We start from the raw sequence: 56,639 nt of genomic DNA on the forward strand, positions 1-56,639 counted from the left end.
GCCGCCGACGGCTCGCACGCCGCCTGCCTGGCGGCGGAGGCCGACGGCCGGTGGTTCGTGGAGAGCTGGCGGCTGGGCGCGGAACCGGGCGAGGTCTGCGCCCCCCAGCCGCTGCGGCCCGGCGCGGGCGGGCGCCGCTCGGAGGACGTGCACTCGCAGCTGGTCTCGCTCACCGACGGGCGGGTGCTGATCTGCCGTCACGAGGGCGCGGTGCAGCAGCTGATCGTGCGCGGCACCGACGGGCACGCCGACCTGTCGGCGGGCCGGCTGCAGCGGGCCGGGCTGCGCCTGCTTCCGCTGCCCGCGCCGGCGCCGGGGGCGCCCGTCGCCATCGCCCTAGGCACGGACGGCGAGGCGTCCACCTCGGTCTGGCTGATCAGCGCGAACGGCGTCTCCGCCCCGCAGCAGGTCGCCGAGCTGCCCGGTCTGTACGGCGGCGGTGTCTGGCTGGACCAGGGCGGGCGGCTGCTGGGCCTGGACCAGTTGCAGCGCCTCGCCGACGGCACGGGCCGGGTCAAGACCGTCGCGCTCGACCTCGCCACAGGCGGCCTGTCGCCGTTGCTGGAGCTCACCGCCCGCAGCAACGACCGGCTCGCGGCCTGCGACCCGGTCAGCGGCCTGGTGCTGGTCCGCAGCGACGCGCCCGGCGAGGACCGGCTCGGCTGGGGTCGGCTCGGCTCGCAGGAGCCGCCGCACTTCCCCGAGTGCCTGCGCGGCGGGCAGCACTTCCTGCGCCCCGTCGCGATCGAGCCCGGCCGTAACCGGGTCGCCGTCCAGGCCGACTGGGGCGCGGGATCGACGCTGGCGCTCTGGGAGCCCGGCGCGACGCGGCTGGAGCCGCTCCCCGTCCCGCCCGGGCGCCTCGGCGGTGTCGCGCACTGGTCGGCGGCGGGCCTGCGGATGCCGTACTCGGCGCCCGACCAGCCCGCCGCGATGGCCTCGATCGACGTCGACCTGCTGCTCAGCGGCGAGACCAGGCCGCTGCCGCAGCCCGAGTCGTCCCCCCGCCTCGCACCCGTCCAGGGCGGCGCGGCCGGGCTGGCGAGCGTGGTGCAGGTGATACCGCAGCCCGTGGAGACCGGCTGGCGGCTGGACGGCGGCACGCGGCGCGGGGACGGCCGCCCCTGGGAGAGCGCGCAGACCGTCACGCTGCCCGGCGCGGCCGGCCCGCTGGAGGGCGTCGTCTACGGCGGCAACGAGTGGCTCACCGCCGAGCACCTGGTGATGGCCCTGCACGGCGGCCCCGCCGACGCCTGGCGCCTGGAGTTCGAGCCGACCCTGCAGCGGCTCGCTGCCGAGGGCCTCGCCGTCGTCGCCCCCAACCAGCGCGGCAGCACGGGCTACGGCGTGGAGCACGCCCAGGCCGTCCAGCACGCCTGGGGCGGGCCCGACCTGGAGGACGTGCTGACGCTGCTGCAGAGCATCGGCGGCCAGCGCGCGTCACTCGGCCTGGAGCGGGTGGCCCTTCTCGGCGTCAGCTACGGCGCGTTCCTCGCTCTGCTGGCCGCCGGCACGGCACCGGACCTGGTCGCCAAGGTCGCGGCGGTCTCCCCGTTCCTCTCCGGCGCCCGCCTGGCCGCCGAGGCGGGCCCCGCGGTGCGGGGCCTGACCGAGCGCATGGGCGCCACGACGGACCTGCCGGACGGCCCGCGGGACGTGCTGCTGCTGTGCCACCGCCTGATGGCGGAGCTGCTGGTCGTGCACGGCACGCAGGACGAGGTCGTGCCGGTCACCCAGTCGCGGGCGCTGCGGCAGGAGTTGCTGCGCATCGGCCGGGTCGAGGGGGTCGACTTCCAGTACGTGGAGGCCGCGGGCGCGGGCCACGAGGTCCTCGCGGAGGAGGGGGCGCCGCTGCTGCAGGAGCTGCTGGCGAGCTTCCTGCGGGCCACTAGGGTGGGCAACTGCCAGTAAGTGACAGAACACGTAGCAAACACGGAGAAGACGACTCTCATGTCTGATGCCCTCACCGACATCACCCCTGAGACCGCCCCTGAGGATGACCCGCACGGGCGCCACCGCGGTCACCTGATGGACGAGGAGACCCCGGAGCCCGCCCACGGCCGTCACCGTAAGGCCGAGTAGCCCCGCCAGGGGCGCGGGGAACTGCGCGAGCAACCACTGATGAGCGGATGGCCCTGTTGGTTCGGGGACACACCGCACAGGGCGGCTCCGCCGCGCCCACGCGGCGGAGCCGCACATCAGCAGAGCCCCGCGCCCCTGAGGTGGTGCAACTACCTCATTCGTGCCGAAGGCCCAGCACCGCCGTGTTGGCGAACCCGTCGCCCGGCTTCCGTTCGGCGTAGAACGGGGTCATCAGTTCGTCCAGCTCGCCCGGCGTGAAGACCTCCTTCGCCGTGTCGAACTTCGCCAGCACCGGCGGAGCCCCCAGCACCGCGACCATGCCGCCGTGGACGACGAAGCACTGTCCGTTGACCGCCCCCGCCGCCGGGGACGACAGGTAGGCGACGAGCGGAGCGACGTGCTCCGGGGCCAGCGGGTCGACACCGCTCTCCGGCGCGCCCATGGAGCCCACGAAGACGTCCTCCGTCATGCGCGTGCGCGCCCGCGGGCAGATGACGTTGGAGGTGACGCCGTAGCGCGCCAGCGCGCTCGCGCAGCTGGTGGTGAGGCCGACGATGCCGCCCTTCGCCGCCGCGTAGTTCGGCTGGCCGGCCGAGCCCGCGACGAACGCCTCGGAGGAGGTGTTGACGATCCGCCCGTAGACCGGCGCGCCCGCGCCCTTGCTGCGGGAGCGCCAGTGCGCGGCCGCCGCGCGGGTCGTGGCGAAGTGGCCGCGCAGGTGGACGCGGATGACGGAGTCCCACTCCTCCTCGGTCATCGAGAAGATCATGCGGTCGCGCAGGATGCCGGCGTTGTTGACCAGGATGTCCAACTGCCCGTAGCTGGAGACCGCCAGGTCGACCAGCTCCTGCGCCGTGCCGATCTCGGCGACGTCGCCGTAGTGGGCGACGGCCTGCCCGCCGAGGGCGAGGATCTCGGCGACGGTGTCGTCCGCGGGCGCGGCGGACGCGGCGCCGCTGCCGTCGCGGCCGGGCGCGCCGAAGTCGTTGACGACGACGTTCGCTCCGGCGCGGGCGAGTTCGAGGGCCTCGGCGCGGCCGAGGCCGCGGCCCGCGCCGGTGACGATCGCGGTGAGGCCGGCCAGGGAGGTGGTCACGCGTCCTGCCCGATGTTGATGTCGATGACCGTGCGCAGGGCCTCGCCGGTGCGCATCTGCTCGATCGCGTCGTTGATGTGCTCGAGCTCGACGTGGTGGGTGACCATGCCCTCGAGGTCGAGGCGGCCGGCCCGCCACAGGTCGATGACCTTGCGGTAGGTGGCCGGCACGTCGGCGCCACCGTAGAGCGACGGCAGGATGCGCTTCTCGTTGAAGAACATCTCGAACATGTTGAACTGCGCGTTGTCGTCCATGGCGCCCGCGCCGACGACGACGAGCGCGCCGCCGCGCCGGACGGCGTCGTATGCGGTGCGGACGGTGGCCGAGCGGCCGACGACCTCGAAGGCGTAGTCGAAGCCCTCGCCGCCGGTGAGGCGGAGCTTGGCGTCGTTCAGGTCGTCGGGGTGGACGGCCTCGGTCGCGCCGAAGCGCAGCGCCTGCTCGCGACGGGAGGCGACGGGGTCGACGGCGAGGATCTGGGCGGCGCCGCAGACCTTGGCGCCCTGGATCGCGGCGATGCCGACGCCGCCGCAGCCGATCACGACGACGGTCGAACCGGGCTTCACCTTGGCGGTGTTGATCGCGGCGCCGACGCCGGTGGTGACGCCGCAGCCGATGAGGGCGGCGACCTCGTAGGGGACGTCGTCGGGGATCTTCACCGCGCAGCCGGCGGCGACGACGCTCTCCTCGGCGAAGGTGCCGGTGGCGGAGAAGCCGAAGATGTCCTTGCCGTCGTGCTTGTAGTTGGGCGTGCCCATGTTGGCGAAGGCGGCCAGGCAGAGGTTGCCCTCACCGCGGCGGCAGGAGGGGCAGGCGCCGCAGGGCGGCATCCAGCAGACGATGACGCGGTCGCCGACGGCCAGGCCCGTCACGCCCTCGCCCACCTCAGTGATCTCGCCGGCGCCCTCGTGGCCCGGCACGAAGGGGGCGGGCTGCGGCAGCACGCCGCTCATCGCGGACAGGTCGGAGTGGCACAGGCTGGCGGCCTTCATCTTGACCCGGACCTGGCCGGGACCGGTGGCCGGGGTCTCGACGCCGTCGTGGACCTCCAGCTTCTCCTGGCCGGTCTCGTGCAGAACCGCTGCGCGCATCTTCTTCGCTCCTCGGTCGTGGCGGTGCGGATGGTGGGAGATACGGTGTTCAGGGCTGGTTCAGGGCTGGTGGGTGACGACGGTGTCGGCGAGGACGGGCGCGTCGTCGCGCTCCACACTGGTCGCGCTGACCAGCAGCTTGTCGGCGCCGTCGCGCCAGATGCGGACCCGCAGCGTCTCGCCGGGGAAGAAGATCCCGGCGAAGCGGGTGCGGTACTCGCGTACGCGGGTGGCGTCGCCGCCCAGCACGGCGTCGACGACGGCCTTGAGAGTGACCCCGTAGGAGCACAGCCCGTGCAGGATCGGGCGGTCGAAGCCGGCCAGCTTGGCGAAGTCGGGGTCGGCGTGGAGGGGGTTCCAGTCGCCGGAGAGGCGGTAGAGCAGCGCCTGATCGTGGCGGACCGGGACCTCGCGGACGGCGTCCGGCTCACGTGCGGGCAGGTCGATGCGGACGCTCTCGCCTCGTTCGCCGCCGAAGCCGCCCTCGCCGCGAACGAAGATCTCGGTGTCGCAGGTGTAGAGGGGGCCGTCGTCGTCGGCGGCCTCGCTGCGCATGACCAGGACCGCGGCCTTGCCCTTGTCGTAGAGGGCGGCGAGCGAGCTGGTCAGCTGCGCCCGGCCGGTGGCGGGGATCGGGCGGTGCAGTTCGATGCGCTGGCCGCCGTGCAGCACCTGGGCGAGGTTGATCTGCAGCCCGGGCAGGTTGAAGGCGCCCGCCTTGGCCAGTCCGCCGCCGGCGACGGTGACGAAGCTGGGCAGGACCTGGAGGTCCTTCTCGTAGGTCCAGCGCAGCTCGTCCGGGTCGGCGGCCGGTCGCTGCGCGCCTGCGCCGATGCCGAGGTGGTACAGGATCACGTCCTTGTGGTCCCAGGCGAGTTCGGTCACGCGGGCCGGGGCGGCGAGGGCTTCAGCGGGGTTGATGGGCATGGAGAGCCTCTTTCGGAACCTGAGGGCATTGGTGGACCCCGACGCGGCCGTCCGCACCGTCGGCCGCGCCGGGGTCGCTTCGACGCGGGCTCCGACTGCTGCTGTGGTCCGGTCGGTCCCGCGGGCTGAGAGGTGTACTGGAAGCATCTGAAGCACCTTGGCTAGAACAAGTTCTAGCGCAAAGCTCGCGAGTTGAGAACGCATTGACACGGGTCAGTCGCATCCGTGCCATCCCGTGGTGTCGCGGTCATCTCCGCAGCATCGTCACCACGGCGGCGCCGCCGAGGCCGATGTTGTGGGCGAGGCCGACGCGCGCGCCCGGCACCTGGCGGCCGTCGGCCTCGCCGCGCAGCTGCCAGACCAGTTCCGCGCACTGGGCCAGACCGGTGGCGCCGAGCGGGTGCCCCTTGGAGATCAGCCCGCCGGACGGGTTGACCACCCAGCGGCCTCCGTAGGTGGTGGCGCCCTCGGCGACCAGCTTGCCCGCGGCGCCGTCCGGGCACATGCCGAGCGCCTCGTAGGTGAGCAGCTCGTTGATGGAGAAGCAGTCGTGGAGTTCGATCACGTCGACGTCCTCGATGCCGAGGCCGGACTGCTCGAAGACCGCCCGTCCGGCCTCGCGCGACATCGGCTTGCCGACGACGTCGATGCAGGAGCCGGAGGCGAAGCTCTCCTCGGTGTCGGTCGTCATCGCCTGCGCGACGATCTCCACCGCGCGCTCCTCGAGCCGGTGCTCGCGCACGAACCGCTCGCTCGCGACGACCGCGGCGGCACCGCCGTCGGAGGTGGGCGAGCACTGGAGCTTGGTCAGCGGCGCATGGATGGTGCGGGCGCCGAGCACCTCCTCCAGGCTGTACTCGTCGCGGAACTGGGCGCGCGGATTGGCCGTGGAGTGGCGGTGGTTCTTCACGCCCACGAGGGCGAGCTGCTCGGCGGTGGTGCCGTGCCGCTCCATGTGCTCGCGGGCGGCGTTGCCGAAGATCTGCGCCGTGGGCGGGGTGGCCTCGAAGCCGTGGCGGGCGGCCATGACGCCGTAGTGGCGGGCGACCGGGCTGGCCGCGAAGCCGCCCGCGCCGGCGCCGCCGCCCAGCGCGCCCTTGCTCATCTGCTCGAAGCCGAGCGCCAGCACGCAGTCGTTCAACCCGCCCGCCACGAACTGACGCGCCATCATCAGCGCGGTCGAGCCGGTGGCGCAGTTGTTGTTGACGTTGTAGACGGGCACGCCGCTCAGCCCGATCGTGTAGACGGCGCGCTGTCCGGCCGTGGACTGCTGGTGGCAGTAGCCGACGGCGGCCTGCTCGACGAGGTCGTAGCCGATCCCGGCGTCGGCCAGCGCGGCCTCGCCCGCCTCCTTGGCCATGTCCCAGTAGTGCCAGTCCCGGGACTCCGGCTTCTCGAACTTCGTCATGCCGACGCCGACGAGGAACACCTTCTCGGTCATGCTGTCTTCTCCGATGCAGGCTGTGGGTCACGCGGGAGGCCGAGAATGCGCTCGGCGACGACGTTGAGCTGGACCTGGGTGGTGCCGCCGGCGATGGTCAGGCAGCGCGACATGAGCAGCGCGTGCCCCACCTCGCGGCCGAGCCCTTCGTGGACCGCGCCCGCCTCCCCGCACAGCTCCAGCGCGTAGGCGGCGACGCGCTGCGCGTGAGGCGCGGAGACGAGCTTGCGCACGCTGCCACCCGCGCCCGGGTCGAGTCCGTCCAGCGCGCTGAGGGTGGTGCGCAGGTCGATGCAGGTGAGCACGTGCTCGTCGGCGACGAGTCGGCCGAGCGTCACCGGGTCCGCGCCGGGGGCGCGCAGCAGGCGCTGGACGGCGGGGCCGGTGGGACTGGAGTCGGCCATGTGGACGCGCTCGTTGCCAAGGGTGTGCCGGGCGACCCGCCACCCCTCGTCGACGGAGCCGACCACCGCGTCGGCGGGGAGCCGCACGTCGTCGAGGAAGACCTCGTTGAAGACGGCGTCGCCGGTGAGCTCGCGCAGCGGGCGGATGGTGATGCCGGGCGTGGCGCGCATGTCGACGACGAAGTAGGTGAGGCCCTTGTGCTTGGGCTTGTCCGGGGCGGTGCGGGCGAGCAGGATGCCGTAGTCGGCGGTGCGGGCGCTGGAGGTCCACACCTTCTGCCCGTCGACACGCCAACTGCCGTCGTCCTGACGGACGGCGCGAGTACGCAGCGCGGCGAGGTCGGAGCCGGCCTCGGGTTCGGAGAAGAGCTGGCACCAGGTGAGTTCGCCGCGCAGGGTGGGCGCCAGCAGGCGTTCGCGCTGGGCGTCGGTGCCGTGGGCGGCGAGGGAGGGGACGACCCAGTTGCCGATCGTCAGGTCCGGCAGGTGGACGCCGGCGGCGCGCAGCTCCTGCTCGACGACGAGTTGGCGCAGCGGTCCGGCGCCCAGGCCGTAGGGCGGCGGCAGGTGCGGCGCGGCCCAGCCCTGGGGTGCGAGGCGGCGGCGCTGCTCGGCCGGCTCCAGCCCTGCCACCGAGGCGGCCGCGGCGCGCGCCTCGGCGCGGAACTCCTCGGCTTCGGAGGGCAGTTGCAGATGCGGGCGCCACTCCCCCGCCGGTGCGGCGGCCGTGGCCACCTCGCGCCACAGCGCTCCGTCGCCGCCCAGGAGTTGGCGTAGCGTCAGGGCGCGACGCAGGCGCAGATGGGCGTCGTGCTCCCAGGTGAAACCGATGCCGCCGAGGATCTGGATGCAGTCCTCGGCGTTGGCGCAGGCGGCGTCGACGGCGAGCGCGGCCGCGACGGACGCGGTGAGAGGCACCGTTTCGCGGGCGGCGGCCCAGGTCGCGGCGGCGGCCTTCTCGGCGCGGACGAGCAGGGTGGCGCAGAGGTGCTTGACGGCCTGGAACTGGCCGATGGGCCGCCCGAACTGCTCGCGCACCTTGGCGTGGGTGACGGCCGTCTCCAGCGCCCAGCGGGCGAGGCCGCTTGCCTCGGCGGCCAGGACGGTCCGCACGACGGCCATGGCCTCGACGTCGGCGAGGCCGTCCAACGGCTCGGCGGCGACGTCGGTGAACGCGACGCGGGCCAGGCCGCGGGCGAGGTCGAGTGCGGCCAGCGGGACGATCCGCGCGGCGTTCGCGGGCACGGCGTACCAGGCCGGTCCGCTCGCCGCGACGGCGCGGACGACCAGCAGGTCCGCCTCGGCCGCGCCGACGACGACGTCGGCGACGCCGTCCAGGCGTCCGGCCGGCGTCGCGGTCACCGTGGCGTGCCAGGCGACGGCGGCGGTCAGGCCACCGTCGGCGAGGTCGGCGAGGCGGGGGGCGGTCGCGTCGGCGCGGGCCAGCAGCGCGGCGGCAAGGACGGTCGGCAGGTAGCCGCCCGGCAGGAGCCCGCGTCCGGCCTCCTCGACCACCACGGCCAGGTCCAGCAGGGCGCCGCCGCCCCCGCCGTGCTCCTCGGGAAGGTGCGGGCCGAGCAGGCCCTGCTCGGCCAGCGCCTTCCACCACAGGGGCCGGGCGGTCCCCACCGCACCCGGCCCCTCCGCCAGTGCCGCCCTGACCACCGGCCCGGACACCTCCCGCTCCAGCAGGCGGCGCACCGAGCCCCGCAGCTCCCGGTGCTCCTCGCTGATGCCGACGGCCATCGACGCCCCCTCCGCAACTGACGTGGCGTCAGATTAGAACGCGTTTCAGAAATTGGGAAGCCCGGGAGGCCGCCTGCTCGGATTGCCCGCCGACGCACCTGCGGCCGGCCTTCGTGCGCGGGTTGCCGGCCGGCGAGGCGGCGGTCACCCTCGACCGGTCGGCCTCGGCCGCGATCGACGGCGAGCTGCGGCCGGTGGGCCGCCTCGTCGAGGCCGCGCTGATCGCCCGGTGACGGAGACGGCGCCGGCGAAGTGACCGGCCGGTAGGGTGACCCGCTATGGACGCGACGCGAGAGATCAGCCCCGCCCGCCCGCAGGCGCAGGTGCTGGCCGCCTTCGAGGCGGCAACGGGGTTCATGCCGGTGGACGAGGGCCTGGCCCTGTACGCGGCGGCCGCGGACGCCGCCGCCCGCACGGGCCTGCCGGTGCTGGAGATCGGCAGCTACTGCGGCCGCTCCACGATCCTGCTCGCCGAGGCAGCGCGCCTCGCCGGCACCGTCGCGATCACCGTCGACCACCACCGCGGCTCGGAGGAGCAGCAGCCCGGCTGGGAGTACCACGACACCAGCCTGGTCGACCCCGAGGTCGGCCTGATGGACACCCTCCCCCGGTTCCGCCGCACCCTGCACGCGGCCGGGCTGGAGCCGTACGTCGTCGCGCTCGTCGGCCGCTCCCCGCAGCTGGCGCGCCTGTGGGGCACGCAGGTCGGCCTGGTCTTCGTCGACGGCGGCCACACCGACGAGCACGCCACCGGCGACTACGAGGGCTGGGCCCCGCACCTCGCCCCCGACGGCCTGCTGGTCGTGCACGACGTCTTCCCCGACCCCGCGGACGGCGGCCAGGCGCCCTACCGGGTCTACCTGCGGGCGCTGGACGAGGGCTTCGAGGAGGTCTCGGTCACCGGCTCGCTGCGGGTGCTGCGCCGCGCGAGCTGAGGATCTTGCCTGCGCAAACCTGCCTGCGGACCACGGGCTTTCGATACGGTGGCGCCGATCGGTTTCGGGGAACCTGCGGTATTCGGCGAGGTGCGCACATGAGCGATCGGGACAGCACGCCCCCTGCGGTCTGGGATCCGACCGCCAACGGCGGCGCGGGCGGCTGGGTCCGCCGCGCCGAACCGCGGACCACCCCGCTGCAGCGCAGCGACGGCCGCCCACCCGAGGACGGGCAGGCAGCGGACGCCGGGCCCGCCGTCCCCGCGGCGACGGACGCCGAGGAGACGGCGGTCCTGCCGCCCGTCCCCTCGGGCCCCCCGACGGTCGGCGCGGTCCCGCCCCGGACGGAGCTGGACCAGCCCATCGCCCGCCCGTACTTCCCCGGCGCACCCGCCGCTCCGCAGCCGCCGAGCACAGGCCAGTCCGCGCCGCCGACGCCGACCGTGCGCGTGCCGGGCCCGAACCCCGGCCCGACCGGCGGACCGGCCGCCCCCGGCGCCCAGCCGCCCGGCCCCGGCTACAGCGCGACACAGTTTAAGAAGTCCAGGGACCACCCGGGACCGAGGCACCGACCACGAGTGCACCAGGAGCCGCCGCGCAGCCGCCCGGCGGTCAGGCTGCGCCCCCGCCGACGCCGACCGTGCGCGTGCCGGGCCCGAACCCCGGCCCGACCGGCGGACCGGCCGCCCCCGGCGCCCAGCCGCCCGGCCCCGGGTACAGCGCGACGCAGCCGCCCGGCGGGCAGGCCGCGCCGCCGACGCCGACCGTGCGCGTCGCCCCGCCCGGCGCGCAGCCGCACGGCCCCGGGTACGGGGTGCCCCAGGCAGCCGCCGGAGCACCTGGCGCTGAGGTGCCGACCGTGAGCGCGCCCGGGGTCGGTCACGCCGCGCCCCCCTACGGCGCGGCGGGCGGCGGGTACGTCCCGCCGGGCGTGCGTCAGGATGTGCCGACGGTCACCGCGGCGCCCGCGGCGCAGCCGCAGCCGCCCCATCAGCAACCCACCGCCTACGGCTACCCGATGCCCATGCAGGCGCAGCCGCAGGCGCAGCCGCTCGCCCCGCAGCCCTACCAGCGGCCGGACTTCGGCGCACCGCAGCGGCCAGGTGCCGGACCGGCGCCGGCCGGCGAGCGGAAGGGGCTGTCGACGGGTGCGCTCGTCGTGATCGTCGTCGTGGTCGCCGCGCTGCTCGGCGTCGGCGCGGTGTGGGGGCTGAAGCTGGGGCAGTCGTCCACGCCGAGCGCGGGCCCGAGCAACCCCCCGGTGGCGAGCGGTGGCCGGAGCAGCGGACCGTCCGGAACCGGCGGGGGCTCCGCCTCGCCGAGCGACAGCGCGTCGCCCTCGGCCTCCGACAGCGCGGGCGCCCAGACACAGGCGCAGGCCGTGGACTCGCTGCTGTCGCAGAGCAAGAACGTGCGGCAGTCGATCGCGACAGCGGCGACCGACATCACCAACTGCACCGACCTGGCCGCCGCACAGGGCGCCTTCCAGAGCGCGGCGAACAACCGGCAGAGCCTGGCGAACCAGGCCACCACCACCGACGTGTCCCAGCTGCCGGGCGGTACCGCGCTGATGCAGCAGCTGGCCCAGGCCGAGCAGGACTCCGCGAACGCCGACAACGCGTACGCCTCCTGGGCCGGGTCGCTGGCCTCCGGCTCCTGCACGCCGAACGCGTCGCTCCCGGCGTCCGTGATGAGCGCCAATACGACGGCCACCCAGGACAAGCAGACGTTCGTGGTGCAATGGAACCCGATCGCCGCACAGTACGGACTGCCTTCGTGGACGAAAAATGACTTCTGACGACTTCGGCCCCCAGCGGCCGCCGCGCACCAGGGCCACCACGCTCGTGCTGGTCCTGGCGGCCCTGGTGCCGCTCTGCTTCGCGGGCTGGCTGGGCTGGCGGGCGATAGCCGGCGAGCCCGGCAAGGACGCGAAGCCGGCCGCCGCCGGCGGGACGAGCCAGGACGCGGGCGGGTGGGGATCGCCGAGCGCGAACGCCACGGCGCACGGCCCCGGAACGACGGCCGGTGCTTCCGCGTCGCCGTCGCCGTCCCCGTCCGTCTCCCAGGGCAAGCCGCTCGCCGGCAAGGTGATCGTGCTGGACCCCGGCCACAACCCCGGCAACGTCGACCACCCGAGCGAGATCAACCAGCTGGTGTTCGTCGGCAACGGCAGCAAGGCGTGCGACACCACCGGCGCCTCCACCAACGCCGGCTACCCGGAGGCGCAGTTCACGCTCGACGTGGCCCGCCGGGTGCGGACGCTGCTGCAGGCCGAGGGGGCCACGGTCATCCTGACCCAGGACGGCAACACTCCCTGGGGCCCGTGCGTCACCGAGCGCGCCGCCATCGGCAACCACGCCCACGCGGACGCGGCGATCTCCATCCACGCGGACGGTGCGGGCGCCTCCGACCACGGATTCCACGTGATCATGCCGCAGACCGTCGACGCCGGCGGCGTGAACAACAGCGCGATCGTCGGCCCGTCGCACACGCTCGGCATGGACGTCCGCGCCGCGTTCAACGCCGCGACCGGCGAGCCGTTCGCCAACTACATCAACGGCGGTGTCGGCTACGACATCCGCAGCGACCTGGGCGGGCTCAACATGTCCACGGTGCCGAAGGTCTTCATCGAGTGCGCGAACATGCGCAACTCCGGCGACGCGGACCGGCTGACCTCGGCCTCCTGGCGCCAGGAGGCGGCCCAGGGGATCGCGAACGGACTCAGCCAGTTCGTCCTCCAGGAGGGGCACTGATCGGACTGATACGGTCGCAAGCGGTCCCCGTCCCAGCGGTCACACCCGGCCCCCAGCGGTCCACGACTCACGAGAGGCTCACGCGGTGAATCTGCGATCCGTCACCCGAGGGGACGCCGCGCTGGCGGCGTCGGCGCTGCTGCTGCTCGTCTCCTCCTTCTTCACCTTCTTCCAGGCGAGCTCGGATTCCTGCAACGGCGTCAGGTCGAGCTGCTCGACCAGCGCCTGGAGCTCCGCCCTGTTCCCGCTGCTGCCCGCCGTGGTGCTGCTGGGCGTGATCGGCCCGGTCCTGGTGCTGCTCGCCCGGTTGCTGCCGCAGGAGCCCGTCGCGCTGGGCATCGGACTGCGGCCGTGGGGCGTCGTGCTGACGGTGGCTTCGGCCTGGTCGGCGCTGTGGACGCTGTTCGGTGGCCCGTCCGGTGAGATCTTCGGGGTCCCGGCCGCCAACTCCAGCCCGCAGCTCGGCGCATTCCTCGCCTTCCTGTTCTGCGCGGCCAGCGTGGTGCTGGCGGTCGCCGGTCCGGTGCTGCCGGTGCTGGCCGCGCCGCTGCTGCCGGAGGCCACGGCTCCGGCCGCGCCGTCCCCGTACGGGGTCCCGGGCGCCGAGGGGCAGCAGGGTTTCCAGGGCTTCGGCGCTCCGGCCGCGCCCGGCGCGCCGGGTGCCGCCGGTGCGCCCGTCGCCCCCGGTACGCCGGGTGCCCCGCAGCCGCACGTCGGCCACTTCAGCCCGCAGCCCGTCCAGCAGGCCCACCCCGGCCAGCCGTTCCACGGCCCGGATCAGCCGGGGGCGACGCTGCCGACCCCGGCCGCCGAGCAGCCGGGCGGCACGAGGGGCGCCGACACGGCGACGGCGCGGCTGTCGCGCAGCGAGCCGCAGGACACGCCGCCCGCCGGGGGCTCGACGGTGCGGCTGGTCCCCGGCGCACAGTCGGCCACGCCGACGCCGCCGCCCGTCGCCGAGCCGGCCTCGGCCGCCTTCGCCCCGTTCTGGTTCGCAGTGCCGGCCGCACGTCCGCTGGCCCCGGAGCACGACCCGGCCGGCGCCCCGGTCGGCGAACTGGTCCCCGGCACCTGGTACCTGGCCATCGCCCAGCGCGGCGACGCACTGCTGGCCCGCACCCAGGAGGGCAAGAGCGGCCTGCTGGTCGACACCTCGGGCATCCAGCGCGGCTGAGTCCTCCCGTTCCTTCTTGTTCCTTGCGGACCCCCTCGCTAATCTGACACACCGTCAGATGTGCGAGGGGGTTCTGCCATGCGGCTCGGTCTGGTCCTCGGCTACTGGGGCGCCGCCCCGACCACCGGTTTCGTCGAACTAGCCCAGGAGGTCGAACGGCTCGGCTTCGACTCGGTGTGGACCGCCGAGTCCTGGGGCTCGGACGTGTTCACCCCGCTGACCTGGATCGCCGCGCACACCAGCCGGATCCGCCTGGGTACCGGCATCGCGCAGATGGCGGCGCGCACACCGACCGCCACCGCCATGCACGCCCTGACGCTCGATCACCTCAGCGGTGGCCGGATGCTGCTGGGCCTCGGCCTCTCCGGCCCGCAGGTCGTCGAGGGCTGGTACGGGCGTCCGTTCCCGCGCTCGCCGCTGACCGCCGTGCGCGAATACGTGGACGTCATCCGGCAGACCCTGCGACGCGAGAAGCCGGTCACCCTGGCGGGCCGCTACCACCCACTCCCCTACCCCGGCCCCGACGGCACGGGCCTCGGCAAACCGCTCAAGCCGATCACCCACCCGCTGCGGCCCGACATCCCGATCCTGCTCGGCGCGGAGGGCCCGAAGAACATCGCCCAGACCGTCTCCATCGCCGACGGCTGGCTGCCGCTCTACTTCTCCCCCGAACGCTGGCACGAGGTCTACGCCGCGCCGCTGGCGGGCGCCCGTCCCGGCTTCATGGTCGCTCCACTCGTCCACGCCCGCGTCTGCGCGAACGTGGACGAGGGACTGGCGCCGATCCGCGCCATGCTCGGCTTCTACATCGGCGGCATGGGCGCGCAGACCCGCAACTTCCACGCCGACCTGATGGCCAGGATGGGTTACGGGACCGAGGCACGCCGGATCCAGGAGCTGTTCCTGACGGGGCGCCGCGAGGAGGCCGTCGCGGCGGTCCCCGCCGCGTTCGCGGACGAGATCAGCCTGGTCGGCCCGCGCGAGCGGATCGCCGAACGCCTGGCGGCGTGGCGGGCGACCCCCGTCACCGACCTGCTGGTGACCTCCCGCGATCCGCTGACGCTGCGGACGCTGGCCGAGCTGGTGCTGTGAGCATCAGCCGAGGCTGAGGCCGCCGCGCCACAACTCCAGCACGCGCTCCTCGCCGAACCGCTCCGGGCCCGCCTCGCCCTCCGGCAGACGGCCGTTGAGCCACAGCATCACGTCGCGCGCGGTGCCGCGCACGGCCGCATCCGCCTTCACGTGGCCGTAGTCGAGGCTGAACCCCTCCTCGGCGGGCAGCAGTTGCCACTCCCCCGGGGTGTCGGTGGTGTGCAGGTGCAGGCTGTCGCCCGCACCGGACAGTGCCGCGCGCTTGTCGAAGGCCGTGGCGCCGAGGTCCAGCGCGTTGACCAGCAGCTCGTCGACGTTGTCGGCGGCCAGCCCGGGGTCCGCCTCCGGCCTCGCGCCGACGGTCAGTTCGGCGTCGACGCGGTGCACCAGTGTCTCGTGCGCGATCCGGCGCCCCCACCAGCGAGTGCCACCGCCGCGGGCCCAACCCCACAGGGCCACGTCCGGCCCGGCCTCCCGCAGCGTCGCGACCGTGCGCTCGGCCCCCGCGAGCAGCCAGTCGGCTTCGCCGCCGGCCGGCATCTCCCGGTCCGGCACCTCCCGGAAGGGCACCCGCTCGGTCGCCCTCCGGGCGACGATCTCCCCGATCCAACGGAACACCATGCCGTGGTGGAAGAGGAGATCGCGCAGCGCCCAGTCCGGACAACTCGGCACCCGCGCGTCCATGTCCGCCCCCTCCGCGAGCTGCACGACGCGCAGGGCGTCCGCGGCGGCGGAGTCGAGGTACCGATCGTGTGTGAGCCACTCCATAGCCATGACCTGGACGCTAGCAGCCGCCCCCGGGGCGCGAGGAACTGCGCGAGAAACCACCGGCATGCGGACGGTCCTCAACGCGCAGGGCCATCCGCATGCCGGTGGTCGGTCGCGCAGCTCCTCGCGCCCCCGGCCAGTGCAACCGATCGACTCAACGAAGGGCGGCGCAGCACTCCTCCGTGAGCCCCGCCGGAAGCGACTCCCCACCGAAGACCGACACCGTCGCCTCGTCGCCGCCCAGTGCCGCGACGGCCAGCAGCAACGCGCCCGCCGTCCACGTCGTGCGCTCCTCCGGCCAGATCGCGTCGTCCTCGAAGACGTAGCCGGTCCAGTAACCGCCGTCCTCGTGGCGCAGGTGCTGGATGGACTTCAGGATCTCCACCGCGCGGTCGGACTCGCCGATCGCCCACAGCGCCAAGGCCAGCTCAGCGCTCTCGCCGCCCGTGACCCACGGCCGGTCGGAGACGCAGCGCACGCCCAGGCCGGGGACGACGAAGCGGTCCCACTCCCGGTCGATGCGCTCCTTCGCGGCCACGCCGCGCAGGGCCGTGCCGAGGACCGGGTAGTACCAGTCCATGGAGTAGCGGTCCTTGTCGAGGAAGCGCTCCGGGTGGTGGGCCACCGCGTGGCCGAGGCGGCCGGCGGCCAACTCCCAGTCGGGCTGGGGCTCTTCCAGGTAGTCGGCGACGGCCAGGGCGCAGCGCAGCGCGTGGTGGACGCTGGAGCAGCCGGTGAGCAGGGCCTCGTCGGGCGTGCTGCCGTCCTCCTCGCGCCGCCAGGAGACGGTACCGTCGGCGCGGCCGAGCTCCAGCACGAAGGCCATGGCCCGGCTGACGGTGGGCCAGATCTCCTCCAGGAAGGCGTCGTCGCCCGTGGAGAGGTGGTGGTGCCAGGCGCCGACGGCCACGTACGCGCAGAAGTTGGACTCCCGGTTGAGGTCGCTCGCGACGCCCTCGCGATAGGCGGCATACCAGGAGCCGTCCGGGTTCTGACTGTCCATCAGCCAGCGGTACGCGGCCTCGGCCGCCGCATGCTCGCCGGCCACGTCCAGCGCCATGGCGGCCTCGACGTGGTCCCAGGGGTCGAGGTGCCCGCCGGTGAACCACGGGATCGCGCCGTCGGCGCGCTGCTCGGCGAGGATGCTGCGGACCGTGGCCGCGGCCTGCTCCGAGGTCAGCACGCCGTCCAGGGTCAGCGTCCTCACACTTCGTCCTGACCGGTGCGGGGCTTGGTCGCGTAGGCGACGAAGCTCTTGCCGATGACGGGGTTGAGCGCCTTCTCCGTCAGGCGGGTGAGCTTGCCGATGACAGGGGCGCCGACGATGTCCCAGACCAGCAGCTGGTGGTAGGCGCGGACGGGCAGCGCCTTGTCGTTGTCGACGCCGACGGCGCACTTGATCCACCAGTACGGCGAGTGCAGCGCGTGCGCGTGGTGGGTGCCGTGCGGGATCAGGCCGGCGCCACTCATCTTCTCCAGCAGCTCGTCACCGCGGTAGATGCGGATGTGGCCGCCCTCGACCTCGTGGTACGCGTCGGAGAGGGCCCAGCAGATCTGCTCCGGCAGCCAGCGCGGGACGGTGATGGCGATCGAGCCGCCCGGCTTGAGCACCCGGACCATCTCCGCGAGCACGCCCTTGTCGTCGGGGATGTGCTCCATCACCTCGGAGATGATGATCTTGTCGAAGCTGTCGTCGGGGAACGGCAGGTTCAGCGCGTCGCCCTCCACCGCGATCGCGGAGGCACCGGCCGGGGCCTCGCCCTCCAGCTCCATCGCGGCGAACCACTTGCGCACCTCGCGGATCTCGTCCGCGTTCTGGTCCAGGGCGACCACGCGCCCACCGCGCCGGTACACCTCGAAGGCGTGGCGTCCGCCGCCGCAGCCGAGGTCGAGCACCCGGTCGCCCGGGGCGATCGGAAAGCGGGAGAAGTCGACGGTCAGCACGGCCGGGGGCTCCTAACGGTGACGGACGAGAAGAGGGGAGGGGGGTGAGGGCGGGTCAGACGTAGCGCCAGCCGCGGCCGGCGCGGGCGTGCTGCCCGATGCCGGAGGCGATCGCCTCGCGGTAGCGCTCGACGGTCAGCTCGGCGGCGCGACGCCAGGTGAAGCGCTCCAGCACACGGGCACGGCCGGCCGCGCCGATGCGGGCACGCAGCTCCGGCTCGTCCAGCAGCTTGCCGAGGGCGGCGGCCAGCGCGCCGGGGTCGCCCGGCGGGACGGCCAAACAGGTCTCGCCGTCGGGGCCGGCGACCTCCGGGATCGCGCCGCCGGTCGTGGCGACCAGCGGGGTGCCGGTGGCCATCGCCTCGGCGGCGGGCAGCGAGAAGCCCTCGTAGAGGGAGGGCACGCAGGCGACCTGCGCACTGCGGACCAGGTCGACGAAGGCGGCGTCGTCGATGCCGCCGCGGAACTCGACGGCGTCCTCCAGCCCGAGCCGCTTGATCGCGTCCGCGACCGGCCCGTCCTCCGGCCGCTTTCCGACGACGACCAGGTGCGCGTCACGCTCGGTGCGGACCTTGGCGAGCGCCTCGATCAGGTACACCAGGCCCTTGAGCGGCACGTTGGCGCTGGCGGTGGTGACGATCCGACCCGGCACCTCGGCGACGGACGCGTCCGGCGACCACAGCTCCACGTCCGCGCCGATCGGCACCACGTGGACGCGGCCGGGCGCCACGTCGAGGTGGTCGACGATCTCGCGGGCGGAACTCTCGGAGACGGTCAGCACCGAGTCGAGGCGGGCGGCGACGCGGCGCTGCATCCGCGTGAAGCCGTACCAGCGGCGCACGGAGAGCTTCTTGAGGGTGCCCTCGGCGGCGTCGAGGTCGAGCTGCCGGTCGACGGTGATCGGGTGGTGGATCGTGGTGACCAGCGGGAAGCCGATCCGGTCCAGGCCGAGCAGGCCGTAGCCGAGGGTCTGGTTGTCGTGCACCACGTCGTAGCGGCCACGGTGCAGGGAGAGGTGACGCCGGGCGCGCAGGCTGAACGTCAGCGGCTCGGGGAAGCCGCCGGTGCGCATGATCGCCGTCTCCAGCACGTCGACGGGCCCGCGGTACTCGGCGAGCGCAGGCGTGCGGAACGGGTCCGGGTCACGGTAGAGGTCCAGGCTGGCGATCTCGGTGAAGGCGAGGCGGCCCGGCCCGGAGGGATCGACGGCGTGGTGGTCGAGGACCGGGTACGGCTGGCCACCGAGCACGCGCACGTCGTGCCCGAGCCGGGCGAGCTCGCGCGACAGGTGTCTGACGTAGACGCCCTGCCCACCGCAGAACGGGTTTCCCTTGTACGAGAGCAGCGCGATACGCAGCGGCGCGTCGTGGCTCGCGGTCAATTGGACCCCTCTCCTGGGTCTCTTGCTGGTCTCCCGTTGCGCTCCCAGGTGTCCCGGGCACGTCCCGGGCCTCCCGGGGCAATCCCGGCCAGGGTAATCTAGAACACGTTCCAGCGTGGCGGCAGCGAGAGAGCTTGAAGATTACCGGTCCGTAGCTTTGCTCAATCGGGCGGGGCAGGTGATTCGCGCCACGCCCGCGCGGTACGCCATCATGCGTGGGGTCCAGTGGTAGGCACGTAGGAGCTTCGGATGACGACCAGCCCTCGCCCGGCGGCGCCGCCGCTCACCGAGCGGCAGGAGGCGCGTCGCCGCCGCATCCTGCACACCGCCGCGCAACTGGCGTCGCGCGGCGGGTTCGAGGCGGTCCAGATGCGCGAGGTCGCGGAGCTGGCGGGCGTCGCGCTGGGCACGCTCTACCGCTACTTCCCCTCCAAGGTGCATCTGCTGGTCGCGACCATGCAGGACCAGCTGCAGCTGTTCCAGGAGCAGACCCGGAAACACCCGGTGGAGGGCGAGGACCCCGGCGCGCGCGTCGCCGACACCCTGATGCGGACGTTCCGCGGGCTGCAGCGCGAGCCACAGCTCGCGGAGGCGATGGTCCGCGCCCTGACCTTCGCCGACCGCTCGGTGAGCGCGGAGGTGGACCAGGTCAGCCGGATCACCGGCCAGCTGATCCTGGACGCGATGGGGCTGACGGAGCCGCCGACGCGCGAGCAACTCGCCGCGGTCCGGGTCATCGAGCACACCTGGCACTCGGCACTGGTCACCTGGCTGAGCGGGCGCGCGTCGATCGCCCAGGTGCGGATCGACCTCGAGACGGCCTGCAAGCTCTTGACGATGGACTGAGCCGAACCTTCAGGCGGCGGGGAAGCTGCAGCGACCTCGGGGGCGCGAGGAACTGCGCGAGGAACCCACCCCAGGCGAATGGCCCTGTTCGCTCGGGATCCATCCACCCCGGGTGGTTGTCGCGCCCACGCGGCGGAGCCGCAATTCGGCAGAGCCTCGCGCCCCTGGTTTCAGTCAGGGAAAACAGGATCCCCGGTCTCCGCCATCTGGATCAGGATCGCCTCGACCGGGCAGGTCTCCGCCGCGGCGAGGACGACCTCGGACGCGTCGATCTCGTCGTCGACCGGGTGGGACTGCCGGGCAGTGTCCAGCCGGAAGGCCTCGGGCGCACTGTTGGCGCAGAACCCACTGCTGATGCAGACGCCCCGGTCGACCTCCAGCCGCCAGCGGTCACCCATCTCAGTTGCCCTCCGGGACCGGGTACCCCTGCGGGAGGTTGATGGTCTTGTCCTCCAGGAAGCCCGACAGGCCCTCGGGGCCGAACTCCCGGCCCAGGCCGGAGTTCTTGAACCCGCCGAAGGGGCCGTTGAAGTCGAGGCTGAAGCTGTTGACCGAGAAGGTCCCGGTCCGGACCTGCCGGGCGACCTCCACGCCGTGGGTCGCGTCGCCGGCCCAGACGCTGCCGGAGAGGCCGTACTCGGAGTCGTTGGCGATGCGGATCGCGTCCGCCTCCTCGTCGTAGGGCAGCAGGCAGACGACGGGGCCGAAGATCTCCTCGCGGGCGACCCGCATCCGGTTGTCCACGGACCCCAGCAGCGTCGGCTCGACGTACCAGCCGCGCGGCTGCGCCGCGGGGACGCCTCCGCCGGTGAGAACCTTGGCGCCCTCGTCCTGGCCGATCCGGATGTAGTCGAGGTTGCGCTGCTGCTGCCGCTTGGCGACCAGCGGGCCGACCTGCGTGGCACCGTCCAGTGGGTCGCCGACGACGAGGCTGCTGACGGCGGCGGCCATCTTGTCGGCGATCTCGTCGTAGCGGGAGCGCGGCGCGAGGACGCGGGTCAGCGCCACACAGGCCTGGCCGTTGTTCATGTAGGAGGCGCCCATGAGGTTGGCCACGGCCGCGTCGAGGTCGGCGTCCGGCAGCAGGATCGCCGCGGACTTGCCGCCGAGCTCCAGGGTGACCCGGGTGAGGTTGCGCGAGGCGACCTCCATGATCCGCTTGCCGGCGCCGACCGAGCCGGTGAAGGAGATCTTGTCGATGCCCGGGTGGCCGACCAGGTACTCGCTGACCTCGCGGTCGGCGGGGAGGATGCTCAGCACACCCTCGGGCAGGCCGGCCTCGGTGGCGATCTCGGCCAGGATGTAGGAGTCGAGCGGCGTCTCCGGCGAGGGCTTGAGCACCACGGTGCAGCCGGCCAGCAACGCGGGCGCGAGCTTGGCCGCCGCCACGAACTGCGGCACGTTCCACGGCACCACGGCCGCGACCACACCGGCCGGCTCACGGCGGACCAGGATCGGGCTGAGCACGCCCTTGCGGTACTCCTCGAAGCGGAAGTCGCGGGCGGTGGCGATCGCGGAGTCCCAGATCATCACCGGCCCGAAGGCCTGGGCCAGGATGCTCCAGGAGTACGGCGAGCCGTTCTCCGAGCTGATCACCCGGGCGATCTCGTCGGCGCGGGCGGCGATGCCGTCCTTGATCCGGGTGCAGATCTCGATCCGCTGCTCGATGCTCATCCGCGGCCAGGGACCCTCGTCGAAGGCCTTGCGCGCGGCGGCGACGGCGCGGTCCACGTCCTCGCGGGACGCGTGCGGAACGCGTCCGATGACCTCCTCGGTGTGCGGGGAGATCACCTCGATCACCTCGGCGCCGGAGGGCGCCACCAGCGTTCCGCCGATGTAGAGCTCGCCGTACTCGGTCACGCCGTCGACCATCGGTCTCTCCTCCCGAACCGGGCTTCTCCCCGTCCCCGTCCCACTCCATGAGAACTGATACCAGTTCTAGTTATAGGCGGCAATGGTCATGCAGTACGCTGCCGCGATAGGTGCATTGCGCACAGAACGTGTTGCAGTTCCGAGGAGGCAGTCCGTGGCTGTGCCGATCTCTGTGACCGATCCGCGGGAGGAGCAGCCCGATCGCCGGGCGTGGCGCGAGCGGGTGCTGCCGCCCGTGCAGGGCCTGGGTGGCGGGGTGTGGAGCATCCCCGTCCCGATCCCGGACAACCCCCTGCGCTACACGCTGGTGTACCTGCTGGAGAGCGACCGCGGCCCGGTGCTGGTGGACACCGGCTGGGACGACCCGACCGGGCGCGAGATCCTGCGCGCCGGCCTGGCCGAGGCCGGCTTCGCACTGGAGGACGTGCACGGCGTCCTGGTCACCCATCACCACCCCGACCACCACGGCCTCTCCGCGCACGTCCAGGCCGCCTCGGGCGCCTGGGTCGGCATGCATGCGGCCGAGGCCGCGGTCGTACGGGCGGTCCGGGAGATCCCGGCCGACCAGTGGATCGACCGGATGACCCGCTCGATGCGGGCGGCGGGCCTGCCGGAGGAGCACCTTGCCGCACTGCGGCAGTGGGGTGGCGACTCCGAGTCGGGCCCCGCGACGCTCGGCGCCGTCGTCCCCGACCGTGAGCTCGTCCACGGCGAGAGCGCGGGCGTGCCCGGACGGCAGGTCCGGGTCATGTGGACACCCGGCCACACGCCCGGCCACGTCTGCCTCTACCTCGACGAGAGGCCGCGCACGCGCCTGCTGAGCGGCGACCACCTGCTGCCGACGATCAGCCCCGTCGTGTCGCTGTACCCGGAGAACCCGCAGGACGAGCCGACGGACCCCCTCGGCGACTTCATCGACTCCCTGGAGCGGATCGCCGCCCTCGGCCCCGAGGAGATCCTGCCGGCGCACCAGTACCGCTTCACCGACGCGCCGCGCCGGGTCCAGGAGCTGCTGGACCACCACACGGCCCGGCTCGCCGATCTGCACGCGCAGCTGCGCGGGGCGCCGATGACGCTGTGGGAGGCGGCGCAGGGCATGCACTGGAACCGCCCCTGGTCCGAGCTCGGCTTCCTGGCCCGCCACCTCGCGGTCTCCGAGGCGGCGGCGCACCTGCGCAGACTCGTGAAGACGGGCCTGGCAGAGGCGGTCACCGACGAGGACCCTGTGATGTACCACGCACGCTGAGTTGCACTATCCAGGGGCGCGAGGAACTGCGCGAGAACCAACGACGTGCGGATGGCACTGCGCGTTGAGGACCACCCGCACGCCGGTGGTTGCTCGCGCAGTTCCTCGCGCCCCTGGTGTGTGCAACCACATGCAGGAGCGAACAGAAGCTCACGTTAGGGTGATGGGCACCGCTGATCGAAAGGGCCTCCTTCGCCATGCTCTCCGCCGTCCGTCGACCCGCCGCGCTCGTCGCGGGCGTGCTGACCGCAACCGCGCTGCTCGGCGCCGCCGCACCCTCCTTTGCCGACGCTTCCGCGAGTGCCTCCGCCGCGCCGCTGCCGACCGCGCTGTACGGGAAGGGCGACCCCACCTACGACGGTGTCTGGCGTCAGTCCCTGAGCCTGATCGCCCTGCACGCGCAGGGGGTCACCCCGGCCGCCGACGCGACCGACTGGCTGGCCAAGCAGCAGTGCAGCGACGGCGGGTGGTCCTCCTACAACGCGGACGCGTCCAAGCCGTGCGTGCCCGCGACCGAGGACACCAACGCCACCTCCGTGGCGATCCAGGCGCTCGTCGCCCTCGGCGGGCACGACGACGCCGTCGCGAAGGCCGTGGCCTGGTACAAGAACGTGCAGAACAAGGACGGCGGCTGGTCCTACAACCCCGGCACCGCCAGCGACGCGAACTCGACCTCGCTGGTCGTCAGCGCGCTCGCCGCGGCCAAGGTGGACCCGGCGTCCGTCGCCAAGGACGGGAAGAGCGCCGTGCAGGGGCTGGCCGCGTTCCAGCTCGGCTGCTCCACCCCCGCGGCCCAGCAGGGTGCGTACGCCTACCAGCCGGACAAGAGCGGCAAGCTCGCCGCGAACGGTCTGGCCAGCGCGCAGGGCGCGATCGGCGCGGAGCAGGCGTTCCTGCCGGTCGTGGCGTCCGCCGCGAGCGCAGCGTCGTCCGCGTCCTGCGGCGACTCCGCCGCGAGCGCCGCGAACTACCTCGCCGCCCAGCTCAAGGGCGGCCAGGAGCACCTGACGCAGCAGCTCGCCGGTGCGGCGCCGAGCCCGGACTACGCCGCGACGGCGTGGGCCGTGCTGGCGCTGGCGCACCAGGGCCGGGTGTCGGACGCGCAGGGCGCGATGGCGTGGCTGAAGCAGAACGCGCAGGCGTGGACCCAGGGTGACCACGGGCAGCCGCAGCCGTCCGCGCTGGCGCTGCTGGTGCTGGCCGCGCAGGCGACCGGCACCGACGCGACGCAGTTCGGCACCACCAACCTGGTCGCGCAGCTGGAGAGCACCGGCCCGGCCCCGGCCGCGACGCCGGGCACGCACGGCGCGTCCGCCGCGGCGAGCAGCAGCGCCACCGCGGCCCCGAAGCAGGGCGGCACGGGGAACATCGTCGTGTTCATCGCGCTGCTGATCGCCGGTGTCGGCGTGGGTCTGCTCGTCAGCAGCTGGAACCGCAAGCGCCTCGGCAAGCGCGCCTGATGCGCCGGCTCGTGGCCGCGGCGGTCGCGGTCGTCACCGTGTTCGCGGCGGCGCTGCTCGCGCTGCCGCTGCTGACGGCCGCACCCGCGTCCGCGACGGCGTACCGGTACTGGGCCTTCTGGTCCTGGACGCAGGGCGCGTGGAGCTACCAGCAGCAGGGGCCGAACACGAACGTCCCGGCGGACGGCAGCGTCGACGGCTGGCGGTTCGGCGTCGGTGAGGACAGTGCGCACGCGCTGTCCCCGCGGCCGACCGTCGCGCCGTCCTTCGCTCAGCTGTGTGCGGGGACGCCCGCGGTGAGCGGTAAGAAGCGGGTCGCCGTGGTGATCGACGCCGGGACCGACCGGGGCGCCCCGGCCGAGCGCGGCGCGTGCGCGGTGCTGGATCCGGGGGCGACCTCGGCGCAGCTGCTGGCCGAGCTCGTGCCGCCGCTGCGCTACGACGTCAACGGCATGCTGTGCGCCATCTCCGGCTATCCGGTGCAGGGTTGCGGGGAGGCCGTGGCCGACCCGGCCGCGACTTCCCCCGCGACCTCGGCCCCGACCGCTGCGGCGAAGAGTGGCGACTCCTCGGTGCCTGCGCTCGGGTGGGCGGCGGGCGGCGCGCTCGTCGTGCTGCTCGGCGGCGCCGCCTGGTGGCAGAACCGCCGTCGCCGGCACGGCGGCTGACCCTGTGACAACAGCCCGGACAGCTCCCTGAGATGAAGCACTCCCTGCACCCCGGCGCCTGGTGGCTGTGGGCCCTCGGCCTGGGCACCGCCGCCTCGCGCACGACCGATCCGCTGCTGCTGCTCCTGATCGCGGCCGTCGCCGGCTACGTCGTCGCCGCGCGGCGCACCGACGCGCCCTGGGCGCGGGCCTACGGGGTGTTCCTGCGGCTCGGGCTGCTGGTGCTGGGCGTGCGGATGCTCTTCTTCGCGCTGCTCGGGTCGGCGATCCCGGGCACGCACGTGCTGGTCACACTGCCGCAGGTGCCGCTGCCGCACTGGGCGATGGGTATCCGGCTGGGCGGCCCGGTGACGGCCGAGGGCCTGCTCTTCGCCGCGTACGAGGCGCTGCGGCTGGCCGTGCTGCTGGCCTGCGTGGGCGCGGCGAACGCGCTCGCCAACCCGGCGCGGCTGCTGCGCTCGCTGCCGGGCGCGCTCTACGAGGCGGGCGTGGCCGTGGTGGTGGCGCTGACCTTCGCGCCGAACCTGGTGGCGGACGTGCAACGGCTGCGCGCCGCACGGCGGTTGCGCGGGCGGTCGGAGCGTGGCGTGCGCGCGCTGCTGAGCGTCGGCGTGCCGGTGCTGGAAGGCGCGCTGGAGCGGTCGGTCGCGCTGGCCGCGGCGATGGACGCGCGCGGGTTCGGCCGCCAGGCGGGGGTGCCCCGCCGGGTGCGGCTGGCCACCGCGGCGTTGACCCTCGCGGGGCTGCTGGGCTGCTGCGTCGCCGCCTACGGGCTGCTGGGCGCGGACGGCGCGACATGGGCGCTGCCGCTGCTGGGGGTGGCGGCGCTCGCGGCGGGCGGCGGTCTGGTGCTGGGTGGGCGTCGGGCGACGCGGACCCGCTACCGCCCCGACCGCTGGGACGCGCGGGCCTGGCTGGTGGCCGGTTCGGGTGTGGTCGTGGCGGCCGGGATGGTCTGGGCGGGCTCGGGGTACGGAGACGCACTGAACCCGCCACCGGTGCCACTGGCCGCGCCCGCGCTGCCGCTGGTCCCGGCCGCGCTCGTGCTGCTCGGGCTGCTGCCCGCCTTCGTCGCGCCCGCGCCGGCGAAGCGCTCTTCCGCCACCGCCACTGCTGCCGAGGAGGCCCGGAAGTGATCACCTTCGAGTCCGTCTCCGTCCGGTACGCCGACGCGGCCGCACCGGCCGTGTCCGGTGTCGACCTGAAGATCCCCGAGGGCGAGCTGTGCCTGCTGGTCGGGCCGTCCGGCTCGGGCAAGTCGACGCTGCTGGGTGCCGTCAGCGGCCTGGTGCCGCACTTCACCGGCGGCGAGCTGCGCGGCCGGGTCACGGTCTGCGGGCGCGACACCCGCACCCACCGCCCGCGCGACCTGGCGGACGTGGTCGGCACCGTCGGGCAGGACCCGCTGGGCCACTTCGTCACCGACACCGTCGAGGACGAGCTCGCCTACGGCATGGAGTCGCTCGGCCTGCCCGGGGACGTGATGCGGCGCCGCGTCGAGGAGACCCTGGACCTGCTGGGCCTGGCCGAACTGCGGGACCGGCCGCTGGTGACCCTCTCGGGCGGCCAGCGGCAGCGGGTGGCGATCGGCTCGGTGCTGACGGTGCACCCGAAGGTGCTGGTGCTGGACGAGCCGACCTCGGCGCTGGACCCGGGCGCGGCGGAGGAGGTGCTGGCCGTGCTGCAGCGGCTGGTGCACGACCTCGGCACGACGGTGCTGCTGGCCGAGCACCGGTTGGAGCGCGTCGTGCAGTACGCGGACCAGGTCGTGCTGCTGCCGGGCGACGGGCAGCAGCCGGTCGTCGGCTCACCGGCCGAGGTGATGGCCGTCTCGCCGGTCTTCCCGCCGGTGGTGGCGCTGGGTCGGGCAGCGGGATGGCGGCCGCTGCCGCTGTCCGTGCGCGACGCGCGCCGCAAGGCGGGCCCGCTGCGGGAACGGCTTTCGTCCGTGCCCGTGCCCGCCGCGACCGCGACGGAAGCGACCGGCGAACCGCTGGCGGTGCTGGACCGGGTGGGCGTGCGGCGCGACGCGGTCCGCGCACTCGACGGCGTCTCGCTGACGCTGCGCCCGGGTGAGGTGACCGCGCTGATGGGCCGCAACGGCGCGGGCAAGTCGACGCTGCTCGGCAGCCTCGTCGGTCTGCACACCCCGTCCTCGGGCACGGTCTCCGTCGGCGGCCTGACCCCGCACCGCGCCCAGCCGCGCACGCTGCTCGCGCAGGTGGGCCTGGTGCCACAGGAACCGCGCGACCTGCTCTACTGCGACACCGTCGCCGCCGAGTGCGCGGCCGCCGACGGCGACGGCGGCGCCACGCCCGGCGCCTGCCGCGCACTGGTGGAACACCTGCTGCCCGGCATCGGCGACGACGTCCACCCCCGCGACCTCTCCGAGGGCCAGCGGCTGACGCTGGCCCTCGCCGTCGTCCTGACGGCGCGTCCGCGCCTGGTGCTGCTGGACGAGCCGACACGCGGCCTCGACTACGCCGCCAAGGCCCGCCTCGTCACCATCCTGCGCGAACTCGCCGAGGCCGGGCACGGCATCCTGCTGGCCACCCACGACGTGGAGCTGGCCGCCGAGCTGGCGCACCGGACGGTCATCCTGGCCGAGGGCGAGCTCGTCGCCGACGGCCCGACGGCGGAGGTCGTCGTGGGCTCGCCCGCGTTCGCACCGCAGGTCGCAAAGATCGTCGGGGAGGGGCCGTGGCTGACGGTGCCGCAGGTCGTCGACGCGCTGGGGTTGTCGTGACGGAGTCTGTCGTGAACACCGGCGACGAGCTGAGCCGCCCCGTCCCGCTGGGCCGCCGGGCCACCGCGCTGCTCGTGCTGGTCTCCGTGCTCGGCCTGGCCGCGTTCGGCTGGCCGCTGTTCGCCGCGCCCGGCTCGGCGCTGGCCGCGCACTCCGTCGACGCGCCGTGGCTCTTCGCCGGGCTGCTGCCGCTGCTGCTCGCGGTCGTCCTCGCGCAGATCGCCGAGGGGCGCGCCGCGCACGGCGGGCAGGTCGGGCTGGAGGCCAAGTCCGTGGCCCTGCTCGGCGTCCTCGCGGCGGCGGGCGCGGCGCTGCGGGTGCTGGGCGCCGGGACGGCCGGGCTGGAGCCGATGTTCTTCCTGGTCGTCCTGGCCGGGCGGGTACTCGGGCCGGGCTTCGGCTTCGTGCTCGGCAACGTGTCGATGTTCGCCTCCGCCCTGCTGACGGGCGGCGTCGGGCCGTGGCTGCCGTTCCAGATGCTGGCGATGGGCTGGGTCTGCCTCGGCGCGGGCCTCCTCCCGGGCGCCGCGACGCTGCGCGGGCGGCGTGAGCGGTGGCTGCTGGCCGCCTACGGCGCGGTCTCGGCGGAGCTCTACGGCCTGATCATGGACCTCCAGGGCTGGCCCTACTTCGCGGGTACCTCGGCGTCCGTCTCCTACGTCCCGGGCGACGCACTCTCGGCCAACCTGACGCGGTTCCTGCTCTACCACGTCACCACGGCCATGGGCTGGGACCTCATGCGCTGCGCGCTGACGGCCGTCCTCTGCCTCACCCTCGGCCGCCGCGTCCTGCTGGCCCTGCGCCGCGCGTCACGCCGCGCCGCCTTCCACACCCCGGTGCGGTTCGGGGAGCCTCAGAAGAACTCGGACGTCTCCAGCTCGAACCCGAACGGCTCGGGCAGCGCCAACGGCTCCCCGAAGGCGACGGACAACACGCGCGCGTAGTCGTCCCCCGACGGCTCACTGTGGAGAACCACCTTGGCCTCGTCCCGGTCGACGAGGAGATAGAGCGGGATCCCGGCCCGCGCGTAGCAGTGTCGCTTGACCTTACGGTCGACGGACGGACGCAGGCTCGTCACCTCGACCACCATCGCGACCCCGTCCGGCCGCATCCACGAGGGCGCGCCACGGAGGATCCGTCGCTCACGCGGTGCGAGGACGAGGTCGGGGATCAGGTGGTTCTTCGGGCAGGGACCTCCTGCCTTGATCAGCAGCCCGCTGTTGCCCGACTGCTGCATCGGCTCCGTAGAGCGTCCGAAGACCTGGTAGACGATGACGTCGATGGCGTCCTGGTGATCGCCATCCGGTGCAGGCGACACGACGATCTCCCCTTCGACGAGCTCGGCCTTGAAGCCCTCCGGGGTCTCCAAGGCGAGGAAGCTCTCCAGGAGGATTTCCTCGTCCGTCGGCATCGCCTCATGCGCCATAGCACTCATGGTGCACCCCCTCGGTGTTCGCGACCAGCTTCACTGAGCGTCGCGCGCCACGCCGCAGGGTCACCTGCTCTTCACCCGAACGAGTCGGCTACAGCTGCGCGTCGAGGATGCGGGCCCACTGGCGGACGATGCGTTCGCGGCGGTCGCTGTCGTCGCTGAGGACGTCGGCGAGGCCGAGGCCGCGGGCCATGTCCAGGGTGGCCTGGACGGTTTCGCGCACGCCCGGGCGGGACTCGTCCGCGCCGAGGAGGGCGACAGCCGTCCGGTGGGTCTCCCGGCCGATCCGGGACTCCAGTTCGAGGACGCGCGGGCGCAGCTGGTCGTCGGTGCTGACCGCCGCCCACAGCTGAAGGGCAGCGCGGAACAGCGGGGTGGTGTAGAGGCCGACGAGCATCCGCACGACGGCCTCGTGACGGCGAGGGCCGGAGGCCGGGAGCGCGGCCGCCTTCGCGTCCAGCTCAGCGCGGCGCTGGACGGCGACGTGTTCGACGGCCGCGGTGAAGAGGTCCTCGCGGGTCGGGAAGTGGTGCTGGGCGGCGCCCCGGGAGACACCGGCCCGTTCCGCGACGACGGCGACGGTGCTGCCGGACCAGCCGACCTCGGCCAGGCAGTCGACGGCCGCCTCCAGGAGCCGCTGGCGGGTGGCTCGGCTGCGGTCCTGCTTGGGGGCGCGCGCGGAGGCGGCGGCTGCTGTCGTCGACACGGGTGAATCCTTTCCGTGAGGAACTCTACGGCGCCCCCGCCCGCACCAGCGGGCCCGTCCGGTCAGTAGGACTTGGGGAGCCCCAGGGTGTGCTGGGCGACGAAGTTCAGGATCATCTCCCGGCTGACCGGCGCGATCCGGCCCACCCGGACACCCGCGATCAGCGAGGCGAGCCCGTACTCGGACGCCAGACCGTTGCCGCCGAGCGTCTGCACGGCCTGGTCCACGGCCCGCACCGCGGCCTCGGCCGCCGCGTACTTGGCCATGTTCGCGGCCTCGCCAGCGCCGAAGTCGTCGCCCGCGTCGTAGAGGAACGCGGCCTTCTGCGTCATCAGCCGGGCGAGCTCCAGCTCGATGCGGACCTGCGCCAGCGGGTGCGCGATGCCCTGGTGCGCGCCGATCGGGTCCTTCCACACCGTGCGCTGCTTGGCGTAGTCGACGGCCCGGTCCAGCGCCAGGCGGGCCATGCCCGCCGAGTACGCGGCGGCCATGATGCGCTCGGGGTTGAGGCCCGCGAAGAGCTGGAGCAGGCCCGCGTCCTCGTCGCCGACCAGCGCGTCGGCGGGCAGGCGCACCTCGTCCAGGAAGAGCTGGAACTGCCGCTCGGGCAGGTGCAGCTCCATCTCGATCGGCTTGTACTCGAAGCCGGGCGTCTCGCGCGGCACGATGAACAGGGCCGGCTTGAGCTTGCCGGTCTTCGCGTCCTCGGTGCGGCCGACCACGAGGGTGGCGTCGGCGGCGTCGACGCCGGAGATGAAGACCTTCTGGCCGCTGAGCACCCAGTCGGAGCCGTCGCGGCGCGCGGTGGTGGTGATCTTGTGGGAGTTGGAGCCGGCGTCGGGCTCGGTGATGCCGAAGGCCATCCGGCGGGTGCCGTCGGCGAAGCCGGGCAGCCACTCCTGCTTCTGGGCGTCGGTGCCGAAGCGGGCCAGGATGCTGCCGCAGATCGCCGGGGTGACGACCAGCATCAGCAGCGGGCAGCCGGCCGTGCCGAGCTCCTCCAGGACGATGGACAGCTCCTGGATGCCGGCGCCGCCGCCCCCGTACTGCTCGGGCAGGTTGACGCCGAGGAAGCCCAGCTTGCCCGCCTCGCGCCACAGTTCGTCGGCCGGGCGGTGCTCCTTGCCGCAGGCGATCAGGTAGTCGAGGCCGTAGCGGCTGCCCAGCGCCCTTACGGCGGCGCGCAGATCGCGGCGTTCCTCGGATTCGACGAAGGTGCTCTCGTACGTCGCGGTCATGGCTGCGAGGTCCCCTCCTGGTTCACGGTCGGCTCGGTGGTCTCGCCGATGACGGCGAGGAGCGCGCCGGTGTCGACCTGGTGGCCGACGGCCGCGCGAAGTTCGGTGACCACGCCGTCGGTCGGCGCGGTGATGCGGTGCTGCATCTTCATCGCCTCCAGCCACAGCAGCGGCTGACCGGCGGTCACCACGTCGCCCACGGCCGCCTCGACGCGAACGACCGTGCCGGGCATGGGCGCGAGCAGCGACCCGGCGGCGGTCTCGCGCTCCGGCTCGGGGAAGCGCGGCAGCACGGTGAGCGCGACGGCGCCGAGCGGCGAGTCGACGTGGACGAGGGTCGCGCCGTACCGGGCGAGGCCGAAGGTGCGCTGCACGCCGTCCACGTCGAGGACGACGCGGTCCGGCTCGGCGCCGACGAGGGCGACGTCCGGGTGCGTCTCGGCCCGCAGGCCGTCGCGGGTGAGGCGGTAGCGGACCTCGTGCTCGACGCCGTCGTGGGCGTAGCGCTTGACCTGCGGGTGCGCGGCGACGTTGCGCCAACCGCCGCCGATCGGGGTCCGGTTCGCGGCGGCGTCGCCGAGCGCGGCGGCCAGCGCGGCGAGCGCGACGGCGTCCTTGTCGGCTGCGCCCTCGCCGGGGTGGCGGGTGAGGAAGGCGGTGTCGACGCGTCCGGCCAGGAACTCCGGGTGGCGCAGCACGCGCACGAGCAGGTCGCGGTTGGTGGTCAGGCCGTGCACGCGTGCCTTGGCGAGCGCGCCCGCGAGGCGGCGGGCGGCCTCGGCGCGGGTCGGCGCCCAGGCGATGACCTTGGCCAGCATGGAGTCGTAGTGGACGCCCACCTCGCTGCCGCTGCCGACGCCCGCGTCCAGGCGGACCCCGGCCCGCTCTCCCGCACGCGGCGGCGCGAACTCGGCGGTGACGCCGGGGATGTCGAGCAGTTCGACGGTGCCGGTCTGCGGCTGCCAGTCGCGCGCCGGGTCCTCGGCGTAGAGGCGGACCTCGATCGCGTGCCCCTGGGGCGCGGGCGGCTCGGCCGACGGCAGCGCTCCGCCCTCGGCGACGAGGAGTTGGAGCGCGACGAGGTCGAGTCCGGTGACGCACTCGGTGACGGGGTGCTCGACCTGCAGGCGGGTGTTCATCTCCAGGAAGAAGAACCGCCCGTCCGGCGCGAGCAGGAACTCGGCCGTCCCGGCGCCGACGTAGCCGATCGCCCGGGCGGCGGCACGGGCCGCCTCGTGCAGGCTCGCGCGGGTCTCCTCGGCGAGCAGCGGCGCGGGGGCCTCCTCGACGACCTTCTGGTGCCGCCGCTGGATCGAGCAGTCGCGCTCCCCCACGGCCCAGACGGTGCCGTGCGCGTCGGCCAGCAGCTGCACCTCGACGTGGCGGCCGGTCTCGACGTAGGGCTCGACGAACACCTCGTCGCTGCCGAACGCCGCCAGCGCCTCCTGCCGGGCCGTCGCCAACTCTGCCTCGAGCTGCGCGAGTTCCCGCACGACGCGCATGCCGCGGCCACCACCGCCCGCCGCCGCCTTGACCAGCAGCGGCAGGTCCGCGTCCGTCGGCTCCCCCGCGACGGAGAGGACGGGGACGCCGGCGGCGGCCATCAGCTCCTTGGCACGGGTCTTCACGCCCATCGCGTCGATGGCGGCGGGCGGCGGGCCGATCCAGACGAGCCCGGCGTCGAGCACGGCCTGGGCGAACGCGGCGTTCTCGGAGAGGAAGCCGTAACCGGGGTGGACGGCGTCGGCGCCGGCCGCGCGGGCGGCGGCGATGACCAGGTCGGCGCGCAGGTAGGTGTCGGCGGGCGCGGCGCCGGGCAGCCGGACGGCGGCGTCGGCCTCGCGGACGAACGGCGCGTCCGCGTCGGCGTCGGAGAAGACGGCGACGGTGGCGACGCCGAGCTCGCGGCAGGTGCGGAAGATCCGCCGCGCGATCTCGCCACGGTTGGCCACCAGCACGGATCCGATCACGGCGCTTCCCTGGGTGTAGTCGTCGGTCACGGCCCTCACATCCTGAAGATTCCGTAGCCGCGCGCACCCTCGACGGGCGCGCTGTGGATCGCGGAGAGCGACAGGCCCAGCACGGTGCGGGTGTCGCGCGGGTCGATCACGCCGTCGTCGTAGAGGCGGCCGGAGAGGAACATCGGCAGCGACTCCGCCTCGATCTGCTGCTCCACCATCGCGCGCAGACCGGCGTCGGCCTCCTCGTCGTAAGCCTGGCCGCGCGCCTGCGCGGAGGCGCGGGCGACGATGGAGAGCACGCCCGCGAGCTGCTGCGGGCCCATGACGGCCGACTTGGCGCTGGGCCAGGCGAAGAGGAAGCGCGGGTCGTAGGCACGGCCGCACATCCCGTAGTGCCCGGCGCCGTAGGAGGCACCGACGAGCAGGGACAGGTGCGGGACCTTGGAGTTGGAGACCGCGTTGATCATCATCGCGCCGTGCTTGATGATGCCGCCCTGCTCGTACTCCTTGCCGACCATGTAGCCGGTGGTGTTGTGCAGGAAGAGCAGCGGGATGTCGCGCTGGTTGGCCCACTGGATGAACTGGGCCGCCTTCTGGGCCTCCTGGCTGAACAGCACGCCCTGTGCGTTGGCCAGGATCCCGACGGGGTAGCCGTGGATCCGGGCCCAACCCGTCACCAGGCTCGGGCCGTAGAGCGGCTTGACCTCGTCGAACTCCGAGCCGTCGACGATCCGGGCGATGACCTCGCGCGGGTCGAAGGGCTGGCGCAGGTCGCCGGGGACGATGCCGAGCAGCTCCTCCTCGTCGTACTTCGGCGGCTCGACCAGGCCGGCGGCCGGGCCGGGCCCCTGCTTGCGCCACTCCAGGCGGGCGACGATGCGGCGGGCGCGGTGGATCGCGTCGACCTCGTCGGCGGCGAAGTGGTCGGCGAGGCCGGAGACGCGGGCGTGCATCCGGGCGCCGCCGAGGGACTCGTCGTCGCTCTCCTCGCCGGTCGCCATCTTCACCAGCGGCGGACCGCCGAGGAACACCTTGGACCGCTCGTCGATCATCACGACGTGGTCGGACATGCCGGGGACGTAAGCGCCACCGGCGGTGGAGTTGCCGAAGACGACGGCGACGGTCGGGATGCCGGCAGCGGAGAGCCGGGTCAGGTCGCGGAAGATCGCGCCGCCCGGGATGAAGATCTCCTTCTGGCTGGGCAGGTCCGCGCCGCCCGACTCGACCAGGCTGACCAGCGGCAGCCGGTTCTCCAGCGCGATCTGGTGGCAGCGCAGCGCCTTCTTCAGCGTCCACGGGTTGCTGGCGCCGCCGCGCACGGTCGGGTCGTTCGCGGTGATCAGGCACTCGGTGCCGGAGATCCGCCCGATGCCGGTCACCATGCCCGCGCCGACCGGGTACTCGCTGCCGAAGGCGGCGAGCGTGGACAGCTCCAGGAACGGGGTGTCCGGGTCGATCAGCAGCTCGACCCGCTCGCGGGCGAGGAGCTTGCCGCGGGCGCGGTGGCGGTCCACGTACTTGGGGCCGCCACCGGCGACCGCCTTGGCGTGCTCGGCGTCCAGCTCGGCGAGCTTGGCGAGCATCGCCTCGCGGCGCTCGCCGAACTCGGCGCCGCGCGGGTCGACGTCGGTGGTCAGGACGGTCACAGCCCCTCCTTCGAGGTCGAGTTCGAGTTCGGGTTCGGGTTCGGGTTCGGGTTCGGGTTGGCGTTCAACAGGGCTTCCGGGATGTCGAGACAACGGGAGCGCAGCCACTCACCGAGCGCCTTGGCCTGGGGGTCGAACCGGGCCCGCGAGGCGACGCCGTCGCCGAGGATGCCCTCGACGGTGAAGTTCAGTGCGCGCAGGTTCGGCAGCAGCGTGCGGGTGACAGTCAACTCGACTGCCTCCGGCAGGAGTTCCTTCAGGCGCGCGACGGTGAGGGTGTGCGCGAGCCAACGCCAGCCGTCCTCGCTGCGGGCCCAGACACCGATGTTGGCGCTGCCCCCCTTGTCCCCGCTGCGTGCCCCGGCGACGGCGCCGAGCGGCGCGCGACGGGTGGGCGTCGGCCCGTCGAGCGGGTCCGGCAGTTCGGGGTCGGGCACCGTTTCGAGCGGGCGGCTCGCGGGCGCGGGCGCGATCTCGACGCAACTCCCGTCCGGCAGGAGCGCGGTGTGCCGCACGTCGGCCGGGTCGGCGGTGAGTGCCTCGAAGACGCCGTAGGGGCCGGGCTTCTGCGGCAGCCCGGCGACGTGGAAGCCGGGATAGCCGGCCAGCGCCAGCTCGACAGGCACGGTCGCGGTCGCGCGGCGGACCAGCTTGGGGTCCTGGTCGCGGACGACCAGGCGCAGCAGTGCGCTGGCCTCCTCCTCGGTGGCGGCGTCCGGGTGGTCGGTGCGGGCCAGCGTCCAGTGCAGCTCGGCGGGTTGCTGCTTGTCGAGCGCGTCGGCAAGCTGAGCCTGCATCAACTCGGCCTTGGCGTCGACGTCCAGGCCGGTCAGCACGAAGACGGTCTCGGCGAGCCAGCCGCCGAGGCGGTTGACGCCCACCTTCAGTGTCGGCGGCGGAGCCTCGCCGCGCACGCCGCTGATCCGGACCCGGTCCGGGCCGTCCCCCTCCAGGCGGATCGTGTCGAGGCGGGTGGTCACGTCCGGCCCGGCGTAGCGGGCGGGGCCGGTCTCGTAGAGGAGTTGGGCGGTGACGGTCTCCACGGTGACGGCGCCGCCGGTGCCGTCGTGCTTGGTGATGACCGCGCTGCCGTCGGGGTGGATCTCGGCGAGCGGGAAGCCCGGGTGCAGCCGCGCGGCGGGCGACAGCTCGTGGAAGAAGGAGAAGTTGCCGCCGGTCGCCTGCGTGCCGCACTCGAGCACGTGCCCTGCGGCGACGGCTCCGGCCAGTCGGTCCCAGTCGTCCCGCGCCCAGCCGAAGTGCGCGGCCGCGGTGCCGCTGACGAGTGCGGCGTCGGTGACCCGGCCGGTGACCACGACGTCCGCACCCGCGTCCAGACAGGCGGTGATCCCCCACCCGCCGAGGTACGCGTTGGCGGCCAACACCCCGGGGCGCTGCGCCCGGAACGCCGCCAGCACGTCGTCACCCTCGACGTGCGCGATCCGCGCCTGCCCGAGCCCGAGCGTGGCAGCGAGCTCCCGCAGCCTCTCGGCCAGCCCGGCCGGGTTGAGCCCGCCCGCGTTGACGACGATCCGCACCCCGCGGTCGAGGGCGAGGCCGAGGCACTCCTCCATCTGCCGCAGGAAGGTCTTGGCGTAGCCGAGCGAGGGGTCCGTCATGCGCTCGCGGCCGAGGATCAGCATGGTCAGCTCGGCGAGGTAGTCGCCGGTCAGCAGGTCCAGCGGCCCGCCGGTCAGCATCTCCCGCACGGCGTCGAACCGGTCGCCGTAGAACCCGGACGCGTTCCCGACCCGCAGGATCGATTCGGACACCTCTGCCCCTTCCGGCCAGCCCACCCGACAGCTCGGGCGCGCGCTGCGCCCAGCCTGGCAGCAGGGCCAGAAACAATCAAGCGTGCTTGCTTGATTTGTTGCTTGCATGACGTGCTCCGCTGCGACACGCGGACGGTGATGTCCGATTTCCGCCAGCAGGGGTGCCCGGTGGGCGGTTGAGTGGATCCCATGACTTCACAGCAGGACCTCGCCCAACTGTTCCGCTCCCTGCACACCCCCGGCTCGCCGCTGCTGCTGGCCAACGCCTGGGACCTCGCCAGCGCCCGGCTCGTCGCCGACGCAGGAGCCCGCGCGCTCGCCACGACGAGCGCCGGCGTGGCCTGGGGCCTCGGCACCGCCGACGGCAACCAGGTCGACGTGGACCAGGTGGTCGCCCTGGTCACCCGGATCGCGGCCGCGGTGGACGTGCCCGTCAGCGCCGACATCGAGAGCGGCTTCGGCGCGGACCCCGCGGGCGTGGCCGGGACCGTCACCCGGATCGTGGCGGCGGGCGCGGTCGGCGTCAACATCGAGGACGCCCACAGCGAGCCCGTCTCCCCGCTCCGCCCGACCGCCGAGCAGGCCGCACGCATCGCCGCCGCGCGGGCCGCGGCGGACGCGAGCGGCGTCCCGCTCTTCGTCAACGCCCGCGTCGACACCTACCTGCTGGGCGTCGGCGACCCGGCCACGCGCCTGCGCGAGACGCTCACCCGGGCCCGCGCCTACGTCGACGCGGGCGCGGACGGCGTGTTCGTTCCCGGCGTCACCGAGCTCGCGGTCGTCGCGGAGCTGGCGGAGGCCATCGACGCCCCGCTCAACGTCCTGGCCGGCCCGGGCGCGCCGAGCGCGGCGGAGCTCGCGAAGGCGGGCGCGGCGCGGATCTCGCTCGGCTCGTCGATGGCCTCCGCGGCGTACGGCGTCGTGCAGCGGGCCACCCGCGAGCTGCTCACGTCGGGGACGTACGAGGCGATTGCCGACGGGGTCGGCTACGGGGAGCTCAACGCGCTCATGCAGTAGTTGCACCATCCGGGGGCGCGAGGAACTGCGCGACAAGCCACCGACGAGCAGATGGTCCGGGACGCACAGGGCCATCCGCACGCCGGTGGTTGCTCGTGCCCCGCGGCGGAGCCGCAGATCAACAGAGCCTCGCGCCCCCGGTTTCAGATCCGCTGGATGATCGTCCCGGTCGCCAGCGCGCCGCCCGCGCACATGGTGATCAGTGCGAACTCCTTGCCGCTGCGCTCCAGTTCGTGCAGCGCCGTGGTGATCAGGCGCGCGCCGGTCGAGCCGACCGGGTGGCCCAGGGCGATCGCGCCGCCGTTGACGTTGACCTTCTCCATGTCCGCCTTCATCACCTGCGCCCAGGACAGCACCACCGAGGCGAACGCCTCGTTGATCTCGACGATGTCGATGTCCTTGAGCGACATCCCCGCCTTGCCCAGCACCGCGCGGGTCGCGTCGATCGGGCCGTCGAGGTGGTAGTGCGGGTCGGAGCCGACCAGGGCCTGGGCGACGATGCGGGCCCGCGGAGTGAGGCCGAGAGCGCGCGCCGCGCGCTTGGAGGCCCACATGACCGCGGCCGCACCGTCGGAGATCTGGGAGGAGTTCCCCGCGGTGTGGATCGCCGTCGGCATCACCGGCTTCAGGCCGGCCAGCGCCTCGGCGGAGGTGTCGCGCAGACCCTCGTCGCGGTCGAAGAGCCGCCACATGCCCTGACCCGCGTGCTGCTCGGCCTCGGTGGTCGGCACCTGTACGGCGTACGTCTCGCGCTTGAACCGCTCCTCCGCCCACGCCTGCGCGGCGCGCTGCTGGGAGAGCAGCCCCAGGTGGTCGACGTCGGCGCGGGTCAACCCGCGGTTGCGGGCGATGCGTTCGGCCGCCTCGAACTGGTTGGGCAGGTCGACGTTCCACTCCTCCGGGAACGGCCGTCCATTGCCGCCCGCGGAGCCGGAGCCCAGCGGGACACGGGACATGGACTCGACGCCACAGGCCACGCCCACGTCGATGGCGCCCGCGGCGACCATGTTGTGGACCATGTGGTTGGCCTGCTGGGACGAACCGCACTGGCAGTCCACGGTGGTGGCCGGGACCTCGTACGGCAGACCCATCGCGAGCCACGCGTTGCGCGCGGGGTTCATCGACTGCTCGCCGGCGTGGGTCACCGTCCCGCTGACGACCTGCTCGACGACGTCCGGCTGGACGCCCGTGCGGGCCAGCAGCTCCCGGAAGGTCTCACCGAGCAGATAGGCGGGATGCAGGTTGGCGAGCGCCCCGCCGCGCTTGCCGATGGGGGTGCGCACTGCCTCGACGATCACGGGCTCAGCGGCCATGAGCGGTCCCTCCCGAGTGGCCCAGAACTGATACTCGTTCTAGTTCTGCGGACCTTTGTATGCGGAGCCAGACCCCCCGCGCAAGGCCCTTGCATCCACTAGAACGTGTTACTACCGTCGAGTGGATATCTGACACTCCGTCAGAGTCACTCCACATCCCAGGCGCCCCTCAGGAGGCCCGCGATGTCCTGTCCGGTCCTGCCCGACGGATTCGACCCGACCGATCCGGAACTGAACGCGCACGGCGTGCCGCTGCCCGAGTTCGCCGTGCTGCGACGCACCGCGCCGGTCTGCTGGATCCCGCAGGCAGACGGGACGAGCGGCTTCGACGACGGCGGCTACTGGGCGGTGACCCGCCACGCCGACGTGCGCGAGGTCTCCACCCACCCGGAGACCTTCTCCTCGCAGGCCAAGACCGCGATCATCCGCTTCCACCCGTCGATCGAACCGTCCGCGATCGACGGCCAGAAGCTGATCATGCTGAACATGGACCCACCGGAGCACACGAGACTCCGCTCCATCGTCCAGCGCGGCTTCACCCCCCGCGCCATCAACGCGCTCCAGGACGCCCTGCGCGACCGCGCCGAGCGGATCGTCCACGCGGCGGTCAAGGAGGGCACCGGCGACTTCGTCACCGACGTCGCCTGCGAGCTGCCGCTGCAGGCGATCGCCGAGCTGATCGGTATCCCGCAGAGCGACCGCAGCAAGATCTTCCACTGGACCAACACCATGGTCGGCTACGACGATCCCGAGCTCGCGCTCACCCAGCAGATGGGGATGCAGTCGGCCGTCGAGCTGATGAGCTACGCCATGGGCATGGCCGAGGAGCGCAAGGCCTGCCCGGCCGAGGACATCGTCACCAAACTGGTCAACGCCTCCGGTCAGGGCAACCTCAGCAGCGACGAGTTCGGCTTCTTCGTCCTGGTGCTGGCCGTGGCCGGCAACGAGACCACCCGCAACGCGACCAGCCACGGCATGCACGCGATGCTGACGCATCCCGAGCAGTGGGAGCTGTACAAGGAGCGCCGGCCGCAGACCGCGGCGGACGAGATCGTCCGCTGGGCCACGCCGGTCATCTCCTTCCAGCGCACGGCCACGCAGGACGTGGAGCTCGGCGGTGCGGAGATCAAGGCCGGGCAGCGGGTCGGCATCTTCTACGCCTCGGCCAACAACGACGAGGACGTCTTCGACCGCCCCGACCGATTCGACATCCTCCGCGACCCCAACCCCCACCTGGGCTTCGGGGGCGGCGGCCCGCACTTCTGCCTCGGCGCGAACCTCGCGCGGCTCGAGATCGACCTCATCTTCAACGCGATCGCCGACGCGATGCCGAACATCCGCCTGAACGGCGAGCCGAACCGGCTGCGCTCGCCATGGCTGAACGGGATCAAACGGATGGATGTGCAGTACCAGTAGCTGCACTCCCCCCAGGGGCGCGAGGAACTGCGCGACCAGCCACCGTGTGCGAATGGTCCTGCGCATTGAGGACCATCTGCTCATCGGTGGCCGGTCGCGCAGTTCCTCGCGCCCCTGAGGTCTCACTCGTTCAGCCTCTCCAGCACGCCTGACCCGAGCGTGCGGGGTTTGCTGGGTGCATGGCCCAGCAGCAGGCGGTTGACGTGCGTCCGGAGGACCAGCCACCCGTGCCGGAGAGCGCGCGGAGGGTGCGGCTGGTGTTCCTCGGGGTCATGCTCGGCATGTTCCTCGCGGCGCTGGACCAGACGATCGTCTCCACCGCGCTGCCGACCATCGTCGGCGACCTCGGCGGCGCGAACCACCTGTCGTGGGTCGTCACCGCGTACATGCTGGCCGCCACCGCGACCACCCCGCTCTGGGGCAAGCTCGGCGACCTCTTCGGACGCAAGCACATCTTCATCATCTGCATCGTCATCTTCCTGATCGGCTCGGCGCTGTGCGGCCAGTCCCGCAACATGACCGAGCTGATCGCCTTCCGGGCCATCCAGGGGCTCGGCGGCGGCGGGCTGATGGTGCTGGCGATGGCGGTGATCGCCGACGTCGTGCCGCCGCGCGAGCGCGGGCGGTACCAGGGGGTGATCGGGGCCGTCTTCGGCGTCTCCTCGGTGGTCGGCCCGCTGCTGGGCGGCTTCCTGGTGGACAACCTCAACTGGCGCTGGGTCTTCTACGTCAACCTGCCGGTCGGCGCGGTCGCGCTCTTCGTCATCGCCACCGCCCTGCACGCCAAGCGGCCGGAGAGCCGGCCGAAGATCGACTACCTGGGCACGCTGCTGCTCGCGGCCGCCTCGACCTGTCTGGTGCTGATCACCAGCCTCGGTGGGACGACCTGGGCGTGGAACTCCGTCGCGGTGTGGGGCTGCGGAATCGGCGCCGTGCTGCTGATCGTCGCGTTCGTCTTCTGGGAGCGGCGTGCGCCGGAGCCGGTGATGCCGCTGCGGCTGTTCCGCAACCGGATCTTCACGGTCTGCTCGGGCATGGGCTTCATCATCGGCCTGTGCATGTTCGGGGCACTGTCGTACATCCCGCTCTACATGCAGGTGGTCAACGGCAACTCGCCGACCGAGTCCGGGCTGCGGCTGCTGCCGCTGATGGCGGGCGTGCTGATCACCTCGATCGGCACCGGACAGCTGATCTCCAAGACCGGCCGCTACAAGATCTACCCGATTATCGGCACCGCGCTGACCTGCGTCGCCCTCGTGCTGCTGGCCCAGGTCGACGAGAAGACCAGCTCCACCGTGATGGGCGTCTACATGCTCATCCTCGGCCTCGGGCTGGGCCTGGTGATGCAGGTGCTGATCATCGCGGTGCAGAACTCCGCCGACTTCGCCGACCTCGGCACGGCGACCTCCGGCGTCACCTACTTCCGGTCCATCGGCGGCTCGTTCGGTGCGTCGATCTTCGGCACGGTGCTGAACAACCAGCTGAAGACGAAGATCACCGCCGCCGAGCAGGACGGGACGCTCTCGCCGCACTTCCCGACCGAACAGGTGCTGGCCGACCCGACCAGCGTGCACAAGGCGCCGCCGGCGCTCAAGCCGCTGCTGGACCCGTTCCTGCATCTCTTCGCGGTGTCGCTGCAGACGGTGTACCTGGTCGCGGCCGGCATCACGGTCCTGGCCTTCATCCTGTCGCTGTTCCTGCGGGAGGTCCCGCTGCGCGCGGCGACGCGCGCGAGCCAGGGTGAGGCGGCCGGCCCGCCCGCGTTCCGCAGCTCGGCGGAGGAGATCGAAGGCATGATCACCCGGCTGTCCAGCCGGGAGAACATCTGGGAGCGCTACGGCCGCGCCATCGACCGGTCCGGCATCGACATCTCCGTCCCGCAGGCCTACGGCCTCTTCCGGCTCCACCACGCGGGGCCGATCACCGAGGAACAGATCTGCCAACGGCTGAAGATCACTTCGGACGAGATCCGCCCGAAACTGGACGCCATGGTCGCTTCCGGACGCGTCCAACGCGACGACGCAGGTGTGCTGACTGTGACTCCGGCCGGACAGGACGTCATCCATCGCCTCTCGGAGGCCCGGCTGACCCAGCTCCGCGACAAGCTGGAGGGCTACTCGCCCGAGCAGCACGCCGAACTCCTGGCCATGCTGCGCACCTTGGCGGACGATTCGCTGGAGGCGCCGGGCCGGGTGCTGTCGGACTGACCACGACCGCTCGATCAGTAGGCGATCGACTGTTCGTCCGTTCGCATCGATGCTGCATAATCGCCCCCGATCGACGCACCGCGGATGTGCGCCGGCACGTGCCCGGATCAGGGGGAATGATGGCGTTTCCGCCAGTGGACGGAGACGGCAGAGCCGTCGGCCACAGCGACGGGAGCAACGACGAGACGACGGTGCTCCCGCCGATCGACGGCGACCCGGCACTCGTCCGCCCCTACGTGCGCGCGGCCGAACCGGAGGCACCCCGGCCAGAGGCACCGCAGGCGCCGCAGCCGGAGGCGCAGCGGCTGCAAGCCCCGCACGAGCAGCCGCAGTCGGCTCCGTGGAGCCAGGACGCCATGGCCACCACGGTGCTGCCGCCGGTGCCGGCCGCCGCTTCCACCCCCATGGCCGGGGCGACCCCGCCTGCTGCGCCCTACCCGGGCCAGGAGGCTCCGCCGCGGCGGGCCCAGGCCCGCCGGACCGCCGCGGCGTCGGCCGGGCCGAAGCGCGGCAAGGTGCTGGCACTGACGGGCGGAGCGGTCGCGCTGGTCCTGATCGGCACGGGCGCGGCGCTGCTGACCCGGCCGTCCGCGGCCCCTTCGGTGGCCCAGTCGGCGCCGAACACGGAGGTCGTACCGTCCTCCCCGAGCGGCTCCGCGAGCCCGACGCCGTCCCCGTCCCCCAGCGCGAGGCCGAGCCACTCGGCCCGACCGAGCGCGTCGCGCACCGCCCTGCCGTCACCGACCCGCCGGACCACCCCGAGCGCGACCCGCGCCGCCACACCCACCAGCACCGGCAGCAGCACGGGCGGCAACGGCAACGGCACGGGCGCGGGAGGCAACGGCGGCAGCGGCTCCTCGGGCAGCCTCGGCCCCGGCTCGACCGGCCAGGCCGTGGTCGAGCTCCAGCAGGACCTGCGCGCGCTGCACATCGACCACCACCTGCAGCCGACGGGCGTCTACGACCAGCAGACGGCCCAGGACGTGATCATGTTCCAGGCCTGCGAGAACGTCACGGACGACCCGGCCGGGGTCTTCGGTCCGGCCACCCAGGCGGCGATGCAGGACGCCCTCGCGAACGGACTGAGCTGCTGAACGGACCTCGCCGCTGAACTGCTGAGCCGCTGAACGGCGGCGGGTCCGGGCGGTCAGCCGGTGATCGCGCCGACGATGCTGATGGCGGCCAGGACCAGCATGATCACCGCCGCGACCCGCTGGATGACGCGCAGCGGAACGTGCTCCATCAGCTTCTGGCCACCCAGGATGGCCAGCCCGCCGACCGCGCAGAGGGCCAGCCAGGAGCCGAGGCCGACGGCGAGCCAGTCGCCGTACTTCGCGGCGAGGTTCGCCGTCGCGATCTGGGTCAGGTCGCCGAACTCCGCGATCGCGATCACCGCGAAGCTCGCGCCGGCCACGCGCCAGAAGCTCCCGGACTTCGGGTCGCGGCCCTCCGTCTCGTCCTCCTCCTCGTCCTTGTGGAGCAGCAGCATCAGCGCGCCGACCACGAAGAGGCCGCCGACCACCGCCTCCAGGGCGCGGTGCGGGAGCAACGCCAGCAGCCGGCCGGCCACGAGGGCGAGGCCGACCTGCACGGCCATGGCGGCGGCGACGCCCGCGAAGACGTAGGAGGAGCGGTAGCGGGTGCCGAGCACCAGGCTGGCCAGGGCGGTCTTGTCGGGGAGTTCGGCCAGGAAGATGACGCCGAACGTGATGCCGAAGATGGCGAAGCTGCTCACGGAAGGGTGGTCCTCAGGATCGGGTGGTGCCGGCCTCGGAGCCCACGACCTCGGGGACGCTTCGGCGCGGCAGCGTACGGACTGCTGCGGCCGAAGGTCTCGCCGACGCGGACCGCTGCTGCGGACCACGCCCCGGGCGCCGGGCGGGCCGCGAGGCCTGCCAGTATGTCGACGGTCCGGTGGGGGGCTACTCCCCTTCGATCACCCTGATTCTACCCGAGGAACACCCGGGGGTCGGCCGACCATCCGATCAGCCCACCGCTTCGTCCCTCCTTCGACGGATTCACTCGACCGTGTAGTCCGAATGGGAACGGGTGTGCGCTCCACGGCGTCCTGGGATGCGTAAGCTCTGCGTAAATTCCAGCTGTTCTCGGGGGAATGCCGCCATGCCGAACCGCTCCGTCCGCCGCGCGCGCACCGTCGCGCTCACCGGGCTCACCGCCGCCGTGCTCAGCGCCACGTTGCTCAGCGGCACCGCCTACGCCAAGTCCGGCACCTACGTGGTCGTGGGCGCGCGAGCGCTGCGGATAGGGCAGAGCGTGCAGGTGACCGCCTACGGCGGGGACGACTCGGCCCGCTACACCTACGCCTGCCTGGACGAGCGGGTCGGCAACGGCGGCTGGTTCGCACTGGGCTGCTCCGGGCAGCCATGGGCGTCGTACGGGCGCACGGTGCGGGCGAGCTCCTTCGGGCGGATCCAGTTCCGCGCACGACTCCTGGCCAGGAACAGCCCGCACGGCTCCGCCTGGCTGGACCGGATCTCCAACCCCGTCGACGTGGTGGTGCACTGACCGCGGCACCTCCGGTGACCGGGCAGGTGGCGAGGCGCTCTCGACAAGGCAGCGCGGCCGGGCAACGGTAGCCGCATGGACTACACCTCGCTGGGCCGCACCGGCCTGTCCGTCTCCCGACTCTGCCTGGGCACGATGAACTTCGGCCCGCACACCGAGGAGACCCCGGCACACGCGATCATGGACGCCGCCCTCGACCGGGGCGTCAACTTCTTCGACACCGCGAACGTCTACGGGTGGGGCGAGAACAAGGGCCGCACCGAGGAGATCGTCGGCAGCTGGTTCGCCCAGGGCGGCGGTCGCCGCGAGCGGACCGTGCTCGCCACCAAGCTCTACGGCGACATGCCGGTTCCCGGCGCTCCCGCCGGCTGGCCCAACGCGGGCAAGCTGTCGGCGCTGAACATCCGCCGGGCCTGCGACGCGAGCCTGAAGCGGCTCGGCACCGACCACATCGACCTCTACCAGATGCACCACGTCGACCGGGCCACACCCTGGGACGAGATCTGGCAGGCGACGGAGGTCCTGGTCCAGCAGGGCAAGGTCCTCTACGTGGGCAGCAGCAACTTCGCCGGCTGGCACATCGCCACCGCGCAGGGCGCGGCCGCGCGGCGGAACAACGTCGGCCTGGTCGCCGAGCAGTCGCTCTACAACCTGATGGCGCGGACGGTGGAGCTGGAGGTGCTGCCGGCCGCGCAGCACCACGGCCTCGGCGTGATCCCCTGGTCGCCGCTGCAGGGCGGGTTGCTGGGCGGGGCGCTGCGCAAGGCCGCGAACGAGGGCGGTGTGCGCGGCGCGGAGCGGCTGAAGAACCTGGACCAGGCGCGGCTCGCCCAGCTCCAGGAGTGGGAGGACCTCTGCGACAAGCTCGGCGCGGAGCCGGGCACGGTCGCGCTCGCGTGGCTGCTGCACCAGCCGGCCGTGACGGCACCGATCATCGGCCCGCGCACGGCCGAGCAGCTCGACACCGCCCTCGCGGCGCTCGACCTGGAGCTGACCCCGGAGACGCTGACCGAGCTCGACCGGATCTTCCCCGGGCACAAGGCCGCGCCCGAGGACTACGCCTGGTAGGCGCGCCCGCGCCGACCGAGCGGCCACCGAGCGGCCTACGATCGGCGCATGAGCGCTGAGCAGATCCCGTACGTCGCCTTCCTGCGCGCCGTGAACGTCGGCGGACGGAAGGTCGAGATGGCCCGCCTCCGGGCCGAGCTCGACGAGCTCGGCCTGGGGCCGGTGCGGACCTACATCGCCAGTGGCAACGTCTTCTTCAGCACGGCCCGTACGGACCGCGCGCGGCTGCGCGACGAGGTCGAGCAGCGGCTCGCGGAGGCCTTCGGCTTCGAGGTGCCCACCGCCCTCTACACGCTCGGCGAGGTCGAGCAGGCCTACGCCGCCGCGCCGTTCGGCGGCATGGAGCGCGCCGAGCACGAGCGGTTCAGTCTGCTGTTCACCACCGGCGAGCTGGACCCGGCGGTCCTGCCGCAGGCCGGGAAGCGCGGCGACTGGGAGGTGGCGGGCGTCCACGGCGCCACCGCCTACGTGCTGTTCCGGGTCGTCGACGGCAAGGGCCCGGCCAACCCCGTGCCGCTGCTGGAGAAGGCGTTCGGGGTCAGGGCCACGGGGCGCTTCCACCACACCGTGGAGAAGATCATCGCGGCGGCCCGCAAGGACTGAGCGGCCGCAAGGACTGAGCGACCCGCAGGCGCTGAGCGGTCCGCGCGGGCTGACTCCCTACCGTTCCGGCGAGGCGTCGCCTGCCGCCTCGCCCACCGCGTCCCGGATCTTGGCCAGCAGCGTCCTCAGCTGCTCGCGTTCCGCCGTCTCCAGCGTGCCCGTCGCGACGGCGAGCGCCCGTGCGTCCTCCGCCTCCGCCTCGGCGTGGTGGCCGCGCCCGGCGTCGGTCAGGCTCAGCAGGAACGCCCTGCGGTCCTCGGGATGGCGCACCCGCTCCACCAGGCCGTCGCGTTCCAGGCCGTCGACGATCGCCGTGGTGGTGCGCGCGGCGACGCCGAGCATCTCGCTCAGGTCGCGCATGCGCAGCGGCACGCCCTCGCGGGCGAGGATGCGCAGCGCGCGCAGGCGCGCGACCGAGGCGCCGAGCGGGCGCAGCCTGCCCTCCACATAGGTGCGCAGTTCCGTCGTGGTGTCGTACAGCTCGTCCACCAGGACGTCACTGCTGCCGTGCCGCCGCTGCTTGCCCATCGCGCGCCCGTCCCTCGAAATCTGATTGGTGAGTACCCACATAGTGAGTATGCTCAGTATCTGTGACCGCACTGCGCCGCCAGACCGTGGCCGTACCCGTCATGTACCTCGCGTCGGTGTTCCTCGTCATTGTCGACGGTGTGATCACGACCGTGGCCCTCCCGTCCCTGGCCCGTCACTTCCACCTCTCCCCCGCCGCCCTCGACAGCGTCGTCGTGGTCTACCCCGTCTGCCTGGGCCTCATGGTGCCCGCCTCCGCGTGGCTGCTGGAGCGCTACGGCGGCCGCCGGATGCTGCTGCTCGGGCTCGCCCTGTTCACCCTCGCCTCCGCGCTGTGCGGAACGGCCCGGGACCTGCCGCAGCTGGTCGCCTTCCGCGCCGCCCAGGGGGCGGCTGCCGGGCTGCTCACGCCGGTGAGCCAAGGCCTGCTCTTTCGCACCTTCACCCAACAGGAACAGGTACGGCTCACCCGCGTCCTGATCATCCCTCAGCAGCTCGCCCCGGCGCTGGCGCCCGTGCTCGGCGGCGTGCTGGTCGACACCCTCGGCTGGCGCTGGGTCTTCCTGGTCAACCTGCCGCTCGGCCTCGCCGCCCTGGCCTTCGGGCTGGCCTTCCTCAGCGACCCCCGCGCCGACGACACCCGGTCCCGCCGCCTCGACCTGCCCGGCCTGCTGCTCAGCGCCGGCGGACTGGGCGCGCTGATGTACGGCGTCTGCGCCGGACCCGACCTGGGCTGGAGCGCGCCACCCGTCCTCGCCGGCCTGCTCGCGGGCACCGCCCTGCTCACCGCCGCGGCGCGCCACCAGTGGCACACGCCCCAACCCGCGCTGCGGGTACGGCTGTTCGAGGACCGGATGTTCCGCCGCGCGAGCGTGCTGAACGCACTCGCACTGGTGCCGTTCCTCGGCGCGATGTTCCTCGTCCCGCTCGTCGTCCAGCAGTTGCAGGGCCGCAGCGCACTGGACTCGGGCACGGCGACGTGCACCGAGGCCGTCGGCATCCTGCTGACCGTGCAGGTCGTCGGGCGCGTCTACCACCGGGTCGGCCCCGGCCCCCTCGTCGGCGCCGGGATGCTCGGCGTCGCCGCCGTCGAGCTGTGGGCCGTCGGCGCGACCGGCGCGGGCACCGGGCTGTGGACCTTCCGTCTCGTCATGTTCCTGCTGGGCCTGGCGATGGGCGCGGTCTACCTGCCGCTCACCGCGGCCTCCCTCACCAGCCTCGAACGCGCGGACGCGGCCCAGGCCGCGACCCTCAGCACCGTCATGCGGCAGACCGCGAGCGCGCTCGCGCCCGCTGTCGTCACCGCGACCCTCGTGCTCGGCACGACGTCCTCCCGGCCCGGCGCCACCCCGCCGGCCGGCGCCTACCGGCTCGCCTTCCTCGCCCTCGGCGTCCTCGCCCTGGTGTGTGCGGCCTACGGCCTCACGCTGGGACGTCCGGACCGTCCCAGTCGAGCGTCGGTGGCAGGACGCCCTCCAGCGTCAGCAGCCAGCGCTTCACGGCCATCCCGGCCTCACCGCCCCCGAAGCCGCCCAGCCCGTCCGCGGCGACCACGCGGTGACAGGGCACCAGCAGGAAGAGCGGGTTCGACCCCATGATCTGCCCCACGGCGCGAGCGGCCAGGTGCTGCTCGACCTCCTGCTCGAACGCTCCACTGCGGGCGGCGAGCTGCCCGTACGTGACGGTGTCGCCGTAGGCGACGGTCCGCTCCAACGTCTGCAGGACCTGGCGCTGCACGCCATCCGTCCACCGCCAGTCGAGCGGCAGCTCGAACGCGCGCCGCCGCCCGGCGAAGTACTCCCCCACGTGGGCGGCGACCCGCGCGGCCCGCTCGTCCCCCTCCGGGGCGAGCTCGCCGCTGCGCGCCCGCTGCAGCATGTCCCCGTCGGCGAAGGAGGCCCCGACAACGCCGCGATCCGTCACGGCGAGACGCACCGGACCGGTGAGCAGGGGGGTCGGTATCTCGACCCAGTGGACCTCGATCTCCATACCCCCGACCTTAGCCGGAGGCACTGACAGCCAGTTGCACCACATAGGGCGCGAGGAACTGCGCGAGCAACCACCCTGTGCGGATGGCCCTGCTCGTTGAGGACCATCCGCATGTCAGTGGCTTGTCGCGCCCACGCGGCGGAGCCGCATACGTCAGAGCCTCGCGCCCCTACGGGCTCACGTCCGTAGGCCGAGGACTCCCACGAGCAGCGGCCCCGTCAACGGCAGCAGGAAGTTCGAGAGCGTGTAGGTGATCGTGTAGCCGATCATCGGCACGCTGCTCTGGGCCGTGTTCGTGACCGCCGTGATCGCCGGCGTGCTGCACTGCTGGCCCGCGATCGCGCCGATCAGGATCGGCTTCTCGATCTTGAGGAACTTGCGCCCGATGAAGAGCCCGAGGAACGCCGGGACGACCACCATGATGATGCCCGCGGCGGGCAGCAGCACGGGGTACTCCTTGAGGAGCGGACCCGCCTGGGGCCCCGCCGAGAGGCCGGTGACCGCGATGAAGACGGAGAGGCCCAGGTCCTTCGCCGTCTGCGCCGCGACCGGCGGGTACGCGCCGAACGTCGGGCGCTGGGCGCGGAGCCAGCCGAAGAGCAGGCCCGAGATGAGGCAGCCGCCGCCGGTGCCCAGGGTCAGGTTGGCCGAGCTGATCTTGACGTCGACCATGCCGAGCAGGACGCCGAGGCAGATGCCGAGCGCGATGTAGATGTAGTCTGCGGCGTCCTGACGGACGACGGCGCCGACCTTGCCGGCGAACCGCTCGACGCGGGAACGGGCGCCGACCACCGTGATGCTGTCGCCGATGTGCAGCTCGGTCTCGCCGACCACGGGCAGGTGGTGGTCGACGCGCTCGATGTCGGTGAAGAAGACGCCGTCGGCGATGTCCGCCTTGAGTGCGGCCAGGGTCTTGCCGGCGACGTCCTTCCGGGTCACCACGATCTGCTTGACCGCGAGCGGCGCGTCCAGGCCGGGGACTCCGGGGGTCTCGGGGCCGAGCTCGTGGCCGGCGTCCATGACCTCCGCGCGGCGCCCGACGACCAGGACCCGGTCACCGCGCTGGAGGCGCAGGTCGGGGTCGAGGGCGAGACGACGGTCGCCGCGCATGACGCCCTCGATGGTCACCAGCCCGTCGCCGTCACGCTCGAGCTGGGCGACGGTGCTGCCCTCGCCCTGCGAGGCCAGGTACGTGCGGCCGACCAGGGCCGGCAGCGCCGCCGTCTCGTCGGCCTCCAGGGAGGGGTCGTTGCCGCGCATCCGCTCCCAGATCTCCCGGCACGCCTCCGGCAGCTTGATCCGCAGGACCATCGGGAAGATCTGGCTGGTCAGCATGACGATGCTGATCAGGCCGAAGAGGTAGCAGACCGAGTAGGCCGTGGCGACGTGGCCCTGAAGCGTCGTCACCTGGTCGTGGGTGATGCCCGGCAGCTTGGAGATGGCGTCCTGCGCGGTGCCGACGACGGCCGATTCGGTCGCGGCGCCGGCCAGGATCCCCGCGGCCGTGCCGGTGTCCAGGTTGAACCCGGTCGCGAACCCGATGGCCAGGGCGATGACCAGCACCGCCTCCATGACGCAGAGCACCCCGAAGCGAAGGCCCTTGGCGTTGAGATTGGCGAAGAACTGCGGACCGGCCATATAGCCGAGGGAGAAGATGAACAGCGCGAAGGCGACGTTCTTGACGTCGGCATTGACGCTGACATGCTGGGCGCCGATCAGCATCGAGACGATGAGCGTGCCGCAGATGCCGCCCAGGGTGATCGGCCCGACGCGCAGCTTGCCCACGAGATAGCCCAGGGCCAGGCATGCGAACAGGGCGAGGACCGCATTCTCTCGCAGGAGACTCATGCGCCCATTACAAGGCATTTGCCCGAATTAACCCTGATATGACATGCCGAAGATTGATCTTCGGACCACCTCAGTCCAGCGCGAGCGCGGCCGCGCCGATCAGCCCGGCGTCGGTGCCCAGTTCCGCCGCCCGCACCGCGAGATGACGGGTGAACGGCAGCGTCGCATAGGAGCGCAGGTGCCGGCGCAGCGGCGCGAGCAGCAGCTCGCCGGCGCGGAGCACGCCGCCGCCGAGCACCGCCACGTCCAGCTCGACGAGCGTCGCCGTCGCGGCGATCCCCGCCGCCAGGGCGCGGGCGGCGCGGTCGAAGGCCGCGAGCGCGATCGGGTCCCCGGCCCGGGCGGAGTCGGCCACCGCGGCGGCCGTCGCCCCCGACGGCGCGCCGGCCGGTGCGCGCCAGCCCTGGTCCAGCGCCCACGCGGCGATCGCGGTGCCGCTGGCCACCCGCTCCAGGCAGCCCCGCGAGCCGCACGGGCAGGGCTCGCCCTCCAGGTCGACGGTGATGTGTCCGAGGTGCCCGGCGTTGCCGGTCGGCCCGGGGTAGACCCGGCCGTCCAGGACCAGCCCGGCGCCCACGCCCGTGGAGACCACCAGGCACAGCGCGTTGGCGAAGCCCCGCGCCGCACCGCGCCAGTGCTCCGCGGCGGTCATCGCCACGGCGTCACCGCCGAGCGCCACCGGCGCGCCCGCCACCTGCGGCAGCGCCCGGACCTCGGCGACGACGGGGAAGGCGCGCCAGGCACCGATGTTGACGGGGCTGACGGTCCCCCTGGCGATGTCGACCGGACCCGCGCTCCCGACGCCGACCCGGTCCACCCGCGCCCAGCGCGGGTCCGCGGCGAGGTCCGCGACGACCTCGGTGACGGTGGCGAACACCTCGCCGGGATCGGTGGCCCGCCGACGGGTGGGACGCTCCGTGCGGTGGTGGAGCGTCCCGTCCGGGGCGACCAGACCGCCCGCGATCTTGGTGCCGCCGATGTCGATCGCCGCGATCATGGAACCGTTCTCGCCGGGTGCGCTCATGACCAGCGAGTCTGCTGCTCGCCCCGCGCCGCTGTCCACCCGGCGCGCACGGGCCGCACGCGCCATGCGGGCACTACGGCCGCCTGCCCACGTAGCGCATTCCGTTGGCGCGGAGCAGGCCCGCGTCGACACCGGCGCGCTCCTCCGCCTCGGTCACGCCCGCGAGCGCGGTGTGGAAGTAGGGGTCGCGTTCCAGCGACACCGTCTCGAACGGGGACGCCTCGAGGGCGCGCAGCATCGCCGCGCCGCTGAGCAGACCGTGCCCCTCGGCCCAGCCCTGGAAGTACGCCTCCCAACTGCCGCCCGCCTCGCGCCACCCCTCGCGGTGCCCCGCCAACCACCAGGCGGGGCTCTGCTCGTCCTGCTCCTCGGGCAACCGCTCGAAGCACCAGCGCGCCGTCACCTCGTCGAACTCCTCGCGGGCCCACTCGCGCAGGATCAGCAGCCCACCGGGCCGCAGCTGCGACGCGGCGCGCGCGAGCAGCAGATCGAGGTCCTCGACGTGGTGGAAGGAGAGACAGCCGACGACCGCGTCGAAGGGCAGGTCCTCGGCGTCGGGCCGGTAGTCCTCGTAGCGGCTGCGCACGAAGTCCGGCGCCTCGGGCACCTCCGGGTCGACGCCCACGGCGTGGTAGCCCTCGTCCCGCAGCAGCGGCACGAAGCCGCCGAGGACGCCGCAACCGATCTCCAGCACCGAGCCGGGGGCGGCGGGGAGCTGCTCACGCACGAAGGGCCAGACCGCCTCGATCCGGCCCCGGTCGCCCGGCCGCGGCTCGGAGAACCGGAGGTCGGCGTCATCGGGGTGCCCGGAGTGGTGAGGACCGTGGCCGTGGCCTTTCCCGTGGCCCTTCTCATGGCTCTTCCCGTGGCCCTTGACGTGGTGACCGTCGCCGTGGCCGTGGCCCTTGGCGTGGTCGCCGTGGCCGTGCTGGTGCGCGCCGTGCGCCATCGCTCTTCCGTCCCTCGTCCGTCGGGTGCGGCTGACGGGCTCAGCCTGCCACAGCACCGCGGGCGACCCCGCGCAGCACCTGCGCGCAGCGGCGCGCGTAGAGGCGCTGCAGCACCGGGACGAGCCCGCCCAACACCCTGGCGGCGCGGCCGCCGGGCCGGCTGAAGGCGATCACGTCGAAGCGGACCGTGCCGTCCGCGTCGAGGTCGAGCAGGAACGCCTCCTCCCCGCACTCGGGGTGGCCGGTCAGGGTGCCGTAGGCCCAGCCGTAGCGGCCCGCCTCGTCGACGACCCGGACGATCCGGCACGGCGCCTCGACCACGCCGGCCAGCGTGACGGTCACGTCCGCACCGGGCTCGGCGCGCGGCGCGGAGGCGGTGATGCCGACGGGCAGGCGGCGGTGCATCCGGAAGCTGCCGAGCGCGTCCGCCGCCGCGCGGAAGGCCGGCTCACCGTGGCCGATGACGACGCGGTGGCGCAGGTGCGAGTAGCCGGCGGGCAGCGCGTCCGCGCCGTCGAGCGTCGCACCGACCTCGGGGTAGGTGAACGCCCGGCTCATCTCCCGGCCTCCGCGTCCGAGCCGCGCCCCGGGTCCGGGCTCGACTGCGCGTCCAGGCTCGACTTCGGGTCCAAGCTCGACTTCGCGTCCGGGCCGGACTGCGGGTCCGAGCCGGACGGCCCGGCCAGCTCCGTGACGGCCGCGTCGACGCGCCGCAGCCAGTCCGTCCAGAAGCGCTCCATCTCGATGCCGGCCTCCAGCACCAGGTGCTGCAGCCTGGCCTCGGCCGACTCGTGCCGGTCCGGCGGGAACTGGCGGGTCTCCATGGCGCGGTAGTCGTCCAACTGCGCGGCGTGCACCTCCAGATGGCGGCGCACCTCCGCGCCCACGTCGCCGAGGCCCACCACGGCGGCGGCACGCAGGCGCAGCGCCAGCGGGTCGCGTAGTTGGCGGGGCGGGTCGCTGCGCGACACCCACGCGGCGAGCTCCTCGCGGCCCTTCGGCAGCACCTCGTACTCCTTGCGCCGCCCCTGGGCCGGCGGCCCGGGGATGGCCCGGATCAGCTCGGCCTGTTCGAGTTTGCCGAGCTCCCGGTAGATCTGCTGGTGCGTCGCGGCCCAGAAGAAGCCGATCGACCGGTCGAACCGTCGCGTCAGCTCCAGCCCGGAGGACGGCTTCTCCAGCAGGGCGGTGAGGATGGCGTGGGGCAGCGACATGCCCCGATCCTAGGGCGACCGGGGCGCGTCATTGCCGGTGGTCACACGTCGCGGCGGCGGACGATCCACACCGCGGCCGCCACGGAGACGACCGGCCAGATGAGATAGACCAGCGTGGAGCCGGTGAGCGTGGCCGGGTAGAAGCCGGGGTGCGCCGGCGCGGTCCAGATCTCCGTCAGCCGCCCGAAGGCCGAGATCGGGAACACGTGCCGGATGTCGGAGGACCACTGCTTGTTCTGCGAGAAGAACTGCGGCAGCAGCAGCACCACGAAGGTCAGGATGCCGATCGCCCCGCCCGCATGGCGGACCAGCGCGCCGATGCCGAGCCCGATCAGCGCGCAGACCGGCGCGACCATCGCGGCCGCGGCCATGGCGCGGAGGACCCCGTCGTAGCTCAGCGGGATCGTGGCGTGGCGTCCGCTCAGGATCGCCTGGGCGATCAGGTAGGAACCGACCGCGCAGATCCAGCCGACGACCGTCCAGGCCACGGTCTGCACCACGGCCTTGGCCAGCACCACCGAGCCGCGCGCCGGGACCGCGACCGTCGTGGTGCGGATCAGGCCGCTGCCGTACTCGCCCGCCATGGCCAGCGCGCCGAGGGCGCCGGAGGCCAGCATGACGACGAGGTACCCCTCCAGCGGGAAGGAGTCGTGGACGGCGAACAGGTGCGGGGCGGCCTGCTCGCGCGGGCCGTAGTTCGGCCAGTTGTCGTAGTCGGCCGTCGCCGCCGCGGCCGCCGCGCCCCAGGGCACGAGGACCGCGACGACCAGCGTCCACCAGGTCGAGCGCAGCGACCGCAGCTTGATCCACTCGGCGGCGACCAGGTCCAGGAACCGCGCCCGGGGCGCGTCGACGGCGGCAGCCGTCGCGGGACGGGGAAGCGAGGTGAGGGTGCTCATCGGCTCTGCCCTGCCAGGTACTCGACGCTGTCGGCGGTCAGTTCCATGAACGCCTCCTCCAACGATGCGGATCGGGTGGTCAGTTCGTGCAGCATCACGCGGTTGTCGAAGGCCAGCGCGCCGATCCGCTCGGCCGGCAGGCCGGTGACCGAGAGGCCCTCGCTGCCCGCGTGACCGTCCGGCTCGACCTCGGCGCCGGCGGCGAGCAGCACCGCCGTCAGCTCGGCCGCCTGCGGGGTGCGGACCAGGACGCTGCGGCGGGTGGAGCGGGCGGCGAAGTCCCGCACCGGCTCGGCGGCGACGAGCCGGCCCCGACCGATGACCACGAGCTGGTCGGCGGTGTTCTCCATCTCCGTCATCAGGTGGCTGGAGAGGAAGACGGTGCGGCCCTCGGAGGCGAGGCGGCGGAACAGCCGCCGCACCCACATCACGCCCTCGGGGTCCATGCCGTTGATCGGCTCGTCGAACATCAGCACCGGCGGGTCGCCGAGCAGCGCGGTGGCGATGCCCAGGCGCTGCTTCATCCCGAGCGAGAAGCCGCCGACACGGCGCCGCGCGGCCTCGGTCAGGCCGACCTCCTCCAGCACCTCGCCCACCCGCCGCGCCGGGATGCCGTTGCTGCGGGCGAGCGCCCGCAGGTGCGCCTCGGCGGAGCGGCCCGGATGCACGTGGTGCGCGTCGAGCAGCGCGCCGACGTGCCGAAGGCCCCGGGAGTGGTCGGCGAAGCGGACGCCGCCCACGGTCGCGCCGCCCGAGGTGGGCGTGTCCAGGCCGAGGATCATCCGCAGGGTCGTGGTCTTGCCGGCGCCGTTCGGCCCGAGAAAGCCCGTCACCTGCCCGGGGCGGACGGTGAAGGTGAGGCCGTCGACGGCGGTCTTGTCGCCGTAGCGCTTCGTCAGCTCGTGGACTTCGATCATGCCTCCACGGTGCCCGTCGCCCGGCGTCATCCGCATCGGGCCCGCGACGGCAACCCGCGCCGCCCGCACTAGCCCGCAGGCGTAAGCCCGCAGGTCGATGCCGGGGCGGGGACCGGCCGTTAGGCTCGACGCCATGACCTCCGCGCCCCGTCCTCCGCTGCTCTCCCGTGTCTCGTCGGGGGCCTGGATGGGCGTCGCCCAGGCCGTGGTGACACTGATGGTCACCCTCTACGTGGTGAACGTGGGCGAGGGTGCGCTGAGCACCCGCAACGGTGTGGAGCACCAGGGTCCGATGTCGGTGTTCCTCTGGATCGCCGTCGGCTCGCTGCTGCTGCGCCGCTACCCGCGCACGAGCATGGCGATGCTGCTCGGTCTCGCCCTCTACACCGCGTCGCAGGCCGGGTATCCCCTGGAGATCCTGGGCCTGGAGAACCTGCTACCGGCCCAGGTGGCGCTCTGCTACATCTGCGCCACCCAGCCCCGCCAGGTGGCGGTGCCGTCCGCCGTCATGGGCTACGCCACCACGCTCTGCTACGAGCTCGGCCGCATCGGCGCGGGCATGGCCCCGGACCGCTTCTACAACGTCGCACCGATGCTGCTGGTCTTCCTGCTCGCCCAGCTGATCGGCAACTCGATCCACACCCGGCGCATCTTCGCCGCAGCCAGCCGCGTGCAGGCCACCGAGCAGGCCAT

At 73.2% G+C, this 56,639-nt stretch carries 50 protein-coding genes and 1 pseudogene (2 of these 51 only partly in view); 23 read left to right on the forward strand and 28 right to left on the reverse strand.

The genetic code is table 11. The features are described from left to right. Positions 1-1,911, forward strand: partial view of a S9 family peptidase gene (locus BMY61_RS30595; RefSeq protein ID WP_052439372.1) — the 3' portion only. Its footprint begins 96 nt before the window's first position; the window shows 1,911 of its 2,007 coding nt (coding positions 97-2,007); its start codon lies off the left edge, out of view; the stop codon is at positions 1,909-1,911. A 39-nt stretch (positions 1,912-1,950) separates the two neighbouring features. Continuing rightward, positions 1,951-2,082: a hypothetical protein gene (locus tag BMY61_RS48490; protein ID WP_269083989.1), complete on the forward strand. Its 132-nt coding sequence runs from the start codon at positions 1,951-1,953 to the stop codon at positions 2,080-2,082. A 154-nt stretch (positions 2,083-2,236) separates the two neighbouring features. Here the strand turns inward: BMY61_RS48490 and BMY61_RS30600 are convergent, their stop codons facing one another. The 5 genes from BMY61_RS30600 to BMY61_RS30620 all read right to left on the reverse strand — a co-directional run bounded on the left by BMY61_RS30600 (position 2,237) and on the right by BMY61_RS30620 (position 8,787). Then, the gene (locus BMY61_RS30600; protein ID WP_042457464.1) at positions 2,237-3,178 is read right to left on the reverse strand and encodes a 3-oxoacyl-ACP reductase; all 942 of its coding nucleotides are present in this window, start codon (positions 3,176-3,178) and stop codon (positions 2,237-2,239) included. Then, entirely contained in the window at positions 3,175-4,269 is a 1,095-nt protein-coding gene (locus tag BMY61_RS30605; protein WP_042457461.1) for a Zn-dependent alcohol dehydrogenase, read from the reverse strand. Before BMY61_RS30605 ends, BMY61_RS30600 begins: the two co-directional genes overlap by 4 nt. Positions 4,270-4,329: 60 nt before the next feature. Then, entirely contained in the window at positions 4,330-5,196 is an 867-nt protein-coding gene (locus BMY61_RS30610) for a MaoC/PaaZ C-terminal domain-containing protein (protein WP_042457457.1), read from the reverse strand. A gap of 247 nt (positions 5,197-5,443) precedes the next feature. Next, positions 5,444-6,637 carry a lipid-transfer protein gene (locus BMY61_RS30615; RefSeq protein WP_042457454.1) on the reverse strand — a complete coding sequence of 398 codons (1,194 nt, stop codon included), beginning with the start codon at positions 6,635-6,637 and terminating at the stop codon, positions 5,444-5,446. After that, a complete protein-coding gene (locus BMY61_RS30620) occupies positions 6,634-8,787 on the reverse strand; it encodes an acyl-CoA dehydrogenase family protein (RefSeq protein ID WP_042457451.1) in 2,154 nt (717 codons plus the stop codon). Before BMY61_RS30620 ends, BMY61_RS30615 begins: the two co-directional genes overlap by 4 nt. Positions 8,788-9,065: 278 nt before the next feature. Here BMY61_RS30620 and BMY61_RS30625 point away from each other — a divergent pair, with 278 nt between their 5' ends. The 5 genes from BMY61_RS30625 to BMY61_RS30645 all read left to right on the forward strand — a co-directional run bounded on the left by BMY61_RS30625 (position 9,066) and on the right by BMY61_RS30645 (position 14,741). Continuing rightward, positions 9,066-9,722 (forward strand): class I SAM-dependent methyltransferase, encoded by a 657-nt coding sequence (locus BMY61_RS30625; RefSeq protein ID WP_042457449.1) that lies wholly within the window; start codon positions 9,066-9,068, stop codon positions 9,720-9,722. Positions 9,723-10,368: 646 nt separating this feature from the next. Continuing rightward, positions 10,369-11,520 carry a hypothetical protein gene (locus BMY61_RS30630; RefSeq protein ID WP_075004126.1) on the forward strand — a complete coding sequence of 384 codons (1,152 nt, stop codon included), beginning with the start codon at positions 10,369-10,371 and terminating at the stop codon, positions 11,518-11,520. Beyond that, on the forward strand, positions 11,510-12,475 hold the full coding sequence (locus tag BMY61_RS30635) for an N-acetylmuramoyl-L-alanine amidase (protein WP_042444792.1): 966 nt from the start codon (positions 11,510-11,512) through the stop codon (positions 12,473-12,475). The genes BMY61_RS30630 and BMY61_RS30635 overlap by 11 nt, the downstream gene beginning before the upstream one ends. Before the next feature lie 85 nt (positions 12,476-12,560). Then, positions 12,561-13,649, forward strand: a complete 1,089-nt coding sequence (locus tag BMY61_RS30640; RefSeq protein WP_052438502.1) for a hypothetical protein — start codon at positions 12,561-12,563, stop codon at positions 13,647-13,649. 78 nt (positions 13,650-13,727) lie between these two features. After that, the gene (locus BMY61_RS30645) at positions 13,728-14,741 is read left to right on the forward strand and encodes an LLM class F420-dependent oxidoreductase (protein ID WP_042444791.1); all 1,014 of its coding nucleotides are present in this window, start codon (positions 13,728-13,730) and stop codon (positions 14,739-14,741) included. A 3-nt stretch (positions 14,742-14,744) separates the two neighbouring features. On the opposite strand, the gene BMY61_RS30650 is transcribed toward BMY61_RS30645, so the two are convergent. From BMY61_RS30650 to BMY61_RS30665, 4 genes are all read right to left on the reverse strand, one after another. Continuing rightward, positions 14,745-15,515, reverse strand: coding sequence for a maleylpyruvate isomerase family mycothiol-dependent enzyme (locus tag BMY61_RS30650; protein ID WP_161791219.1), 771 nt, complete (start codon positions 15,513-15,515; stop codon positions 14,745-14,747). 148 nt (positions 15,516-15,663) lie between these two features. Then, the gene (locus tag BMY61_RS30655; protein ID WP_042444852.1) at positions 15,664-16,692 is read right to left on the reverse strand and encodes a glycoside hydrolase family 15 protein; all 1,029 of its coding nucleotides are present in this window, start codon (positions 16,690-16,692) and stop codon (positions 15,664-15,666) included. Between the two features lie 20 nt (positions 16,693-16,712). Continuing rightward, the gene (locus tag BMY61_RS30660; protein ID WP_042444789.1) at positions 16,713-17,453 is read right to left on the reverse strand and encodes a class I SAM-dependent methyltransferase; all 741 of its coding nucleotides are present in this window, start codon (positions 17,451-17,453) and stop codon (positions 16,713-16,715) included. A 55-nt stretch (positions 17,454-17,508) separates the two neighbouring features. Next, entirely contained in the window at positions 17,509-18,834 is a 1,326-nt protein-coding gene (locus BMY61_RS30665; RefSeq protein ID WP_042444788.1) for a glycosyltransferase family 4 protein, read from the reverse strand. A gap of 249 nt (positions 18,835-19,083) precedes the next feature. Between BMY61_RS30665 and BMY61_RS30670 the strand changes: the two genes are divergently transcribed. Then, entirely contained in the window at positions 19,084-19,680 is a 597-nt protein-coding gene (locus BMY61_RS30670) for a TetR family transcriptional regulator (RefSeq protein WP_042444787.1), read from the forward strand. A 170-nt stretch (positions 19,681-19,850) separates the two neighbouring features. Here the strand turns inward: BMY61_RS30670 and BMY61_RS30675 are convergent, their stop codons facing one another. Beyond that, on the reverse strand, positions 19,851-20,078 hold the full coding sequence (locus tag BMY61_RS30675) for a ferredoxin (protein WP_042444786.1): 228 nt from the start codon (positions 20,076-20,078) through the stop codon (positions 19,851-19,853). Position 20,079: 1 nt separating this feature from the next. Next, the gene (locus tag BMY61_RS30680; protein ID WP_042444785.1) at positions 20,080-21,552 is read right to left on the reverse strand and encodes an aldehyde dehydrogenase; all 1,473 of its coding nucleotides are present in this window, start codon (positions 21,550-21,552) and stop codon (positions 20,080-20,082) included. 226 nt (positions 21,553-21,778) lie between these two features. On the opposite strand from BMY61_RS30680, the gene BMY61_RS30685 reads away from it, so the two are divergent. From BMY61_RS30685 to BMY61_RS30710, 6 genes are all read left to right on the forward strand, one after another. After that, on the forward strand, positions 21,779-22,798 hold the full coding sequence (locus BMY61_RS30685) for an MBL fold metallo-hydrolase (RefSeq protein WP_042444851.1): 1,020 nt from the start codon (positions 21,779-21,781) through the stop codon (positions 22,796-22,798). A 197-nt stretch (positions 22,799-22,995) separates the two neighbouring features. Beyond that, entirely contained in the window at positions 22,996-24,258 is a 1,263-nt protein-coding gene (locus BMY61_RS30690) for an SCO2321 family membrane protein (protein ID WP_042444784.1), read from the forward strand. After that, on the forward strand, positions 24,258-24,926 hold the full coding sequence (locus tag BMY61_RS30695) for an SCO2322 family protein (RefSeq protein ID WP_042444783.1): 669 nt from the start codon (positions 24,258-24,260) through the stop codon (positions 24,924-24,926). Before BMY61_RS30690 ends, BMY61_RS30695 begins: the two co-directional genes overlap by 1 nt. A gap of 32 nt (positions 24,927-24,958) precedes the next feature. After that, on the forward strand, positions 24,959-26,062 hold the full coding sequence (locus BMY61_RS30700) for an energy-coupling factor transporter transmembrane component T (protein ID WP_042444782.1): 1,104 nt from the start codon (positions 24,959-24,961) through the stop codon (positions 26,060-26,062). Further along, positions 26,059-27,672, forward strand: coding sequence for an ABC transporter ATP-binding protein (locus BMY61_RS30705; RefSeq protein WP_042444781.1), 1,614 nt, complete (start codon positions 26,059-26,061; stop codon positions 27,670-27,672). Before BMY61_RS30700 ends, BMY61_RS30705 begins: the two co-directional genes overlap by 4 nt. An 11-nt stretch (positions 27,673-27,683) precedes the next feature. After that, a complete protein-coding gene (locus tag BMY61_RS30710; protein WP_236655922.1) occupies positions 27,684-28,616 on the forward strand; it encodes an ECF transporter S component in 933 nt (310 codons plus the stop codon). Here BMY61_RS30710 and BMY61_RS30715 read toward each other — a convergent pair. The 6 genes from BMY61_RS30715 to BMY61_RS30740 all read right to left on the reverse strand — a co-directional run bounded on the left by BMY61_RS30715 (position 28,526) and on the right by BMY61_RS30740 (position 36,427). Next, a complete protein-coding gene (locus tag BMY61_RS30715; RefSeq protein ID WP_042444780.1) occupies positions 28,526-29,107 on the reverse strand; it encodes a Uma2 family endonuclease in 582 nt (193 codons plus the stop codon). The genes BMY61_RS30710 and BMY61_RS30715 overlap by 91 nt on opposite strands. An 88-nt stretch (positions 29,108-29,195) precedes the next feature. Beyond that, entirely contained in the window at positions 29,196-29,810 is a 615-nt protein-coding gene (locus BMY61_RS30720) for a TetR/AcrR family transcriptional regulator (RefSeq protein WP_042444779.1), read from the reverse strand. Between the two features lie 62 nt (positions 29,811-29,872). After that, positions 29,873-31,048 (reverse strand): acyl-CoA dehydrogenase family protein, encoded by a 1,176-nt coding sequence (locus tag BMY61_RS30725; protein ID WP_042444778.1) that lies wholly within the window; start codon positions 31,046-31,048, stop codon positions 29,873-29,875. Next, a complete protein-coding gene (locus BMY61_RS30730) occupies positions 31,045-33,018 on the reverse strand; it encodes an acetyl/propionyl/methylcrotonyl-CoA carboxylase subunit alpha (protein ID WP_042444849.1) in 1,974 nt (657 codons plus the stop codon). Before BMY61_RS30730 ends, BMY61_RS30725 begins: the two co-directional genes overlap by 4 nt. A 35-nt stretch (positions 33,019-33,053) precedes the next feature. Beyond that, positions 33,054-34,655 carry an acyl-CoA carboxylase subunit beta gene (locus BMY61_RS30735; RefSeq protein ID WP_042444777.1) on the reverse strand — a complete coding sequence of 534 codons (1,602 nt, stop codon included), beginning with the start codon at positions 34,653-34,655 and terminating at the stop codon, positions 33,054-33,056. Beyond that, a complete protein-coding gene (locus tag BMY61_RS30740; RefSeq protein ID WP_269083958.1) occupies positions 34,652-36,427 on the reverse strand; it encodes an acyclic terpene utilization AtuA family protein in 1,776 nt (591 codons plus the stop codon). Before BMY61_RS30740 ends, BMY61_RS30735 begins: the two co-directional genes overlap by 4 nt. A 189-nt stretch (positions 36,428-36,616) precedes the next feature. Between BMY61_RS30740 and BMY61_RS30745 the strand changes: the two genes are divergently transcribed. Beyond that, on the forward strand, positions 36,617-37,444 hold the full coding sequence (locus BMY61_RS30745) for an isocitrate lyase/PEP mutase family protein (RefSeq protein WP_042444776.1): 828 nt from the start codon (positions 36,617-36,619) through the stop codon (positions 37,442-37,444). A 143-nt stretch (positions 37,445-37,587) separates the two neighbouring features. On the opposite strand, the gene BMY61_RS30750 is transcribed toward BMY61_RS30745, so the two are convergent. Continuing rightward, on the reverse strand, positions 37,588-38,757 hold the full coding sequence (locus BMY61_RS30750) for a steroid 3-ketoacyl-CoA thiolase (RefSeq protein ID WP_042444775.1): 1,170 nt from the start codon (positions 38,755-38,757) through the stop codon (positions 37,588-37,590). Positions 38,758-38,940: 183 nt separating this feature from the next. On the opposite strand from BMY61_RS30750, the gene BMY61_RS30755 reads away from it, so the two are divergent. The 3 genes from BMY61_RS30755 to BMY61_RS30765 all read left to right on the forward strand — a co-directional run bounded on the left by BMY61_RS30755 (position 38,941) and on the right by BMY61_RS30765 (position 43,474). After that, entirely contained in the window at positions 38,941-40,173 is a 1,233-nt protein-coding gene (locus BMY61_RS30755; RefSeq protein WP_042444774.1) for a cytochrome P450, read from the forward strand. A gap of 179 nt (positions 40,174-40,352) precedes the next feature. Then, complete coding sequence (locus BMY61_RS30760) at positions 40,353-42,380, forward strand: MFS transporter (RefSeq protein ID WP_082014863.1); 2,028 nt, start codon at positions 40,353-40,355, stop codon at positions 42,378-42,380. Between the two features lie 134 nt (positions 42,381-42,514). Then, the gene (locus tag BMY61_RS30765; RefSeq protein WP_042444773.1) at positions 42,515-43,474 is read left to right on the forward strand and encodes a peptidoglycan-binding protein; all 960 of its coding nucleotides are present in this window, start codon (positions 42,515-42,517) and stop codon (positions 43,472-43,474) included. 53 nt (positions 43,475-43,527) lie between these two features. On the opposite strand, the gene BMY61_RS30770 is transcribed toward BMY61_RS30765, so the two are convergent. After that, positions 43,528-44,115 carry a TMEM165/GDT1 family protein gene (locus tag BMY61_RS30770; protein ID WP_042444772.1) on the reverse strand — a complete coding sequence of 196 codons (588 nt, stop codon included), beginning with the start codon at positions 44,113-44,115 and terminating at the stop codon, positions 43,528-43,530. Between the two features lie 386 nt (positions 44,116-44,501). Between BMY61_RS30770 and BMY61_RS30775 the strand changes: the two genes are divergently transcribed. The 3 genes from BMY61_RS30775 to BMY61_RS30785 all read left to right on the forward strand — a co-directional run bounded on the left by BMY61_RS30775 (position 44,502) and on the right by BMY61_RS30785 (position 46,577). Further along, a complete protein-coding gene (locus BMY61_RS30775) occupies positions 44,502-44,906 on the forward strand; it encodes a hypothetical protein (protein ID WP_042444771.1) in 405 nt (134 codons plus the stop codon). Between the two features lie 75 nt (positions 44,907-44,981). Then, positions 44,982-45,974 carry an aldo/keto reductase gene (locus tag BMY61_RS30780; RefSeq protein WP_042444770.1) on the forward strand — a complete coding sequence of 331 codons (993 nt, stop codon included), beginning with the start codon at positions 44,982-44,984 and terminating at the stop codon, positions 45,972-45,974. 48 nt (positions 45,975-46,022) lie between these two features. Next, positions 46,023-46,577 carry a DUF1697 domain-containing protein gene (locus BMY61_RS30785; protein WP_052438501.1) on the forward strand — a complete coding sequence of 185 codons (555 nt, stop codon included), beginning with the start codon at positions 46,023-46,025 and terminating at the stop codon, positions 46,575-46,577. A gap of 57 nt (positions 46,578-46,634) precedes the next feature. Here BMY61_RS30785 and BMY61_RS30790 read toward each other — a convergent pair whose 3' ends face one another. Continuing rightward, positions 46,635-47,105, reverse strand: coding sequence for a MarR family winged helix-turn-helix transcriptional regulator (locus BMY61_RS30790; protein WP_042444769.1), 471 nt, complete (start codon positions 47,103-47,105; stop codon positions 46,635-46,637). Between the two features lie 62 nt (positions 47,106-47,167). Here BMY61_RS30790 and BMY61_RS30795 point away from each other — a divergent pair, with 62 nt between their 5' ends. Then, complete coding sequence (locus tag BMY61_RS30795; protein ID WP_063773209.1) at positions 47,168-48,703, forward strand: DHA2 family efflux MFS transporter permease subunit; 1,536 nt, start codon at positions 47,168-47,170, stop codon at positions 48,701-48,703. On the opposite strand, the pseudogene BMY61_RS30800 reads toward BMY61_RS30795, so the two are convergent. From BMY61_RS30800 to BMY61_RS30835, 8 genes and pseudogenes are all read right to left on the reverse strand, one after another. Further along, a pseudogene (locus BMY61_RS30800) lies at positions 48,633-49,139 on the reverse strand (methylated-DNA--[protein]-cysteine S-methyltransferase); the annotation flags it as partial. The gene BMY61_RS30795 and the pseudogene BMY61_RS30800 overlap by 71 nt on opposite strands. A 132-nt stretch (positions 49,140-49,271) precedes the next feature. Then, positions 49,272-50,942, reverse strand: a complete 1,671-nt coding sequence (aspT, locus tag BMY61_RS30805; RefSeq protein ID WP_042444764.1) for an aspartate-alanine antiporter — start codon at positions 50,940-50,942, stop codon at positions 49,272-49,274. 70 nt (positions 50,943-51,012) lie between these two features. Next, complete coding sequence (locus tag BMY61_RS30810) at positions 51,013-51,966, reverse strand: ROK family protein (protein WP_177240395.1); 954 nt, start codon at positions 51,964-51,966, stop codon at positions 51,013-51,015. Between the two features lie 73 nt (positions 51,967-52,039). After that, positions 52,040-52,915, reverse strand: coding sequence for a class I SAM-dependent methyltransferase (locus BMY61_RS30815; RefSeq protein ID WP_042444762.1), 876 nt, complete (start codon positions 52,913-52,915; stop codon positions 52,040-52,042). 40 nt (positions 52,916-52,955) lie between these two features. Beyond that, positions 52,956-53,474, reverse strand: a complete 519-nt coding sequence (locus tag BMY61_RS30820) for a DUF1990 domain-containing protein (RefSeq protein WP_042444760.1) — start codon at positions 53,472-53,474, stop codon at positions 52,956-52,958. After that, positions 53,471-54,130 carry a PadR family transcriptional regulator gene (locus tag BMY61_RS30825; protein WP_082014862.1) on the reverse strand — a complete coding sequence of 220 codons (660 nt, stop codon included), beginning with the start codon at positions 54,128-54,130 and terminating at the stop codon, positions 53,471-53,473. The genes BMY61_RS30820 and BMY61_RS30825 overlap by 4 nt, the downstream gene beginning before the upstream one ends. 41 nt (positions 54,131-54,171) lie before the next feature. Then, complete coding sequence (locus BMY61_RS30830; protein WP_042444758.1) at positions 54,172-55,029, reverse strand: ABC-2 transporter permease; 858 nt, start codon at positions 55,027-55,029, stop codon at positions 54,172-54,174. Beyond that, positions 55,026-55,946, reverse strand: coding sequence for an ABC transporter ATP-binding protein (locus BMY61_RS30835; protein WP_042444756.1), 921 nt, complete (start codon positions 55,944-55,946; stop codon positions 55,026-55,028). The genes BMY61_RS30830 and BMY61_RS30835 overlap by 4 nt, the downstream gene beginning before the upstream one ends. A 133-nt stretch (positions 55,947-56,079) precedes the next feature. Between BMY61_RS30835 and BMY61_RS30840 the strand changes: the two genes are divergently transcribed. Next, positions 56,080-56,639 carry the start of a sensor histidine kinase gene (locus BMY61_RS30840; protein ID WP_042444754.1) on the forward strand. Its footprint extends 685 nt past the window's final position, so 560 of the gene's 1,245 nt are visible here — the first part of the coding sequence; it begins with the start codon at positions 56,080-56,082; its stop codon lies off the right edge, out of view.

The organism is Streptacidiphilus jiangxiensis (assembly GCF_900109465.1).
Classification (GTDB): Bacteria; Actinomycetota; Actinomycetes; order Streptomycetales; family Streptomycetaceae; genus Streptacidiphilus; species Streptacidiphilus jiangxiensis.

Bases quoted from the DNA above. Each gene is read 5' to 3' on its own strand.
- BMY61_RS48490 (WP_269083989.1), top strand. From the start codon at position 1,951: ATGTCTGATGCCCTCACCGACATCACCCCTGAGACCGCCCCTGAGGAT.
- BMY61_RS30605 (WP_042457461.1), bottom strand. From the start codon at position 4,269: ATGCGCGCAGCGGTTCTGCACGAGACCGGCCAGGAGAAGCTGGAGGTC.
- BMY61_RS30610 (WP_042457457.1), bottom strand. From the start codon at position 5,196: ATGCCCATCAACCCCGCTGAAGCCCTCGCCGCCCCGGCCCGCGTGACC.
- BMY61_RS30615 (WP_042457454.1), bottom strand. From the start codon at position 6,637: ATGACCGAGAAGGTGTTCCTCGTCGGCGTCGGCATGACGAAGTTCGAG.
- BMY61_RS30620 (WP_042457451.1), bottom strand. From the start codon at position 8,787: ATGGCCGTCGGCATCAGCGAGGAGCACCGGGAGCTGCGGGGCTCGGTG.
- BMY61_RS30625 (WP_042457449.1), top strand. From the start codon at position 9,066: ATGGACGCGACGCGAGAGATCAGCCCCGCCCGCCCGCAGGCGCAGGTG.
- BMY61_RS30635 (WP_042444792.1), top strand. From the start codon at position 11,510: ATGACTTCTGACGACTTCGGCCCCCAGCGGCCGCCGCGCACCAGGGCC.
- BMY61_RS30645 (WP_042444791.1), top strand. From the start codon at position 13,728: ATGCGGCTCGGTCTGGTCCTCGGCTACTGGGGCGCCGCCCCGACCACC.
- BMY61_RS30650 (WP_161791219.1), bottom strand. From the start codon at position 15,515: ATGGCTATGGAGTGGCTCACACACGATCGGTACCTCGACTCCGCCGCC.
- BMY61_RS30670 (WP_042444787.1), top strand. From the start codon at position 19,084: ATGACGACCAGCCCTCGCCCGGCGGCGCCGCCGCTCACCGAGCGGCAG.
- BMY61_RS30675 (WP_042444786.1), bottom strand. From the start codon at position 20,078: ATGGGTGACCGCTGGCGGCTGGAGGTCGACCGGGGCGTCTGCATCAGC.
- BMY61_RS30680 (WP_042444785.1), bottom strand. From the start codon at position 21,552: ATGGTCGACGGCGTGACCGAGTACGGCGAGCTCTACATCGGCGGAACG.
- BMY61_RS30690 (WP_042444784.1), top strand. From the start codon at position 22,996: ATGCTCTCCGCCGTCCGTCGACCCGCCGCGCTCGTCGCGGGCGTGCTG.
- BMY61_RS30695 (WP_042444783.1), top strand. From the start codon at position 24,258: ATGCGCCGGCTCGTGGCCGCGGCGGTCGCGGTCGTCACCGTGTTCGCG.
- BMY61_RS30700 (WP_042444782.1), top strand. From the start codon at position 24,959: ATGAAGCACTCCCTGCACCCCGGCGCCTGGTGGCTGTGGGCCCTCGGC.
- BMY61_RS30715 (WP_042444780.1), bottom strand. From the start codon at position 29,107: ATGAGTGCTATGGCGCATGAGGCGATGCCGACGGACGAGGAAATCCTC.
- BMY61_RS30725 (WP_042444778.1), bottom strand. From the start codon at position 31,048: ATGACCGCGACGTACGAGAGCACCTTCGTCGAATCCGAGGAACGCCGC.
- BMY61_RS30745 (WP_042444776.1), top strand. From the start codon at position 36,617: ATGACTTCACAGCAGGACCTCGCCCAACTGTTCCGCTCCCTGCACACC.
- BMY61_RS30750 (WP_042444775.1), bottom strand. From the start codon at position 38,757: ATGGCCGCTGAGCCCGTGATCGTCGAGGCAGTGCGCACCCCCATCGGC.
- BMY61_RS30755 (WP_042444774.1), top strand. From the start codon at position 38,941: ATGTCCTGTCCGGTCCTGCCCGACGGATTCGACCCGACCGATCCGGAA.
- BMY61_RS30760 (WP_082014863.1), top strand. From the start codon at position 40,353: ATGGCCCAGCAGCAGGCGGTTGACGTGCGTCCGGAGGACCAGCCACCC.
- BMY61_RS30775 (WP_042444771.1), top strand. From the start codon at position 44,502: ATGCCGAACCGCTCCGTCCGCCGCGCGCGCACCGTCGCGCTCACCGGG.
- BMY61_RS30780 (WP_042444770.1), top strand. From the start codon at position 44,982: ATGGACTACACCTCGCTGGGCCGCACCGGCCTGTCCGTCTCCCGACTC.
- BMY61_RS30785 (WP_052438501.1), top strand. From the start codon at position 46,023: ATGAGCGCTGAGCAGATCCCGTACGTCGCCTTCCTGCGCGCCGTGAAC.
- BMY61_RS30790 (WP_042444769.1), bottom strand. From the start codon at position 47,105: ATGGGCAAGCAGCGGCGGCACGGCAGCAGTGACGTCCTGGTGGACGAG.
- aspT (WP_042444764.1), bottom strand. From the start codon at position 50,942: ATGAGTCTCCTGCGAGAGAATGCGGTCCTCGCCCTGTTCGCATGCCTG.
- BMY61_RS30810 (WP_177240395.1), bottom strand. From the start codon at position 51,966: ATGAGCGCACCCGGCGAGAACGGTTCCATGATCGCGGCGATCGACATC.
- BMY61_RS30815 (WP_042444762.1), bottom strand. From the start codon at position 52,915: ATGGCGCACGGCGCGCACCAGCACGGCCACGGCGACCACGCCAAGGGC.
- BMY61_RS30820 (WP_042444760.1), bottom strand. From the start codon at position 53,474: ATGAGCCGGGCGTTCACCTACCCCGAGGTCGGTGCGACGCTCGACGGC.
- BMY61_RS30825 (WP_082014862.1), bottom strand. From the start codon at position 54,130: ATGTCGCTGCCCCACGCCATCCTCACCGCCCTGCTGGAGAAGCCGTCC.
- BMY61_RS30830 (WP_042444758.1), bottom strand. From the start codon at position 55,029: ATGAGCACCCTCACCTCGCTTCCCCGTCCCGCGACGGCTGCCGCCGTC.
- BMY61_RS30835 (WP_042444756.1), bottom strand. From the start codon at position 55,946: ATGATCGAAGTCCACGAGCTGACGAAGCGCTACGGCGACAAGACCGCC.